53 protein-coding genes, 2 tRNA genes and 2 pseudogenes (2 of these 57 cut by a window edge) are annotated in these 55,727 nt (G+C 73.6%); 23 read left to right on the top strand and 34 right to left on the bottom strand.

Annotated elements, in window-relative coordinates; genetic code table 11:
- On the top strand, nt 1-768 hold the 3' portion of the coding sequence (locus ACPXCB_RS13905) for a hypothetical protein (RefSeq protein ID WP_425875412.1). Its footprint begins 657 nt before the window's first position; only the last 768 of its 1,425 coding nucleotides appear in the window; its start codon lies beyond the left edge, outside the window; the stop codon is at nt 766-768.
- Nucleotides 769-879: 111 nt separating this feature from the next.
- Here ACPXCB_RS13905 and ACPXCB_RS13900 read toward each other — a convergent pair whose 3' ends face one another.
- Both ACPXCB_RS13900 and ACPXCB_RS13895 read right to left on the bottom strand, forming a co-directional pair.
- Entirely contained in the window at nt 880-2,358 is a 1,479-nt protein-coding gene (locus ACPXCB_RS13900; RefSeq protein ID WP_425875410.1) for a glutamate--cysteine ligase, read from the bottom strand.
- 308 nt (nt 2,359-2,666) lie between these two features.
- Nucleotides 2,667-3,248 (bottom strand): YceI family protein, encoded by a 582-nt coding sequence (locus ACPXCB_RS13895; protein WP_425875408.1) that lies wholly within the window; start codon nt 3,246-3,248, stop codon nt 2,667-2,669.
- 103 nt (nt 3,249-3,351) lie between these two features.
- On the opposite strand from ACPXCB_RS13895, the gene ACPXCB_RS13890 reads away from it, so the two are divergent.
- Nucleotides 3,352-3,861, top strand: coding sequence for a MarR family winged helix-turn-helix transcriptional regulator (locus ACPXCB_RS13890; RefSeq protein WP_425875406.1), 510 nt, complete (start codon nt 3,352-3,354; stop codon nt 3,859-3,861).
- A gap of 189 nt (nt 3,862-4,050) precedes the next feature.
- Here the strand turns inward: ACPXCB_RS13890 and ACPXCB_RS13885 are convergent.
- From ACPXCB_RS13885 to ACPXCB_RS13870, 4 genes and pseudogenes are all read right to left on the bottom strand, one after another.
- Nucleotides 4,051-4,389, bottom strand: a pseudogene (locus ACPXCB_RS13885) (hypothetical protein); the annotation flags it as partial.
- 72 nt (nt 4,390-4,461) lie between these two features.
- Nucleotides 4,462-6,735, bottom strand: a pseudogene (locus ACPXCB_RS13880) (ATP-binding protein); the annotation flags it as partial.
- 172 nt (nt 6,736-6,907) lie between these two features.
- Entirely contained in the window at nt 6,908-8,062 is a 1,155-nt protein-coding gene (locus tag ACPXCB_RS13875) for an acyl-CoA dehydrogenase family protein (protein WP_425875404.1), read from the bottom strand.
- A 106-nt stretch (nt 8,063-8,168) separates the two neighbouring features.
- Nucleotides 8,169-9,701, bottom strand: a complete 1,533-nt coding sequence (locus tag ACPXCB_RS13870) for an acyl-CoA carboxylase subunit beta (protein WP_425875402.1) — start codon at nt 9,699-9,701, stop codon at nt 8,169-8,171.
- A 206-nt stretch (nt 9,702-9,907) separates the two neighbouring features.
- Between ACPXCB_RS13870 and ACPXCB_RS13865 the strand changes: the two genes are divergently transcribed.
- A complete protein-coding gene (locus ACPXCB_RS13865) occupies nt 9,908-10,468 on the top strand; it encodes a snapalysin family zinc-dependent metalloprotease (protein WP_425875400.1) in 561 nt (186 codons plus the stop codon).
- Nucleotides 10,469-10,521: 53 nt separating this feature from the next.
- Here ACPXCB_RS13865 and ACPXCB_RS13860 read toward each other — a convergent pair whose 3' ends face one another.
- From ACPXCB_RS13860 to ACPXCB_RS13850, 3 genes are all read right to left on the bottom strand, one after another.
- Nucleotides 10,522-11,442: a hydroxymethylglutaryl-CoA lyase gene (locus tag ACPXCB_RS13860; RefSeq protein ID WP_425875399.1), complete on the bottom strand. Its 921-nt coding sequence runs from the start codon at nt 11,440-11,442 to the stop codon at nt 10,522-10,524.
- A gap of 156 nt (nt 11,443-11,598) precedes the next feature.
- The gene (locus ACPXCB_RS13855) at nt 11,599-12,966 is read right to left on the bottom strand and encodes an acetyl-CoA carboxylase biotin carboxylase subunit (protein WP_425875397.1); all 1,368 of its coding nucleotides are present in this window, start codon (nt 12,964-12,966) and stop codon (nt 11,599-11,601) included.
- Nucleotides 12,967-13,044: 78 nt separating this feature from the next.
- Nucleotides 13,045-13,668: a TetR/AcrR family transcriptional regulator gene (locus tag ACPXCB_RS13850; protein ID WP_327030060.1), complete on the bottom strand. Its 624-nt coding sequence runs from the start codon at nt 13,666-13,668 to the stop codon at nt 13,045-13,047.
- 132 nt (nt 13,669-13,800) lie between these two features.
- Between ACPXCB_RS13850 and ACPXCB_RS13845 the strand changes: the two genes are divergently transcribed.
- A complete protein-coding gene (locus tag ACPXCB_RS13845; RefSeq protein WP_425875395.1) occupies nt 13,801-15,063 on the top strand; it encodes an MFS transporter in 1,263 nt (420 codons plus the stop codon).
- On the opposite strand, the gene ACPXCB_RS13840 is transcribed toward ACPXCB_RS13845, so the two are convergent.
- Nucleotides 14,957-15,523 carry a VanZ family protein gene (locus ACPXCB_RS13840; protein WP_425875393.1) on the bottom strand — a complete coding sequence of 189 codons (567 nt, stop codon included), beginning with the start codon at nt 15,521-15,523 and terminating at the stop codon, nt 14,957-14,959. The two genes, ACPXCB_RS13845 and ACPXCB_RS13840, sit on opposite strands and share 107 nt — an antisense overlap.
- Before the next feature lie 9 nt (nt 15,524-15,532).
- A complete protein-coding gene (locus ACPXCB_RS13835; protein ID WP_425875391.1) occupies nt 15,533-16,738 on the bottom strand; it encodes an FAD-dependent oxidoreductase in 1,206 nt (401 codons plus the stop codon).
- Between the two features lie 104 nt (nt 16,739-16,842).
- Here ACPXCB_RS13835 and ACPXCB_RS13830 point away from each other — a divergent pair, with 104 nt between their 5' ends.
- From ACPXCB_RS13830 to ACPXCB_RS13820, 3 genes are all read left to right on the top strand, one after another.
- Nucleotides 16,843-17,421, top strand: a complete 579-nt coding sequence (locus ACPXCB_RS13830; protein WP_425875389.1) for a TetR family transcriptional regulator — start codon at nt 16,843-16,845, stop codon at nt 17,419-17,421.
- A gap of 155 nt (nt 17,422-17,576) precedes the next feature.
- Nucleotides 17,577-18,122, top strand: coding sequence for a SigE family RNA polymerase sigma factor (locus ACPXCB_RS13825; RefSeq protein ID WP_425875387.1), 546 nt, complete (start codon nt 17,577-17,579; stop codon nt 18,120-18,122).
- Nucleotides 18,119-19,300, top strand: a complete 1,182-nt coding sequence (locus ACPXCB_RS13820) for a hypothetical protein (protein WP_425875385.1) — start codon at nt 18,119-18,121, stop codon at nt 19,298-19,300. The genes ACPXCB_RS13825 and ACPXCB_RS13820 overlap by 4 nt, the downstream gene beginning before the upstream one ends.
- Nucleotides 19,301-19,369: 69 nt before the next feature.
- On the opposite strand, the gene ACPXCB_RS13815 is transcribed toward ACPXCB_RS13820, so the two are convergent.
- From ACPXCB_RS13815 to ACPXCB_RS13805, 3 genes are all read right to left on the bottom strand, one after another.
- Nucleotides 19,370-20,272 (bottom strand): sulfurtransferase, encoded by a 903-nt coding sequence (locus ACPXCB_RS13815; RefSeq protein WP_425875383.1) that lies wholly within the window; start codon nt 20,270-20,272, stop codon nt 19,370-19,372.
- Nucleotides 20,273-20,336: 64 nt separating this feature from the next.
- Nucleotides 20,337-20,783 (bottom strand): imidazolonepropionase-like domain-containing protein, encoded by a 447-nt coding sequence (locus tag ACPXCB_RS13810; protein WP_425875381.1) that lies wholly within the window; start codon nt 20,781-20,783, stop codon nt 20,337-20,339.
- Between the two features lie 3 nt (nt 20,784-20,786).
- The gene (locus ACPXCB_RS13805; RefSeq protein ID WP_425875379.1) at nt 20,787-21,554 is read right to left on the bottom strand and encodes an SGNH/GDSL hydrolase family protein; all 768 of its coding nucleotides are present in this window, start codon (nt 21,552-21,554) and stop codon (nt 20,787-20,789) included.
- Nucleotides 21,555-21,978: 424 nt separating this feature from the next.
- Here ACPXCB_RS13805 and ACPXCB_RS13800 point away from each other — a divergent pair, with 424 nt between their 5' ends.
- Both ACPXCB_RS13800 and ACPXCB_RS13795 read left to right on the top strand, forming a co-directional pair.
- Nucleotides 21,979-22,350, top strand: a complete 372-nt coding sequence (locus ACPXCB_RS13800; protein WP_132235405.1) for a hypothetical protein — start codon at nt 21,979-21,981, stop codon at nt 22,348-22,350.
- Nucleotides 22,347-22,850 carry a roadblock/LC7 domain-containing protein gene (locus ACPXCB_RS13795; protein WP_425875377.1) on the top strand — a complete coding sequence of 168 codons (504 nt, stop codon included), beginning with the start codon at nt 22,347-22,349 and terminating at the stop codon, nt 22,848-22,850. Before ACPXCB_RS13800 ends, ACPXCB_RS13795 begins: the two co-directional genes overlap by 4 nt.
- 117 nt (nt 22,851-22,967) lie before the next feature.
- Here ACPXCB_RS13795 and ACPXCB_RS13790 read toward each other — a convergent pair whose 3' ends face one another.
- Together ACPXCB_RS13790 and ACPXCB_RS13785 are read right to left on the bottom strand one after the other, a co-directional pair.
- Nucleotides 22,968-24,182 carry an MFS transporter gene (locus ACPXCB_RS13790; RefSeq protein WP_425875376.1) on the bottom strand — a complete coding sequence of 405 codons (1,215 nt, stop codon included), beginning with the start codon at nt 24,180-24,182 and terminating at the stop codon, nt 22,968-22,970.
- Nucleotides 24,179-24,376 (bottom strand): hypothetical protein, encoded by a 198-nt coding sequence (locus ACPXCB_RS13785; RefSeq protein ID WP_425875374.1) that lies wholly within the window; start codon nt 24,374-24,376, stop codon nt 24,179-24,181. The genes ACPXCB_RS13790 and ACPXCB_RS13785 overlap by 4 nt, the downstream gene beginning before the upstream one ends.
- 54 nt (nt 24,377-24,430) lie before the next feature.
- Here ACPXCB_RS13785 and soxR point away from each other — a divergent pair, with 54 nt between their 5' ends.
- From soxR to ACPXCB_RS13755, 6 genes are all read left to right on the top strand, one after another.
- Complete coding sequence (gene soxR / locus ACPXCB_RS13780; RefSeq protein ID WP_421456472.1) at nt 24,431-24,919, top strand: redox-sensitive transcriptional activator SoxR; 489 nt, start codon at nt 24,431-24,433, stop codon at nt 24,917-24,919.
- 55 nt (nt 24,920-24,974) lie between these two features.
- Entirely contained in the window at nt 24,975-26,744 is a 1,770-nt protein-coding gene (locus ACPXCB_RS13775; RefSeq protein ID WP_425875372.1) for a proline--tRNA ligase, read from the top strand.
- Nucleotides 26,745-26,800: 56 nt separating this feature from the next.
- A complete protein-coding gene (locus ACPXCB_RS13770; RefSeq protein ID WP_350821904.1) occupies nt 26,801-27,226 on the top strand; it encodes a CBS domain-containing protein in 426 nt (141 codons plus the stop codon).
- Nucleotides 27,227-27,299: 73 nt separating this feature from the next.
- Nucleotides 27,300-27,728: a SufE family protein gene (locus tag ACPXCB_RS13765; protein WP_311409990.1), complete on the top strand. Its 429-nt coding sequence runs from the start codon at nt 27,300-27,302 to the stop codon at nt 27,726-27,728.
- Between the two features lie 105 nt (nt 27,729-27,833).
- Nucleotides 27,834-29,216 (top strand): RNA-guided endonuclease InsQ/TnpB family protein, encoded by a 1,383-nt coding sequence (locus ACPXCB_RS13760; protein WP_425875370.1) that lies wholly within the window; start codon nt 27,834-27,836, stop codon nt 29,214-29,216.
- Between the two features lie 35 nt (nt 29,217-29,251).
- Entirely contained in the window at nt 29,252-29,887 is a 636-nt protein-coding gene (locus ACPXCB_RS13755) for a DsbA family oxidoreductase (protein ID WP_425875368.1), read from the top strand.
- Between the two features lie 128 nt (nt 29,888-30,015).
- On the opposite strand, the gene ACPXCB_RS13750 is transcribed toward ACPXCB_RS13755, so the two are convergent.
- Entirely contained in the window at nt 30,016-30,564 is a 549-nt protein-coding gene (locus tag ACPXCB_RS13750; protein ID WP_425875497.1) for a YbaK/EbsC family protein, read from the bottom strand.
- Nucleotides 30,565-30,714: 150 nt separating this feature from the next.
- Between ACPXCB_RS13750 and ACPXCB_RS13745 the strand changes: the two genes are divergently transcribed.
- The gene (locus tag ACPXCB_RS13745) at nt 30,715-30,915 is read left to right on the top strand and encodes a hypothetical protein (RefSeq protein ID WP_358118828.1); all 201 of its coding nucleotides are present in this window, start codon (nt 30,715-30,717) and stop codon (nt 30,913-30,915) included.
- 122 nt (nt 30,916-31,037) lie between these two features.
- Here the strand turns inward: ACPXCB_RS13745 and ACPXCB_RS13740 are convergent, their stop codons facing one another.
- The 3 genes from ACPXCB_RS13740 to ACPXCB_RS13730 all read right to left on the bottom strand — a co-directional run bounded on the left by ACPXCB_RS13740 (nt 31,038) and on the right by ACPXCB_RS13730 (nt 33,651).
- The gene (locus ACPXCB_RS13740) at nt 31,038-31,232 is read right to left on the bottom strand and encodes a hypothetical protein (RefSeq protein ID WP_132235413.1); all 195 of its coding nucleotides are present in this window, start codon (nt 31,230-31,232) and stop codon (nt 31,038-31,040) included.
- 37 nt (nt 31,233-31,269) lie between these two features.
- Nucleotides 31,270-32,046 carry an SDR family oxidoreductase gene (locus ACPXCB_RS13735; RefSeq protein WP_425875366.1) on the bottom strand — a complete coding sequence of 259 codons (777 nt, stop codon included), beginning with the start codon at nt 32,044-32,046 and terminating at the stop codon, nt 31,270-31,272.
- Between the two features lie 210 nt (nt 32,047-32,256).
- On the bottom strand, nt 32,257-33,651 hold the full coding sequence (locus tag ACPXCB_RS13730) for an MFS transporter (RefSeq protein WP_425875364.1): 1,395 nt from the start codon (nt 33,649-33,651) through the stop codon (nt 32,257-32,259).
- A 310-nt stretch (nt 33,652-33,961) separates the two neighbouring features.
- On the opposite strand from ACPXCB_RS13730, the gene ACPXCB_RS13725 reads away from it, so the two are divergent.
- Entirely contained in the window at nt 33,962-38,392 is a 4,431-nt protein-coding gene (locus ACPXCB_RS13725) for an HAD-IC family P-type ATPase (protein WP_425875362.1), read from the top strand.
- Between the two features lie 91 nt (nt 38,393-38,483).
- The gene (locus tag ACPXCB_RS13720) at nt 38,484-39,287 is read left to right on the top strand and encodes an MBL fold metallo-hydrolase (protein WP_425875360.1); all 804 of its coding nucleotides are present in this window, start codon (nt 38,484-38,486) and stop codon (nt 39,285-39,287) included.
- Between the two features lie 122 nt (nt 39,288-39,409).
- Here the strand turns inward: ACPXCB_RS13720 and ACPXCB_RS13715 are convergent, their stop codons facing one another.
- Together ACPXCB_RS13715 and ACPXCB_RS13710 are read right to left on the bottom strand one after the other, a co-directional pair.
- Nucleotides 39,410-39,829 carry a CBS domain-containing protein gene (locus ACPXCB_RS13715; protein WP_425875358.1) on the bottom strand — a complete coding sequence of 140 codons (420 nt, stop codon included), beginning with the start codon at nt 39,827-39,829 and terminating at the stop codon, nt 39,410-39,412.
- A gap of 162 nt (nt 39,830-39,991) precedes the next feature.
- Entirely contained in the window at nt 39,992-41,125 is a 1,134-nt protein-coding gene (locus ACPXCB_RS13710) for an L-threonylcarbamoyladenylate synthase (RefSeq protein ID WP_425875356.1), read from the bottom strand.
- On the opposite strand from ACPXCB_RS13710, the gene ACPXCB_RS13705 reads away from it, so the two are divergent.
- The 3 genes from ACPXCB_RS13705 to ACPXCB_RS13695 are packed head-to-tail and all read left to right on the top strand — an operon-like array spanning nt 41,100 to nt 43,067.
- A complete protein-coding gene (locus ACPXCB_RS13705; RefSeq protein WP_425875354.1) occupies nt 41,100-41,642 on the top strand; it encodes a DapH/DapD/GlmU-related protein in 543 nt (180 codons plus the stop codon). The two genes, ACPXCB_RS13710 and ACPXCB_RS13705, sit on opposite strands and share 26 nt — an antisense overlap.
- A gap of 34 nt (nt 41,643-41,676) precedes the next feature.
- On the top strand, nt 41,677-42,432 hold the full coding sequence (locus tag ACPXCB_RS13700; protein WP_425875352.1) for an HAD family hydrolase: 756 nt from the start codon (nt 41,677-41,679) through the stop codon (nt 42,430-42,432).
- Nucleotides 42,429-43,067, top strand: coding sequence for an SAM-dependent methyltransferase (locus ACPXCB_RS13695; protein ID WP_425875350.1), 639 nt, complete (start codon nt 42,429-42,431; stop codon nt 43,065-43,067). The genes ACPXCB_RS13700 and ACPXCB_RS13695 overlap by 4 nt, the downstream gene beginning before the upstream one ends.
- Nucleotides 43,068-43,150: 83 nt before the next feature.
- Here ACPXCB_RS13695 and ACPXCB_RS13690 read toward each other — a convergent pair whose 3' ends face one another.
- From ACPXCB_RS13690 to gyrB, 8 genes are all read right to left on the bottom strand, one after another.
- Nucleotides 43,151-44,020, bottom strand: a complete 870-nt coding sequence (locus tag ACPXCB_RS13690) for an AraC family transcriptional regulator (RefSeq protein ID WP_425875348.1) — start codon at nt 44,018-44,020, stop codon at nt 43,151-43,153.
- Nucleotides 44,021-44,171: 151 nt separating this feature from the next.
- On the bottom strand, nt 44,172-44,666 hold the full coding sequence (locus ACPXCB_RS13685) for an NUDIX hydrolase (RefSeq protein ID WP_425875346.1): 495 nt from the start codon (nt 44,664-44,666) through the stop codon (nt 44,172-44,174).
- A gap of 241 nt (nt 44,667-44,907) precedes the next feature.
- Nucleotides 44,908-44,983: transfer RNA gene (locus tag ACPXCB_RS13680), tRNA-Ala, on the bottom strand.
- Nucleotides 44,984-45,024: 41 nt separating this feature from the next.
- Nucleotides 45,025-45,153 carry a DLW-39 family protein gene (locus tag ACPXCB_RS13675; protein ID WP_210834795.1) on the bottom strand — a complete coding sequence of 43 codons (129 nt, stop codon included), beginning with the start codon at nt 45,151-45,153 and terminating at the stop codon, nt 45,025-45,027.
- A gap of 44 nt (nt 45,154-45,197) precedes the next feature.
- Nucleotides 45,198-45,271: transfer RNA gene (locus tag ACPXCB_RS13670), tRNA-Ile, on the bottom strand.
- 221 nt (nt 45,272-45,492) lie between these two features.
- The gene (locus ACPXCB_RS13665) at nt 45,493-46,404 is read right to left on the bottom strand and encodes a DUF3566 domain-containing protein (protein ID WP_425875344.1); all 912 of its coding nucleotides are present in this window, start codon (nt 46,402-46,404) and stop codon (nt 45,493-45,495) included.
- Between the two features lie 4 nt (nt 46,405-46,408).
- The gene (gyrA, locus tag ACPXCB_RS13660) at nt 46,409-48,928 is read right to left on the bottom strand and encodes a DNA gyrase subunit A (RefSeq protein WP_425875342.1); all 2,520 of its coding nucleotides are present in this window, start codon (nt 48,926-48,928) and stop codon (nt 46,409-46,411) included.
- A gap of 130 nt (nt 48,929-49,058) precedes the next feature.
- Nucleotides 49,059-51,005, bottom strand: coding sequence for a DNA topoisomerase (ATP-hydrolyzing) subunit B (gene gyrB / locus ACPXCB_RS13655; protein ID WP_425875340.1), 1,947 nt, complete (start codon nt 51,003-51,005; stop codon nt 49,059-49,061).
- Nucleotides 51,006-51,512: 507 nt separating this feature from the next.
- Between gyrB and ACPXCB_RS13650 the strand changes: the two genes are divergently transcribed.
- Together ACPXCB_RS13650 and ACPXCB_RS13645 are read left to right on the top strand one after the other, a co-directional pair.
- Nucleotides 51,513-52,067, top strand: coding sequence for a hypothetical protein (locus ACPXCB_RS13650; protein WP_425875338.1), 555 nt, complete (start codon nt 51,513-51,515; stop codon nt 52,065-52,067).
- A 104-nt stretch (nt 52,068-52,171) separates the two neighbouring features.
- Nucleotides 52,172-52,399, top strand: a complete 228-nt coding sequence (locus ACPXCB_RS13645; protein ID WP_132235445.1) for a hypothetical protein — start codon at nt 52,172-52,174, stop codon at nt 52,397-52,399.
- Between the two features lie 3 nt (nt 52,400-52,402).
- On the opposite strand, the gene ACPXCB_RS13640 is transcribed toward ACPXCB_RS13645, so the two are convergent.
- The 4 genes in view from ACPXCB_RS13640 to dnaN are tightly spaced (at most 38 nt apart) and all read right to left on the bottom strand, a layout consistent with a single transcriptional unit that may run on beyond the window.
- A complete protein-coding gene (locus ACPXCB_RS13640) occupies nt 52,403-53,014 on the bottom strand; it encodes a DUF721 domain-containing protein (protein WP_425875336.1) in 612 nt (203 codons plus the stop codon).
- Nucleotides 53,004-54,137, bottom strand: coding sequence for a DNA replication/repair protein RecF (recF, locus tag ACPXCB_RS13635; RefSeq protein WP_425875334.1), 1,134 nt, complete (start codon nt 54,135-54,137; stop codon nt 53,004-53,006). The genes ACPXCB_RS13640 and recF overlap by 11 nt, the downstream gene beginning before the upstream one ends.
- Before the next feature lie 17 nt (nt 54,138-54,154).
- Nucleotides 54,155-55,027 carry a phosphogluconate dehydrogenase (NAD(+)-dependent, decarboxylating) gene (gene gnd, locus ACPXCB_RS13630; RefSeq protein WP_132235451.1) on the bottom strand — a complete coding sequence of 291 codons (873 nt, stop codon included), beginning with the start codon at nt 55,025-55,027 and terminating at the stop codon, nt 54,155-54,157.
- A 38-nt stretch (nt 55,028-55,065) separates the two neighbouring features.
- On the bottom strand, nt 55,066-55,727 hold the 3' portion of the coding sequence (gene dnaN, locus ACPXCB_RS13625) for a DNA polymerase III subunit beta (RefSeq protein WP_425875332.1). Its footprint extends 472 nt past the window's final position; the window shows 662 of its 1,134 coding nt (coding positions 473-1,134); its start codon lies beyond the right edge, outside the window — the gene reads right to left on this strand; the stop codon is at nt 55,066-55,068.

Genomic DNA, 55,727 nt, shown 5'->3' with positions numbered 1-55,727 from the left:
CTGTCCCTCGGCTCCGCGCTGGTGATCGGTGCCCTCGCGGCTCGCCGGGACGCCCGGGACCCCGACCACCGGGTCGGGGCGGCCGCCTCGGGTACGGCCGGGCCGCTGCTCGTCGCGACCGCGTACTTCCTGGCGGTGCCGAGGCTGACCGCGATCAGCCCGGAGCAGGTGTCGGCACACCTGATCGCGCCGTACGCGGTGATCGTCGGGGTCGGCGGCGCCGTCCTGGTCACCGTCCTCGCCCAGCGGGCCGCCCGACAGGCCGCGACCCGGGGGCCGGTGCGGGTCCCCCGCCAACGCACCGGCGAACCCGCCGACCACCCGGGCGACCCGGCCCCGGGGCGACACAACCCTCCGGTCGGCGGCACCGACGGCGACGCCCAGGCGACGCCCGACGGCAGCGACACCCGCACGACGCCGGGCGGCACCGACACCTCCACCATGCCGGGCGGCACCGACACCTTCACCGGGCCGGGCGGCAGCGCACCGGGCGGAGGGGCGTTCCCCGCCGACCGCGAACCGGCGCCGGCTGCCGCGCGGCCCGCAGCCGCGTCCGGCACGCCGGCCGGAGAACCGACCCCGTCCGGCACGCCGGCCGGGGAGGCGGCCGCGTCCGGCACGCTGGCGGGAGAACCGGCCGCTCCGGCCCCCGGGGACGGCACGCCGGCGTCGGCGACGACCGGGGAGCCGGCAGTGCCGGCCGCCGACGATCCGGCGGAACCGCAGCCCACCGGCCGCCGATCCCGCTCCGGCCGCCGCACCCGCTGACCGGCGGCCGGCCGGCGTTGGCCACTCCACCCCGGCCCACTGAAGAGCCTCACCGCCGCACTCCCACCCGGCCCACTGAGGGGCGTCACCGCCGCGGGGCGCCCGGCCGGGTCAGTCGACGGGCCAGGTGTGCACGGGCTCGTTGCTGCGTTGCAGCTCGGCGTAGCGCTGCACCATGTGGTGCAGGGCGGTGCCCCGGTCCATGCCGCGGTGCCGCTCGGCCGCCCAGACCGCCTCGGTCTGCCAGACCGCGCCGTTGCGGCCCGTACGGCAGCGCTGCTCGATGATGCCGAGCAGCCGGTCGCGTTCGGCCGGGGACACCCCGAACCGGTCGAGCCCGGTGGCCGCCTTGGGCAGCAGGACGTCCAGGACCAGCTTGGTCACCGGCACCTCGCCGAGGCGGGGCCAGTGCAGGACGGCGTCCATGCCGCGCCGGGCGGCGGCGTGGAAGTTCTCCTCGGCGGAGCTGAAGGTGAGCTGGCTCCAGATGGGCCGGTCGGACTCCGCCAGCCCGCGCGCCAGCCCGAAGTAGAAGGCGGCGTTGGCCAGCATGTCGACCACGGTCGGGCCGGCCGGCAGCACCCGGTTCTCCACCCGCAGGTGCGGGCGGCCGTTCATGATGTCGTAGACCGGCCGGTTCCACCGGTAGACGGTGCCGTTGTGCAGGCGCAGCTCGCCCAGCTCCGGTACGCCGCCGCCGTGCAGGACCTCGACCGGGTCCTCGTCCTCGCAGATCGGCAGCAGCGGCGGGAAGTAGCGGACGTTCTCCTCGAAGAGGTCGAAGATCGAGGTGATCCAGCGTTCGCCGAACCAGACGCGGGGTCGTACGCCCTGCGCCTTCAGCTCGTCCGGCCGGGTGTCGGTGGCCTGCTCGAACAGGGCGATGCGGGTCTCCGCCCAGAGCTGGCGCCCGTAGAGGAAGGGCGAGTTGGCCCCGACGGCCACCTGCACCCCGGCGATGGCCTGGGAGGCGTTCCAGTAGTCGGCGAAGCTGTCCGGGGCGACCTGGAGGTGGAACTGGAGGCTGGTGCAGGCGGCCTCGGGGGCGATCGAGTCGGTGTGGGTCTGGAGGCGTTCGACGCCTCGGATGTCGAGCTCGATGTCCTCGCCCCGGGCGCCGACGATCTGGTCGTTGAGCACCCGGTACCGCTCGTTGGTGGAGAGGTTGTCCTCGACGAGGTGACGCTCGGTGAGGGTGGGCAGGATGCCGACCAGGACGATCTTCGCGTCCGACTTGGCGGCCCGCTCGTCGGCGCGGGAGAGGCTGCCGCGCAGGTCCTGCTCGTAGTCGGCGAAGCCGTCGCCCTCGATCAGCCGGGGCGGCGCGTTCAGCTCCAGGTTGAACTGGCCCAGCTCGGTCTGGAAGAGCGGATCGGCGATGTCGGCGAGGATCTGCTCGTTGCGCATCGCCGGCTCGGCCGCCGAGTCGACCAGGTTCAGCTCGATCTCCAGCCCGGTCATCGGCCGGTCGGCGTCGAAGCCGAAGTCGTCCAGCATCAGGGCGAAGACGTCCAGGCACCGCCGGACCTTCTGCCGGTAGCGGACCCGGTCCTCTCGGGAGAAGGCGCCCTGCTCGACGTCCCTGCCCATGTTTCCTCCCGGCGCGAGGCGCAGTCGGACCGTGCCGGCCCGGTAAGCGCGTGGTGAACCCCTCCACGTTAGGAGTGTCGGCATCGCCGGGACCAGAGGAGGTCGCGGCGGTCCCACGGCCGGGACGACCGTACTCCGGTCGGCGGACGCGCTCCCGGCGGCATCTCTACCCAGCCGGCGCTGCCCCGGCACCCGATCGAACCGCGAATGAGTCGTGACAAATCGCACCCGGTCGGCGGCTGCCACCCTGCGTACACGCGTCGGGCCCGCGCCGTGACGCGGCGCGGGCCCAGAAGCGGTACGGCGGATCAGGCCTGGCGGACGGCCTCGCCCTCGATCTCGATCTTGATCTTCTTGCCAACCAGCACGCCCCCGGTCTCCAGGGCGACGTTCCAGGTCAGGCCGAAGTCCTCGCGGTCGATCTCGGTGGAGGCGGAGAAGCCGAAGATGTCCTGCCCGAACGGGCTGCGACCGACGCCCTCGAACTCGACCTCCAGGTCGACCGGGCGGGTGACGCCCTTGATGGTCAGCTCGCCGGCGAGGACGAACTCGTTGCCGTCGCGGGACTTCACGGCCGTGCTGCGGAACTCCAGGGTCGGGAAGGCCTCGGCGTCGAGGAACTCGGGGCTGCGCAGGTGCGCGTCCCGGTCGGTCTGGTTGGTGTTGATGGTGGCCGCCTGGATGGTGGCGCTGACCGAGGACTGCATCGGGTCCTCGGCGACGGTGATGGTGGCGCTGGCGTCGGCGAACTCACCGCGTACCTTGCTGACCATCATGTGCCGGGCGACGAAGCCCACGCGCTTGTGCGCGGCGTCCAGCAGGTAGGTGCCGGCGGTCGGGATCGTGAGGCCGTCCCAGTCGCGGGTAACCGGTGCGGTGCTGCTGGTCATGAAGCTGCCTTCCGTGGGGAAAGTTGTTTAGTAGCCCAACGACTGTCGTAGCAACTATAGGCACAGCAATATTCCTCGTGTCAAGTACTGCTACGATGGGCGCGTGGACCAGAACGTGTTCAACGACCCCCGGATCACCGCCGTTGGCCTGCTCGTCGAGGCGCACGCCGGGCTCTCGGCCCGGTTCGCCGCCCAGTACGAGGAGCACGGCCTCTCACCGGTCGAGTTCGAGGTGCTGACCAGACTCACCCGCTCACCCGGCAACCAGTTGCGGATGACCGACCTCGCCGCCCAGACCTCGCTCTCGACGAGCGGCGTCACCCGCGTGGTGGACCGGATGGAACGCGACGGGCTGCTCACCCGCCGCGCCTGCCCCTCCGACCGGCGCAGCTCGTTCGCCGTGGTCACCGCCACCGGCCTGCAACGCCTCGACGAGACCCTGCCCGGGCACCTACGGATCATCGAGCAGTGGTTCACCGGCCAGCTCGACCCGGCGGCCCTGGACGCCCTGCTCGACGGGCTGCGCCGGGTCCGGGACGCGGTGCACCCCGGCGCCACCGCCGGAAGCACCGGGTCCGCTGCCGACTGCGACGAGACGGGCACGTCCTCCTGACCCGTTTCCGGGACCCGCTCGACACCGGCAGAAAGAGCGGCAGAACTGCCGCGCCCACGGGACGATAGACGTTCAAACCGGACGGGACCGCGTGCGGGCGGTGGCTAGTCTTCGGGCAGTGGGGACGCACCGGGGGGTGATGGCGCGGGCGACGAGCGAGGGGTAGCAAGAGGGGCTTCGTCGCCCGCGTCACCCCCGGTCGCTCTGCGCAACGCCCTCCACGTGACGACCGACGCCGTCGCCGACGGGCCACCCGCTCCGGCCCGCCGTCCACGGGCGTAGTTGCTCCTCCTCGTGCGGCAGCAGCCGGACACCGCTCTGCCAGCAGGCCCGGTCGAGACGGTCCAGCACGCCGGGGTCGCCCGAGCTGGCGGCCAGCCCCACCAGCGCCTCCACCACGTCACGCCGGTCCTGGCCGTCGACGCCCGCTTCCGCCGCCGCGGCGAACCACTCCGCTGCCAGCTCACGGTCGCCCCGGCGCAGGGCCAGGTTCCCCTCGATCAGCGCGCAGATCCCGTCCTCCGGGCGCGCCCCGGGCGTCGGCGCACCCGGCAGGCGCCCGGACGGCCAGACCTCCTCGGGGCGGGGCACCGGGGGCGGGCGCAGCTCGGCCAGCACCTCGGCCGCCTCGGCGGACCGGCCGTCGCGGGCCAGCGCCAGTCCCACCGTGCCGAGCACCCGGCGACGGTGGCCCGGGTCGCCGAGGTCCGCCAGCGCCGCCACCACCCGCCGGCCCTGGTCGACGGCGTCGGCGTAGCGGCCCTCCAGGCGGGACACCTCGGCGAGGTTGGCCCGCGCGAGCACCCGCAGCCGCTGCTCCCCGCCCTGCGCGGCGAGCCGGTCGACCGCGGCCAGCCGGCGCCGGGCGGCCGCCAGGTCACCGACCCGGATGTCGTGCCAGGCGAGGTTGTTCTGCGCCACCGTCACGTCGCGGGCCCGCCCGTGCCGGACGGCCAGCGAGAGCACCGCCTCGGCCTGCGTACGTGCCTCGTCGTGCTCGCCGAGGGCGATCAGCAGCGCGCAGAGCACCGAGCGCGCCTCCAACTCCCCGGTGACGTCGCCCGCGTCCCGGAACGCGGCCAGCGCCCGCCGCGCGGCCGGCAGCTCCTCGGCCCCGGCGCCGTGCTCGGCGGCGAGCCGGGCCACCCCGAGGAACGCCCACGCCCGCAGCACCGGGTCGACATCGGCGGTACGCGGATCCGCCAGCAGGCGCCGGAGCCACTGCCGTCCGGGGACGTCACGCCCCCGGAACCGCCACCACCGTGACAGCGCCGCCGCCAACCGCAGCGCGGTCAAGGGGTCGTCGACGGCGGCGTGCGCCAGAGCGGAGCTGATGTCGCCGGACACCTCGTCCAGGCAGTGCACCGCCGCCGGCAGGTTGGCCCCGACCAGCTCCGGTGCGGTCCGCGCCACCAGCCGGGCGACGACCTGCGCGTGCCGGCGCCGGATCGCGGTCAGCTCGCCGGCGCCGGTCGCCTGCTCCGCGGCGAAGTCCCGTACGGCGTCGAGCAGGCGGAACCGGAACGGCCCGGCGCCCCGGACGCTCAGCAGACCGAGTTCGACGAGCCGGTCGAGCAGCGGCACCGGGTCCACGACCACCGTTCCGTCCCGGTCGGCGGGGTCGGCGAGCATCTCCTCGGCCAGCTCGACCGACCAGCGGTTGCCGAACGCGGCGAGCCGGCGCAACGCGGCCCGCTCGTCGGGGGCGAGGAGGCGGTAGCTGACGGCCACCGCGTCCCGCAGGGTCTCCGCCACCGCCGCCCGCGGGCGCTCCGGACGGCCCAACTCCGTGCTGTCCCAGCCCGGCCGCCCGGCCGCCCCCGACGACGTGGTCAGGTCGAGGACGCGGTCGCCGTACCGGTCGAGCAGCTCGTTGAGGTCGAGGATCCGGCCCCGGGCCGCCATCAGCTCGATGGCGAGCGGGAGCCCGCCCAGGCGGCGTACCAGGGCGGCGAGGGCGGGCAGCTCGGCGGGACCGGGCGGCTCCCGGCGGACCTGGGCGAGGCGGGCGGTGAAGAGAGCCACGGCGGGATAGCCGGCCAGCGCCGCCGGGCCCTCCCGCTCGCTGCCCGGCGGCGGTACGTCGAGCGGGGCGACCGGCCACACCCGCTCCCCGGGCAGGCCGACCGGGTGCCGGCCGGTGACCAGCACCCGCAGCGACGGCACCGCCCCGGCGAGCCGGTGCACCGTCTCGGCGACCGCGTCGGGGGCCCGCTCGGCCGCGTCCACGAGCAGCAGCGCCGGCCGGCCGGCGAGGCGGGCGGTCAGCTCGGGCAGCCGGGCGACGCCGAAGACGGCGACCGAGGCGGAGAGCACGTCGGCCGCGTCCGAGCCCTCGCCGATGAGCACTCCGGCCGCCCCGCCGGGATGGTCGTCGGCGACCGCGTGGACCACCGAGAGGGCCAGCGCGGTCTTGCCCACGCCGGCCAGCCCGACCAGGCTGGCCAGCCGGGGCCCGCGCCCGTCGGTGAACAACCCGACCAGCTCGGTCAGGTCACGGTCCCGGCCGACCAGCGCGACCGGGGGCGGGAGCGCGGCCGGCGTACCGGCGTGGTGGTCGAGGTCGACGCGGGCCGGCGGGGCGCCGCCGGGGGTGGCCGGCGCGGCGGCCGGGATCGGCCCCCGGGCGGCGGCCAGGAAGGTCGACCGGACGGCTCCGGCCAGCTCCAGCGCGCCGGCGAGCAGCTCGACCGTGGTGCGCTGCGGCCGGGACGAGCGGCCCCGCTCCAGGTCGCGGACGGTCCGAATGCCCACACCGGCCCGGCCCGCCAGCTCGGCCTGGGTCAGGCCGGCGGCGAGCCGGTGCCCGCGCAACAGCTCCGGCAGCCCGGTACGACCGTCCGGATGCGGCGAACGATCATGAACCGGCGTCATGGGCAGGAAGGGTACGGAGGGGGTACGACCGACGGCAGCCGAGCGTCGCCCTGCCGATGCCCCGGTGCGGATATCCGACAGCGGAACGGACCGACGGCGACGCGGGCCGGTCACGCCGGGCGGGCCCGGTGGCGCGGAGGCGGCTGCCTCGACGCCACCGGACCCGTCGCCGTCACATGCCCAGATCGCGGGCGATGATCATGCGCTGCACCTCGGAGGTGCCCTCGCCGATCTCCAGGATCTTGGAGTCGCGCCAGAACCGGGCCACCGGGTACTCGTTCATGAAGCCGTAGCCACCGTGGATCTGGGTGGCCTCGCGGGCGTTGTCCACCGCGATGGTGCTGGCGTGCAGCTTGGCGATGGCGGCCTGCCGCTTGAACGGCTCGCCGGCGAGCATCCGCGCGGCGGCGTCGTAGTAGGCCAGCCGGGCGGTGTGCGCCTTCATCTCCATGTCGGCGATCTTGAACTGGATCGCCTGGTAGTTGCCGATCGGCTGGCCGAACGCCTGGCGTTCCTTCGCGTACCTGATGGACTCGTCGACGCAGCCCTGGGCGAGGCCGACGGCCAGGGCGGCGATGGCGATCCGCCCCTCGTCGAGGATGCGCAGGAACTGGGCGAAGCCCCGGCCGCGCTCGCCGAGCAGGTTCGCCGCCGGCACCCGGCAGTCGTCGAAGGTCAGCTCGTGCGTGTCCGAGGCGTTCCAGCCGACCTTCGAGTAGCCCGGCGCGACGGTGAAGCCCGGCGTACCCGAGGGGACGATGATGGTGGACAGCTCCTTGGCGCCGTCCGGGCGGGTGCCGGTGACCGCGGTGACGGTGACCAGCGCCGTGATGTCGGTGCCCGAGTTGGTGATGAACGCCTTGGAGCCGTTGATCACCCACTCGTCCGTGGACTCGTCGAGCACCGCGCGGGTCTGGGTGCCGCCGGCGTCCGAGCCGGTGCCCGGCTCGGTCAGCCCGAAGCCGGCCAGCGCCTCGCCGCTGAGCAGCTTCGGCAGCCACGTCGCCTTCTGCTCGTCGGTGCCGAAGCGGTAGATCGGCATCGCGCCCAGCGAGACCGCCGCTTCCAGGGTGATGGCGACGCTCGAGTCGACCCGGGCCAGCTCCTCCAGCACGAGGCAGAGCGCGAAGTAGTCGCCGCCCATGCCGCCGTGTTCCTCGGCGAAGGGCAGGCCGAACAGGCCCATCTTGCCCATCTGCCGGATCACCTCGTACGGGAAGGTGTGCTTCTCGTAGTGCTCCGCGATGACCGGGGCGACCACCTCGCGCGCGAATTCCCGCACGCTCTCCCGCAGCGCCTCTTGCTCCTCGGTGAGCCGGAAGTCCATGGAATCCTCCTGTGTGGATGGGCCGCCGGGCGCTCGTGACGCCGGAAACGGACGGGTCGCTGGTGCGGTGCGGGCCCGCGCCGGCCGGGTGGGGCCGGCGGCGGGATCAGACCGGGGTGACGCCGTGCCGGCGCCGGGAGAAGTGCCGCTCCTTCGTGCGGGCGGCGGCGAACCGGCGGACCAGCTCGGCGCGCAGCTCGTGCGGCTCGACGATCGCGTCGATGACCAGCTCGCTGGCGAGCCGGACCACGTCGATGTCGCGCTCGTACTCCTCGCGCTTCGCGGCGACGAACGCGGCCCGCTCGGTCTCGTCCTCGATCGCGGCGATCTTGTTCGCGTAGACCGCGTTGACGGCCGCCTCCGCGCCCATCACGGCGATCTTGGCGGTGGGCAGCGCGATCGTGGCGTCCGGCTCGAAGCCGGGACCGGCCATCGCGTAGAGGCCGGCGCCGTACGCCTTGCGGACCACCACGCAGATCTTGGGTACGGTCGCCTCCGAGATCGCGGTGATCATCTTGGCGCCGTGCCGGATGATGCCCTGCTTCTCCACCGCGCTGCCGACCATGAACCCGGGCACGTCGGAGAGGAAGAGCAGCGGCACGTTGAACGCGTCGCAGAGCTGCACGAAGCGGGTCGCCTTGTCGGCCGAGTCGACGAAGAGCACGCCGCCCTTGAACATCGAGTTGTTGCCGACCACGCCGACGACCTCGCCGTTGAGCCGGCCGAAGCCGATGGTCAGCTCCTTGGCCCAGAGCGCCTGGATCTCGAAGAAGGAGCCGTCGTCGAGCAGGCCCTTCACGTACCGCCGCATGTCGAACGCCTGCCGCTCGCTCGCCGGCACCAGCGCGGCCAGGTCGGCCTTCTCCGGCGCCTCGACGGCGGGCGCGGCCGGCGGCTGCTGCGTCCAGTTCGCCGGCAGGTACGACAGGTAGCGCCGCACCACGTCGAGGGCGTCGGCCTCGGTCTTGCAGAGGAAGTGCCCGACGCCCGACTCGGCGCAGTGCACCTTGGCGCCGCCCATGGCCTCCAGCGTGGTCTTCTCGCCGGTGACCATCTCGACCATCCGGTCGGAACCGAGGTACATGCTGGCGTTGCCGTCGACCATGGCGACCACGTCGCAGAACGCCGGGATGTACGCCCCGCCGGCGGCGCTCGGCCCGAACAGCGCGCAGACCTGCGGGATGGCGCCGGAGGCGCGGACCTGGTTCCAGAAGATCTTGCCGGCGCCGCGGCGGCCGGGGAAGAGGTCGACCTGGTCGGTGATCCGGGCGCCGGCCGAGTCGACCAGGTAGACCATCGGCACGCTGGTCGAGTAGGCCCGCTCGATGATCCGGATGATCTTCTCGACGGTGCGGGCGCCCCAGCTGCCGGCCTTCACCGTGGAGTCGTTCGCCATCAGGCAGACCGGGCGGCCGTCGATGGTGGCGGTGCCGGTCACCACGCCGTCGGCCGGGAGGCCCTCGGCCATCGCGTTGGCGTAGAGGCCGTCCTCGACGAAGGAGCCCTCGTCCACCAGGAGCGCGACCCGCTCCCGGGCGAAGAGCTTGCCCTTGGCGGCGTTCGCCGCGTGGTACTTGTCCGCACCGCCGGCCCGGGCCCGCTTGCGCAGCTGCTCCAGTGCCTCACCGTCGAGCGTCACGCCGACTCCCTCGCCACCTGAGCCGGCCACCTCGCGGGCGGACCGACTGACCTGAACGATCGTTAGGCTAGCGCATCCCCCCACCCCCCGGCGACCCACGGCCGACGGAGGAGACGCCACCGGCCGCGCCCGGTCGATAGGCATTGAAAATCATGAATTTATAGGGCTACGCTCCTGACACCCCTCCACCCGGATTGGAGTCAACGATGACCTCACGGCTCAACCGGCTCGCGGTCGCGTTCGTCGCGACGGCACTGGCCACCCTCGGCGTCACGGTCGCCAACCCGTCACCCGCCTCCGCCGCCATGACCATCTGCTACAACACCAGCCAGGCGGGGAGCTTCGCCGGCACCGCCAACCAGGCCGCCTCGATCTGGAACAACGCCACGTCGAACCTGACGCTCACGGCGAACTGCGGCTCCAACCTGCGGATCTACCAGATCACCGGCGGCGGCTCGTACGCCGTCCGGACCAGCCTCGGCAACGGGCGGGTCTACATCGACACCCAGCAGGCCCAGCAGTACAGCCCGCTGCGGATCATGACCCACGAGATCGGGCACATCCTCGGCCTGCCCGACAACTACAACGGCAACTGCGCGCTGCTGATGTCCGGCGGCAGCGCCGGCACCAGCTGCACCAACCCGTACCCGAGCACCACCGAGGCGAACCGGGTCACCAACCTCTTCGCCGGCACCCGCAGCACGGACCGCGCCGGGTCCGAGATCTTCCGCGACAGCTGGCCGAGCATGCTCACCACGGTGGGCTGACCGACCGGGCATGACGGAGGGGCCGGCGTCGTGCCGGCCCCTCCCGCGTGTGGTCAGCCCGGCAGCGGCGTCAGCCGGGTACGCGGGCCCGCGCGGAGCACCCCCGACGGGAGCCGCTTGCCGACCAGTTCCTCGGCCAGCTCGGCCACCTCGACCAGGGCGTCCAGGTCGATGCCGGTGTCGACGCCCATGTCGTGCAGCATGTGCACCGCCTCCTCGGTGGCCAGGTTGCCGCTGGCCCCCGGCGCGTACGGGCAGCCGCCGAGGCCGCCGACGCTGGCGTCGAACTCGGTCACGCCCAGCTCCAGCGCGGTGAGCATGTTGGCCAGCGCGGTGCCCCGGGTGTTGTGGAAGTGCAGCAGCACGGGGACGTGCGCGTTGCGGTCGCGTACCGCCGTCAGCAGTTCGCGGACCCGTCGGGGCGTACCCATGCCGGTGGTGTCGCCGAAGGCCACCCGGTCGGCGCCGTCGCGGACCACCCGGTCCACGATGGCGGCCACCCGGGCCGGGTCGGTGTCCCCCTCGTACGGGCAGCCGAAGCTGGTCGCCACGATCACCTCGGCCCGCGCGCCAGCGCCGTGCAGCAGGTCGATCAGCTCGGCGATGTCGTCCAGCGACTCGTCGGTGGAGCGGTTGACGTTGCGCCGGTTGTGCGTGTCGCTGGCCGAGACCACCACCTCGATCTCGGTGAAGCCGGCGGCCAGGGCCCGCTGCGCGCCCCGGGTGTTCGGCACCAGCGCCGAGTAGCGCACGCCGTCGGCCTTCGCGGCCCGCTGCCACACCTCGTCGGCGTCGGCCATCTGCGGGATCGCCTTCGGGTGCACGAACGAGACGGCCTCGATCCGTTGCACGCCGGTGCCGGAGAGGGCGTCGAGCAGCCGCACCTTGGCCTCGGTCGGGATCGGGTCCTCGTTCTGGAGCCCGTCGCGCGGCCCGACCTCCCGGATCGACACGGAGTTCGGCATTTCCGCCATAAGGGGTCACCTCACTGTGACGCAGAGCTGTTCTGTCCCCTCCAGCCTCCCACCCCCTCCACCGCCCCATCCCGGTTGATCATGAAGTTATCGCCACGACACGCCGCAACCGAGGGCAACAACTTCATGATCAACGGGGCGGGAGACCAGCGAGGGTTAGCGCATTCGGGTGACTATGGCCGTGTCGTAGTCGCCGGAGAGGAATTCCTCGTTCTCCAGGAGTTCAGCGAAGAAGGGGAGGTTGTTCTTCGGGCCGGCCAGCTCGAAGGCGGCCACCGCCGTCTTCGCGCGCTCGATCGCCTCGGCGCGGGTGGCGCCGTTGACGATGAGCTTGGCCATCAGGCTGTCGTAGAACGGGGTGACGGTGTTGCCCTCGACGTAGCCCGAGTCCACCCGGACGCCCTCGCCGGTCGGCTCCACCCAGGTCCTGATCACGCCGGGGCCGGGCAGGAAGCGCTTCGGGTCCTCGGCGTTGATCCGCAGCTCGATGGCGTGCCCGCGCGGGGCGAGCGCGTCCGGGTCGAAGGTGGGCGCCAGGCCGGCGGCCACCCGCAACTGCTCCTCGACCAGGTCGACGCCATAGACCAGTTCGGTGACCGGGTGCTCGACCTGGAGCCGCGTGTTCATCTCCAGGAAGAAGAATTCTTCGGAGGCGGAGCCCGCACCCTTGGCGTCCCGCTGACGCGGGACCAGCAGGCACTCCACGGTGCCCGCGTTGCGGTAGCCCACCGCCTCGCCAGCGCGCACGGCGGCGGCCAGGATGCGCTCGCGCAGCTCCGGGGAGACCGCCGGCGACGGCGACTCCTCGACCAGCTTCTGGTTGCGCCGCTGCACCGAGCACTCCCGCTCGCCGAGGGCGACCACCCGGCCGTCGGCCAGGCCGAGGATCTGCACCTCGACGTGGCGCACCCGGGGGAAGTACCGCTCGATCAGCACCGAGCCGTCGCCGAACATCCGCTCGGCGAAGGAGCGCACCTTGTCGTACTCGGTGCGCAGCGCGGCCTCGTCGGTCGCCACGCCCATGCCCATGCCGCCGCCACCGGCCGCGGCCTTGACCATCACCGGGTAGCCGATCTCCGCCGCCGCGACGACCGCCGCGTCGAGGTCGGCCGCCGGGTCGGTGGTGCCGGGCGCGACCGGCACCCCGGCCGCCGCCATCAGGTTCCGGGCGTTGATCTTGTCGCCCATCGCGGTGATCGCGTCCGCGCCGGGCCCGACCCAGATCAGCCCGCTCGCCTCGACGGTACGGGCGAAGTCGGCGTTCTCCGACAGGAAGCCGTAGCCGGGGTGGATGGCCTGCGCGCCGGTCGACTTGGCGGCGGCGAGGATGGCCTCGACGTTGCGGTAGCTCTGGGCCGGGTTGGCCGGGCCCACGCACACCGCCTCGTCGGCCTCCGTCACGAACGGCAGGCCGGCGTCGGCCTCCGAGTGCACCGCGATCGCGCGGATGCCGAGCCGCCTGGCGGTCCGGATGATCCGGCGGGCGATCTCGCCCCGGTTGGCGACCAGCAGCGACTCGATCATGTTTCCCTCCAGCGTCCGGGGGTGGGGACGGGTGCTAGGGAACCACGGCCGGAAGGTTACTGACGAGTTGCCCCCGGTTCAGGAACCGGGGTGGGCCAGGAGGGCGGCCAGGGTGGCGGCGCGGAGCAGCTCGGCCCGGCGGCGCCGGTCCACCTCGCCGCCCAGGAACGGCGTCGAGTTCATCAGGCCGAACGCGGCGTGGGCCAGCACCCGCGCCTCGCCGTCGGGCATGCCCGGGTGCAGCGTGGTCAGCACCGTCACCCACTGTTCGACGTAGAGCCGCTGGAGCCGGCGGATCCGGCGGCGCGGCTCGTCGGGGAGGCGGTCCAGCTCGTGCAGGTGCAGGGCGATCACCGCCGGGTTGGCCAGCGCGAAGTCGACGTGGAAGTCGATCAGCGACTCCAGCGCGCCGCGCGGGTCGTCGGGGTGGCCGGCGGACCGCTGCTGGCCGCCGGCCAGCAGTTCCTCGCTGACCGGGATCAGCGCGGCGACCAGCATGGCCTCCTTGCCCGCGAAGTGGTGGTAGAGCGCCGGGCCGGTGACCCCGGCGGCCGCGCCGATGTCGTCCATCGAGACGCCGTGGTAGCCCCGGGACGCGAAGAGGCCGACCGCGATCTCCAGGATCTCGTCCTTGCGGGACCGGCGCCGGGCCGACCCCGCGGCACCGTTCGCCCTGCCCCGTGCCTGCTGCTCGACCGTCACCGGGCAAGCGTAGACCTCGACCGGCCCGGCGTGGAGCCTCCGCTACCCGTCGGTTGGCTCACGTCCGCGCCGGTGACCGGCGCGTCAGGGCCCCTTGACCCTCGACCCGGTCGAGCCCGGAGGGTCGCCGGCATGACCGCACCCCCGCTCGGCCGCGACTATCGGCTACTCTGGTCCGCCGCCGTGTCCTCGCGTCTCGGCGACGCCCTGCGTACGCCGGCACTGGCGCTGCTGGCCGCGACGCTGACCCGCGATCCCCGGGTGATCGCGGCGGTGACCGTGGCCGGGCAGCTCCCGCCGCTGCTGTTCGGCCTGCTCGGCGGCGTGTACGCGGACCGCTGGGACCGCCGCCGGACGATGGCGGTGGTGGACGGCCTGCGGGCCGCCGTGATCGGCGCCCTCGCCCTCGCGGTCGCCCTCGACCGGGCCGGCGTCGCCGCGCTGGTGACCGTGGCCTTCCTGCTCGCCGCGCTCGGCACCCTCTTCGACGCCGCCTCGTTCGCGATGCTCCCGTCCGTGGTGCCGCCGGCCGCGCTGCCCCGGGCCAACGGCCGCCTCCAGGCCGGCTCGGCGGTGGCGGGCGGCTTCCTCGGTGCCCCGGCCGCCGGCGTGCTCTTCGCCCTGGCCGCCCCGCTGCCGTTCGCCGTGGACGCCCTCACCTTCCTCTGCGCCGCCCTGCTGACCCTCGCCCTCCGTCCCGTCCCATCCCGCCCCGGCGCGAGCCCCGGGCGGCGGTCGGTGTGGCGGGAGGGCATCGAGGGGGTGCGGTGGGTGCGCGGGGACGCGATGTTGTGGCGGCTGACCGTGGCGACCGCCGGGAGCAACCTGGCGATCAGCGGGCTGATGGCGGTGCTGGTGCTCTACGCGCTCGACGTGCTGCGGGTGCCGCCGGCCGGGTACGGGCTGTTCGCCGCGGGGGCGGTCCTCGGCGGGCTCGTCGGCGGGCTCGGGGCCGGCCGGTTGGCCGCCCGGCTCGGCACGGTGCCCGCGCTGCGCCTCGTGCTCGCCGGTCAGGCCGTCGCGCTGACCGGGCTCGCGCTGGCCCGGCACCCGGTGCCCGGCGGGCTGGCGCTGGCCGTGTTCGCGGCCGGCACCACGGTGTGGAACGGCCTGTGGGCGTCGTACGGGCAGCGCCACGTGCCGCCCGCCCTGCTCGGCCGGGTGGGCGCCGCCCAACGGATGGTCGGCCTGCTCACCGCGCCGGTCGGGGCGGCCCTCGCGGGCGTGGCCGGCGCGGCGTACGGGGTGGGACCGGTGGCGGCGGCGGTGGCCGGGGTCTTCGTGCTGGTCACCCTCGCGGCGTGGCGGACGCTGCGACCGGCCGCGCCGGCACCGGCCGCCGGGCCCACCAACGCCGCGACAGCAGCCCGGCCAGGGCGGCGCCCGTCGCGTTGAGCAGCACGTCGTCGGCCGAGGAGACCCGGCCGAGGTCGAGCGCGTACTGGAGGGACTCGACCAGCACGGAACCGGCCGCCCCGAGCAGGAACAGCCGGCCGACGCCGGCCAGTGCGGCCAGGCGTACCGGGGCGAAGAAGCCCAGCGCGGCGAAGACCAGCAGGTTGCCGACGACCTGGACCACGGCGGTCGCCGGCGGCCCGGTCAGCAGGTCGGCCAGGTCGCGCAGCGGCACCAGGTCGACCTGCCGGGGCGCGGGCCGGGGAGTGAGGATCATCCACACCCACGGCAGGGTGCCGACCACCGCGCCCACCTCGGCGACGCTGCGCCGCCACGACTCCCCGACCGTCGCGGCGTCGCGGCGGTGGCGCGCCAGCACGGCGGTGAGGAGGGCCAGCAGGGGCAGCCCGGCGGCCACGGCGAGCAGCACGCCACCCCAGTCACGCCAGACCTGACCCACCGGGGCAGCCTAGCCGCGCGCCCCGTCGCGCCTGATCCACCGGGCGGCCTGGCCGCGCGTCCCGTCGCGGTGGTGCAGGCCGGAGAGGCGCATCGCGATCCGGTGCCGGGCCGGCGGCACGGCGCCGAGCAGGCGGAACAGCAGGTTCCGGGCCGGCCGGGCGGCCGGCGGCAGGGTGGCGAGCCGGGTCAGCCGGGCGGCGAGGGCCACCACCTCCCCGGCCATCGGGCGGCGCCGGGCCGCGTACGCGTCGAGCAGCGTGTCGGGCGCGCCGGCCAGCACGTCGGCGAGCGTGTCACCGAGGTCGACCGCGTCCACGATGCCGAGGTTCATCCCCTGCCCGCCGGCGGGGCTGTGCACGTGCCCGGCGTCGCCGGCGAGCAGCACCGGCCCGCTGCGGAAGGTGTCGGCGATCCGGTGGTGGATCCGGAACCGGGAGCCCCAGAGCACCTCCGTCACCCGGTCGGGGCGGCGGGCCGGGCCGCGCTCGTCAAGCAGCGCCTGGAGGTAGGCGCGGTCGGGGGTGGCGGGTGCCTCGCCCACCGAGGCGACCAGCCGGACCACCCCGTCGGGCAGCGGCGCCCAGACCAGCGGGCCGGTGCGGGCCAGGAAGAGGGACACCCGGTCGCGGGGCAGCGCGCTCTCCAGCCGGACGTCGGCGAGGACGAACGACTCCTCGCCGCCGGCCGGGCCGGAAAAGCCGATCCCGGCCCGCTCCCGCACCGTGCTGTGCATCCCGTCGGCGCCGACCAGGTAGTGGGCTCGGACCGTCGCGCCGCCCGCGAAGGTGACGACCACGCCGGCCGCGTCGGGGGCCAGCCCGGTCATCGCGTACGGGCGCAGCACCGGGACGCCGAGCGCGGCGAGTTGCCCGGCGAGCACCTCCTCCGTGACCGACTGGGACACCATCAGCGCGTAGGCGTGCCGGGAGGGCAGCGTGTCGAACGGCACGGTGAGCAGCGCCCGGTCGCGGTCGCGGACGGTGAAGCCCGGCGACCGCAGCCCGCGCGCCACCAGCGGGGCGCCGGCGCCGATCCGGTCCAGCGTCTCCAGGGTGTACGCGTGCACCACCGCCGCCCGGGAGGTCCGCGGCGGCCGGTCCAGCCGGTCGACCACGGTCACGCCGACCCCGCGCCTGGCGAGCGTCAGCGCGGCGGTCAGCCCGGTCGGGCCGGCGCCCACCACCAGGACGTCCGTGCTCGTGGGCAGCATCATCGACCTCCGTCCTTTCTTGCCAACAGCTGTTGGCAAACGCTTGTTGGCAACGTTAGGGCGGCCGACGGTGGAGTGTCAACAGGCGTTGGCATACGGTCGTGGGCATGACCGACGCCGCGCCGACCCGTACCCGCCGCTCCGACGCCACCCGGGCGGCGATCCTCCGCGCCGCCCGCGAACGCTTCGCCGCCGACGGCTACGACCGGGCGACCATCCGGGCCATCGCGGCGGACGCGCGGATCGACCCGTCGATGGTGATGCGCTACTACGGCAGCAAGGAGGGGCTCTTCGCGGCGGCGGCCGAGTTCGACCTGCGGCTGCCCGAGCTGGCCGACGCGCCACCCGAACGGCTCGGCGAGCTGCTGGTCCGGCACTTCGTCGACCGGTGGGAGACCGACGGGACGATGGCCGCGCTGCTGCGTACGGCCGCCACCAACCCGACGGCGGCCGAGCGGATGCGGGGCATCTTCGCCGACCAGCTCACCACGGCGGTGGCCCGGGTCGTGCCGGAACCGGCGCAGGCCCCCCGGCGGGCGGGGCTGGTCGCCAGCCAGATGCTCGGCCTGGCGCTGACCCGGTACGTGCTCCGGCTGCCCCCGGTGGTCGACGCCGACCCGGCCGAGCTGGTCGCCTGGGTCGCGCCGACCGTCCAGCGCTACCTGCGCGGCGCGCCCGACGCCTGACCGGGCACCGCCCATCCGGGGCGTGACCGCCGGTACCGCGTCGGTCGCGCCGACGCCGTCCGGCACTCCCGAGAATTGCCGCCCAACCTTTCCGGGCCCCGGTGCGTCTGTCTTGTGACGCGCGACGCGCGACGGCCGGCCGGAGGGGAGGGCGGATGGAACCGCCGACGACCGACGACGGGCGGGACGGCTACGTCACCTTCGTCGAGTGCCACCAGCACCGGCTGCTGCGCGCGGCCTACCTGGTCTGCGGCAACCGGCACCAGGCCGAGGACCTGCTCCAGGACGCCCTGCTCAAGCTCGCCCTGCGCTGGCCCTCGGTGCGGCACGGCGACCCGGCCGCGTACGTGCGGACCATCCTCTACCGCGACGCCGTCTCCTGGTGGCGGCGGCGCCGCCGGGAGTGGCTGAGCGAGTACCCGCCGGAGCGGGCCACGACCGAGGGCGACGGGGCGCTGCGGCTCGCGCTGCGCGACGCGCTCGGCCACCTGCCGCCCCGGCAGCGGGCCGTACTGGTGCTGCGCTACTTCGAGGATCTCACCGAGGCCGCCACCGCCGAGGCGCTCGGCGTCACCGTCGGCACCGTCAAGAGCCAGTGCCACATGGCGCTGCGCCGGCTCCGGGAGATCGCGCCGGAGCTGGGACGCGACGAGGGACGGCCCGGCGGCGGCCTGGTCACCGGAATGGAGGTGAACCCGTGAGGGAAGACGAACTGCACCGGCTGCTCACCGTCGCCGCCGAGGACGTTCGGCCGGCGCACCCCGCCGCGACCGGCTGGGAACGGGCCCGCCGGGTGCGTCGCGCCCGCCGCGCCGCCGGCGCCACGATGCTCGCGGTCGCCCTGCTCACCGGCGGTACGGCACTGGCCCTGCGCCCCGCCGCGCCGCCACCATCGGCCACCACCGCGACACCGGACCGGAGCCCGACCCCGCACCCCGTACCCGTGCAGACGCCCCCGGCCGACCTGGCCTATCCGGGGCACCCGCTGGGCCGCCTCGGCGACCCGGTCGGCGCGACGCTCTCCGACCGGCCCGTACGCCGGGCACTGGCGTTGCACCAGCCGGTCGACCCCGAGACCGGCGTCGCCGGCCGGATCCGGGTCCTCGGCGACGACGGCGTCGTACGCGACCTCGACGTGGTCACCCCCGCCCCGACCCGCGACGCCGGGGGCAACGAGGCGGTGCCACTGAAGAGCGGAAGCCTCTCCCCGGACGGGCGGACGGCCGCCTTCGCCCAGACCGACGAGGTGATCGTGGTCGACCTGACCACCGCCGCCGTACGCCGCCACCCACTCAAGGGCTATCTGGAGCAGGTTCTCTGGTCCGGCGACCGGCTGCTCGTCGGCGACGACGACACCGCGTACGAGCTGGACCCGCACACCGGCGCGGCCCGGAAGATCCCGGTGTCGCCCTGGAACGTGGCAGTGCCCGATCCGACCGGTCAGCCGGATCTCCTGCTGGAGTTGGGCGGCACACCACCGAACCTGACGGAGGTCCGCTGGGGCGACGGCGGGACGCACCGGAGCATCCGCCGGGTCGACTTCCGCGCGCTACCACCCGGTCACCGGGTCGACGAGTTCTACGGGCGGGGCTGGCAGCGCGGAAACCGGGTGGCTCGCGCCGGCTGGATCACCACGGACACGATGGGTGGGCTGGAGGGCGTCGCGCTGCTGAACGCCGACACCGGCATCGTGACCCACCTGCTCGACCTGGGCCGGGACCGCTGGAAGGGCTGCTGCGAGGTGCTCGGCTGGGACTCCGACGGCGCGGTGCTGCTGCGCCACAACCCGGGCGGGCTGCTGCGCTGGCGGCCGGAGACCCGCGAGATCACGGGCGTGACCCGGAACCTGTTCGGGGCGGTGTCGCTCTCCGCCGGCTGACCTGTCCCGTACCACGGCAGGGCCGATCCCCGTGCGACCGTGGCGGGCGCGCGGGGACCGGCCGGCGCGTCAGCTGGCCAGGCCGCCGGGCTGGTCGCCCTTCACGACGGGGGCCCGGACCAGGTTGCCCCACTCGGTCCACGAGCCGTCGTAGTTGCGCACCTGCGGGTAGCCCAGCAGGTGCCGCAGCACGAACCAGGTGTGGCTCGACCGCTCGCCGATGCGGCAGTACGCCACGATGTCGTCGTCCGGGCTAAGCCCAAGCTGGTCGGCGTAGATCGCGCGCAGCTCGTCGGCCGACCTGAACGTGCCGTCGTCGTTGGCGGCGGACTTCCACGGCTTGCTGACCGCGCCCGGAATGTGCCCGCCGCGCAGCGCGCCCTCCTGCGGATAGTCCGGCATGTGCAGCATCTCGCCGGTGTACTCGCCCGGCGACCGGACGTCGACCAGCGGACGGCCCGCCGCCACGTGCGCCATCACCTGCTCGCGGTACGCCCGCACCGGCGCGTCGTTGCGCTGCGGCACCGGATAGTCGGCGCGGGGCCGGGCTGGCTTGTCCCGGGTCGTCTCGCGGCCCTCGGCGACCCACTTCTGCCGGCCGCCGTCGAGCAGCCGTACGTCCGGGTGACCGAAGAGCGTGAACACCCAGAGGGCGTACGCGGCCCACCAGTTGAAGTTGTCGCCGTAGAAGACGACCGTGTCGCCCCGGCCGATGCCCTTGGCGGCGCACAGCTCGGCGAAGCTCTCGGCGTCCAGGTAGTCCCGGGTCACCTGGTCGTTCAGCTCGGTGTGCCAGTCCACCTTCACGGCGCCCGGGATGTGGCCGGTGTCGTAGAGCAGCACGTCCTCGTCGCACTCGACGACGACGAGGCCCTCGTCGCCCAGGTGCTCGGCCAACCATTCGGTGGTGACCAACCGCTGCGGGTCCGCGTACGACTGGAGTCGGGGATCGGGATCGCTCGGCACAGACATGATCCCCAAGGTACGCCGCATCCCGGGCCGGCGGCCGGCCATCGGAAATGGCGCCGCCGGACGGTCAGGCGCGGCGGTGGGCGATCCGGCCGGCGACCACGGTCACCAGACAGGCGCCGTCGGCGGCGAGGACCGCCAGGTCCGCGCGCCCGCCGGGAGCCAGCGTCGGCGGTGCGGCGGCGGGCAGCACCAGCAGGTCGCCGCGCTCCACGGCGGCCCGCAGCGCCGGATCGGTCAGGTGGCCGGCCAGCACGGCGGTCACCCCGAGGCGCAGCAGCGCGTGCACCCGCTCGCGGGGAGTGTCGGCGGCCGGCAGCGTCCCGTCGTGCACCAGTCCTGGCCCGAGCGTGCCGGGCCAGCGGCGGATCCGGGCTCCCGCGTACGACTCGGTCAGCTCGGCCAGCGGTCCGACCGCGACGATCCGGTCGGCCCGGACCGCGACGGCGGCCCCAGCGACGGGCGGGGCGTCGGGCGCGGTCCGCAGCAGCGGCGCGGTGTGCAGGGTGAGCACGACTCAGTCGACGATCGGGCCGAGCGACGGGCGCTTGGCGGTGACCGTGTCGCCGGAGGAGCGGCCAGTGAGCCGGCGCTTGATCCACGGCGCCAGGTGCCGCCCGGCCCAGCGCAGGTCGGCGGCGCGGGCGGCCAGCCAGGGGGTCGGCGCCGGGTGCGGCGGCACCATCAGCCACTCCTCGTCGCAGCCGACGCCCAGCGCGTTGAGCACCTGCGCGGCGACCCGCCGGTGCCCGGCCTCCGACAGGTGCAGCCGGTCGGTGCTCCAGAGCATCGGGTTGAGGTACGCGTCGTCGGCGTACAGGTCGACCAGGATGGCGCCGTGCCGCTCGGCGGTCTCGCCGACGGCCCGGTTGAGCAGTTGCACCCGGGGCGCGACGAGGCGCTGGCCGGGTAGCCGGGCCATCACGTCGGCGAACCGGAACAGGACCACGTCGGCGCCGCCGGAGCGCAGCCTGCGCACCACGTCGTCGAAGCGGGTGACCAGGGCGTCCGGGTCGAAGGTGCGGCGGAGCACGTCGTTGCCGCCGGCCGCGAAGCTGATCAGGTCGGGCCTCATGGCGAGCGCGGCGGGCACCTGCTCGGCCACCACGCCCGGGAAGAGCCGGCCCCGGATGGCCAGGTTCGCGTACCGGAAGTCGGGGCCGGCCCCGGCGGCCAGCCGGGTGGCCACCAGGTCCGCCCAGCCCCGGTAGCTGCCGTCCGGGTACGCGTCGTCCATGCCCTCGGTGAAGCTGTCCCCGACCGCCACGTAACTGCGCCAGCGCACCTGATCATCCCTCCGACGTGCGGCAGGGAAGGGCGCCTCGTCATCGCTTCCGGTGGGGCAAGGGTCCCTTCCCGACGCGGGACAGTCTTCACCAGGAGGGCCGGCGGCGGGGGAGCCGAGGAACAAACGTGGCGGAGGTCATCGTGGAGGGCGGAATCGTGGCAGGATGCGCCGGCCGTGCCCCGCCCGAGCTGAACACTTCGATGGCGCTGTCGGCCATCCGTCGGAGCGTCCTATTTGCGGGGACTGCCGGGCGACCGGCACGGTCCGGTCAGGTGGATGGCGGCGCCAGCAGGTGCGCTGTGGCCTCCGGTGTGCGAGCCTCGTCCAAGCCTTTTTTAACAAGGTCGTAACACTTGTCACCGCCGGGTCACCCTCTGCACCGCAGACGGCGACGCCGCCCGTACGTCCTGGGAGAAACACCGTGCCGAACCTCGACCTGGCACTGAAGACCGCGATGAGCATCGACGGCGCGATCGGCGCCGCACTCGTCGACTACAACAGTGGAATGACCCTCGGCGTGGCGGGCGGAACCGGGGAGATCGACCTGACCGTCGCCGCCGCCGGCAACACCGATGTCGTCCGCGCCAAGCTGCGCACCATCGAGATGCTCAACCTGAACGACGAGATCGAGGACATCCTCATCACGCTCGGCACCCAGTACCACCTGATCCGCCCGGTGACCAGCCGCACCGGCAAGGGGCTCTTCCTCTATCTGATGGTGAGCAAGAGCCGCGCCAACCTGGCGATGGCGCGTCACCAGCTCCGCAGCATCGAGGAGAGCCTGGAGCTGTGAGCGGGATCGACGACACCGAGACCCCACTTCCCCGCCGCACCGCGCGCACGGGCACCCTTCCCCCACCCCGGTCGTTGCCTCCGTCGCTGGCCGGGAACACGTCGCTGCCGTACCCGGCGATCGGGCACGAGCTCTCGGAGCTGCGCCTCCAGATCCCCGGGGTGCACGGCTGCGTCCTCGGCGGCGTGGACGGCCTGCTCATCACCCACAACCTGCAGACCGACGTCGACCCGAACGACCTGGCGGCGCTCGCCGCCACCACGTACGGGCTGGGCCGGCAGGTCGGGCTGCGGCTGGGGCAGGGCGACTTCCAGCAGTCCACCGTCCGCAACGCCAGCGGCTACCTGAGCGTCTACGCGGTCAGCTCGCAGGCGCTGCTCGCGGTGGTCGGCGAGGACAGCATCAACGTGGCCCGGCTGCACCTGCACGCCCCGCCGGTGGCCGAACGGCTCGCCGGCCTGCTGGATCAGGTCACGCCCGCCGGTCACGGCGCCCGCTGAGCCGGCTGGGCGGAACGCGGCGTTCCGCCCAGCCGCCGGGTCCCCGTGTCCGTCCCGCTGGAACAGTGTCCGTCCCGCTGAAACAGGCCGACGGGGGCGCGGGCCGCGTCGACCGGGTCAGGTCGCCGACGACCGCTGACCGCCGCGCAGGCGGACGGCGAGCAGCGCCAGGGTGACACCGGCCAGCGCCGCCCCGGCCAGGAACGTGCCGCGCGTCGAGGTGGCCGCCTGGACCGACCCGAGCAGCAGCGGCGAGACGAACAGGCCGGCGAAGGTGGCGCTGGCCAGCATCGCGGTGGCCTGGCCGCGCCGGGCGGGCGGGGAGTGCTCGGCCACCAGGACGGTCAGCGCCGGCACGACCAGCCCCATGCCGATCCCGAACACGGCCGGCGCGACCAGCATGAGCGCCGGCGAACCGGTCAGCCCGAGGGTGACCAGCGCGACCGTGAAGACGGCGAGGGTGATCGCGAGCAGCCGCACCTGGCCCAGGCGGGCCCGGGCCCGGGCGTAGCCCAGGCCGACGACGCTCATGGCCAGCGACGGGGCGCCCGTGAACAGGGCCACGACAGCCGTCTCGGTGATGCCGACCTCGGCCAGCCGCAGCGGCAGGAACACCAGCACCCCGTACAGCAGCAGGCTGGTCACCACCTGGAGGCCGTAGATCCCGACGAGCGCGGGATGCCCACGGAGCAGGTTCCACAGCGAGCCCAGCCGGCCCGGTGGCGCGCCGGCGTCGACGGCGACGCGACGCCGCGGGAGCACCCGGAGCGTGACCAGGCCGAGCGGCACCCCGACCAGGTAGACGCCGAAGGGGGCGTGCCAGGAGAGCCCGCCCAGCACTCCGCCCAGCAGTGGGAACAGCACCCCGCCGAGGCTGATCGCGGTGGACCGCCAGCCCATCGCCCGGTCGCGGGCCGCCCCCTCGTACAGGTCGAGCAGCCCGAGCGTGGTCCCCGCGAAGACCAGCGCTGCGCCGACGCCGAAGAGCAGGCGGGTGGCGATCAGCAGGGGGTAGCTGTCGGTGACCAGACCCGCGCCGCCGGCGAGGCCGTACAGGATCAGCCCGAGGGCCAGGGGCGTGCGCACCCCCCACCGGTCGATGGCGCGGCCGACCAGCGGGCCGGCGAGGGCGAGGGAGAGTCCGTGCGCCGTGAGGACGAGCCCGGCGGCGGTGCCGGTGAGCCGCAGTTCACCGCGGATCAGCTCGACCACCGGGGTCAGCACCGCGCCCGCGAGCACGGTCAGCAGGGAGCCGGCGAGCAGGACGGCCGTCGCCGCCCGGCGACCGGCGACGGGGGCGGTGGCGGCGGGAGCCGCGGCGATGCCGGTCACGGGCGGGCCGCCCGGTCCGCCCCTCGCCGGCCGGGGTCGGCGGCCGGCGGCGGGGTCGGGTTCGCCGCCACCGGCCGGGCCGGGGCCTCCGCCGCCGGGCGGCGGGCGACGTGGTGCACCCACTCGGCCACCGCCCTGCCCCGTCGTCCGGGACGCGTCGACCCGACGACGATTCCGATCCGTATCGGCTCCATGACGCGAGTCTTCAACCTCGACCATGGTCGAGGTCAAGCCGCTAGCATGCCGGCATGGCGAGCCTCCCGCCCCAACACACCGAACTGACCGTCGGCCAGGTCGCGGCCCGCACCGGCGTCGCCGTCACGGCCCTGCACTTCTACGAGGCCAAGGGGCTGATCCACAGTCGACGCACCAGTGGCGGACAGCGCCGCTACCCCCGCGACGTGATCCGGCGGGTGTCCTTCATCCGGGTCGCCCAACGGGTCGGCATCCCGCTCCGGCTCGTCGCCGAGGCGCTGGCCGGCCTGCCGGACGGGCGTACCCCGACCCGGGAGGACTGGGCCGCGCTCTCCACCACCTGGCAGGCCGAACTCGACCAGCGCATCGCCCAGCTCCAGCACCTGCGCGACGACCTGACCGACTGCATCGGTTGCGGCTGCCTCTCCATCGACCGCTGCCTCCTGCGCAACACCGACGACCACCTCGGCGAGACCGGTCAGGGCCCGCGTCGCCTGCTCGGCCCCGTCCCGGCGACGCCACCCGCCCCGGAACCCGGCTGACCGCCGTACCCAAAATGGATCGTCGTCCCGCCGCCGGCCCCCGTACGCTGCGCCAATGCTGCTACGCATGTCGACCCTGCTGCTCCGGACCCTGCGCGAGGACCCGGCGGACGCGGAGGTGCCGAGCCACCGGCTCCTGCTGCGCGCCGGCTACATCCGTCGCGCCGCACCGGGCGGCTACACCTGGCTGCCGCTGGGCAAGCTGGTGCTGGACCGGGTCACCGAGGTGGTCCGGCAGGAGATGACGGCGATCGGCGACCAGGAGGTGCACTTCCCGGCACTGCTGCCGGCCGAGCCGTACCGGACCAGCGGCCGGTGGACGGAGTACGGCGACGACATCTTCACCCTCGCCGACCGGCGCGGCGCGGAGCACCTGCTGGCGCCCACCCACGAGGAACTGGCCGCGCTGCTGGTCAAGGACCTGTTCAGCTCGTACCGGGACTTTCCGGTGACGCTCTTTCAGATCCAGACGAAGTTCCGGGACGAGGCCCGGCCGCGCGCCGGAGTGCTGCGCGGGCGCGAGTTCCTGATGAAGGACGCCTACTCGTTCGACCTCGACGAGGCGGGCCTCGCGGCGGCGTACGAGCGGCACCGCGGCGCGTACCGGCGGATCTTCGACCGGCTCGGGCTGGAACACACGATCGTGCGCGCCACCTCCGGGGCGATGGGCGGTTCGGCGTCGGAGGAGTTCCTGGCGGCCACGCCCGTCGGCGAGGACACCTTCGTCGGCTGCACCGCCTGCGACTACGCGGCCAACACCGAGGCGGTGACCACGCCCGCCCCGGCGGCCGGCGACCCGGACGCCCAGCCGCCGGCCGAGGTGCACGACACCCCCGAGACCCCGACCATCGCCAGCCTGGTCGAGCTCGCCAACGCCCGACGCCTGGGCGGCCGGAACGACTGGACCGCCGCCGACACCCTGAAGAACGTGGTGCTCGCCCTACGCCGTCCCGGCGTGCAGGAGGCCGAGCTGCTGGTGGTCGGGCTGCCCGGCGACCGCGAGGTCGACCTGAAGCGACTCGGCGCGGCGGTCGCCCCGGCCACGGTGGACGTCTTCGACGGCTGGGACGCCCACCCCGAGCTGGTCCGTGGCTACCTCGGCCCGCAGGTCCTGGCGAAGCTGGGCATCCGCTACCTGGCCGATCCCCGGGTCGTGCCGGGCAGCGCGTGGCTGACCGGCGCGAACGAGCCGGGCCGGCACGCGACGGGGGTGGTCTGCGGCCGGGACTTCATGCCGGACGGCACGGTCGAGGCCGCCGAGGTGCGCCCCGGCGACCCGTGCCCGGCCTGCGGCACCGGCGAGCTGACCATGCGGCGCGGCATCGAGATCGGGCACATCTTCCAGCTCGGGCGCCGCTACACCGACGCCTTCGCCGTCGACGTGCTCGGTCCCGCCGGCAAGCCCGTCCGGCCGACCATGGGCTGCTACGGGATCGGGGTGTCCCGTGCGGTCGCGGCGATCGCCGAACAGCACCACGACGAGCGGGGACTGGTCTGGCCGGCGGCGGTCGCGCCGTGCGACGTACACCTGGTGGCTGCCGGGAAGGGGCCGCAGCTCGACGCGGCGCTGGAGCTCGGTGGGCGGCTCGCCGCCGCCGGCCTGCGGGTGCTCGTCGACGACCGGACGCACGTCTCCGCCGGGGTGAAGTTCACCGACGCCGAGCTGATCGGCATCCCGCGCGCCGTCGTGGTCGGCCGGCGTCTCGCCGAGGGGTACGTGGAACTGCGCGACCGGGCGTCCGGCGAGCGCGTCGAACTACCGGTGGACGGGGTGGCGGACCGGCTCGTCGACCAGGTACACCGGGAGCGCGGGGCCTTGGTGTAGCGAACGTGTCACGGGGTACCGCAGTCTGATCGACTGAATGCGTTCTGGAGGCTCTCATGACCGGTTACCGGGTCAGCGACGTGATGACGAAGCAGGTCATCTACCTGCCCGCCGAGACCAACCTGGACGAGGCGGCCAGGGTGATGAAGGAGGCGGACATCGGCGACGTGGTGGTCACCGACGGCGCCACCCTCGCCGGCATGCTCACCGACCGCGACATCGTCGTCCGGGCGGTGGCCGAGCGCAGCGACCCGGCCACCACCACGATCGGCTCCATCATCACCCGCGAGGTGGTGATGATCGAGCAGCACTCGACCGCGGCGGAGGCGGCCGCCCTGATGCGGGAGCGGGGCATCCGGCGGGTGCTGGTCTGCGACAGCGAGCGCAAGCTGGTCGGCATCGTCTCCCTCGGTGACCTCGCGATGCAGCTCGATCCCCACTCGGCGCTGAGCGACATCAGCGAGCAGGCACCGACCGTCTGAGGTGCGAGGAAGGGCCCCTACCACCGCCCGCGGGGTAGGAAGGGTCCCTTCCTTCGGCGGTAGCCTCGGGGGCATGTCATCCATGCCGGCCAGGCTTTCCGAGATCGTCGACGAGTTCGCCGCCGCGCCCCGCGACGTGGTGCTGGAGATGCTGCTGGAGTACGCCGACGTCATCCCGCCGCTGCCCGCCGGCGCCGCCGACCGGGAGGGCATGGAGCAGGTGCCGGAGTGCCAGACGGCGTTCTTCCTGCGCGCCCGGGTGACCCCGGAGAAGACGGTGGAGACGCTGTTCGACTGCCCGCCGGAGGCGCCCACCACGCGCGCGTTCGCCGGCATCCTCGCCGAGGGGCTGGCCGGGGCGAGCGCGGACGAGGTGCTCGCCGTGCCCGACGACCTCTACCAGCGGATGGGACTGGCCCAGGCGATCAGCCCGCTGCGGGTGCGCGGCGGCACCGCCATCCTGGCCCGGCTCAAGCGGCAGGTCCGGGAACAGACCAGCTAGTGCGGTGTCCACGAACCTTTGCCGGGTTCGGCGGTGGTGAAATTGTCGTACCGGTGGTGTTGGCTTCGGTTTGTGCCTCGTCGTCGGGATCCTGCTGCGCCTGCGGTGGTGTATCGCACCGCTCGTGTCGCGCTGCGGGTAACGCCCGCGCAGCGGCGGCGGTGTTTCGGGCTGCTGCGTTCGGCCGGTGATGTGTGGGCGTGCGTGCTGGAGGTCAACGCGTGGCGCCGCCGCCAGGACGCGCCGCTGACGGGCTACCAGGAGTTGTGTCGCGAGTTGGCGTCTTCCGGGTCGGGCACCTTCGCCGAGCTGGACTCGACCGGCGCGCGGTCGGTGTTGCGGCGGTTTTCCGATGCGTGGTTTGCGGCGGCGAAACGCCGCAAGGCCGGTGACCTGTCAGCGCGTTCTCCCAGGCGCAGGCGGGGATTGGTGCCGGTGCGCTGGTATCACGGCACGTTTACCCTCGACGGCCACCGCGTGCGTATCCCGACGGCGAGGGGCACCCCGGCGTTGTGGGTGCGCCTGGCCCGTCAGGTGCCGTATCCGGTCGAGCAGGTCCGCTCGATCACGCTGCTGTGCGAGGGCGGCCGTCTGTTCCTCGACGTCACCGCCGAGGTTACGATCGCGGTGTACCCGTCGGGTGAGGGTCCGGATCCCGGCCGGGTGGCGGGCGTGGACGTGGGGATCATCCACCCGTACGCCGTCGCCGGCTGTGGCGGGGAGGCGTTGTTGGTGTCGGGGCGGGCGATCCGCGCCGAGCACCGCATGCACCTGGCCGACACCAAAGCCCGCCATCGTGCCGTGGCCCGCCGGGCACCGAAGCCGGGTCAGCGGGGGTCGCGGCGGTGGCGCCAGTATCGTGCCCGGGCCCGCAGGGTAGAGGGTCGGCATCGGCGGCGGGTTCGGCAGGCCCAACACGAGGCCGCCCGCACTGTCGTCGGCTGGGCCGTAGATCAGCGGGTCGGGGTGTTGCACGTCGGCGACCCCCGCGGCGTCCTCAACCTGCCGGCTGGCCAGCAGCACAACCTGCGGCTACGACAGTGGCAGATCGGCCGACTCCTGCAGATCCTCACCGACAAGGCTGCCCTCGCCGGCATCACCGTTCATCTCGTCGACGAACGCGGCACGTCGTCGACCTGCCCCAGTTGCCGCAAACGCGTACCGAAGCCACGCGGGCGGACCCTGACCTGCCCGCACTGCCAGTTTTCAGGCCACCGCGATGTCGTCGCGGCGGCCAGCATCGCCACCCGCACCCCGGGCGGCGGACCCACCACCCCCACAGCGGTCACGCTGCCCGGGGTGGTCACGCACCGTCGAGCCGGCCGGCACCTCCCCGGAGCCGCCCAGTCCCGGCGTGACCCCCGCCGCCCACCCGGCGGCGCGGAGGTCAAGATGGCCCGCGGTGGCCCGCCCCACCACCCGGTGGGGAGTCGCTCGCCCGCACGGCGAGGATCCACAACAGTCCACCGAAAACCCGGTGAACGTTAGTGGACACCGCACTAGACGGAGGGTTGTCACCCGACATGGAGATCGAGATCTACGCCGACGTCGTGTGCCCGTGGTGCTACATCGGCAAACGTCGGCTGGAGCAGGCCCTGGAGGCGTACGACGGCGAGGTGACCGTCCGCTACCGGCCGTTCCAGCTCGACCCGTCGCCGGTGCCGGAGCCGCGTCCGCTGGTCGACGCGATGGCCGCGAAGTTCGGCGGGCCGGACCGCGTCCGGCAGATGTTCGGTCAGGTGACGGAGGTGGCGGCCCAGGTCGGCCTGAAGCTCGACTTCGACCGCGCGGTCGCGGCCAACACCTTCGACGCGCACCGCCTGGTCGCCTGGGCCACCGACCGGGGACGCGCCGCCGAGACGGTCGACGCGCTCTACCGCGCCCACTTCACCGACGGCGTCGACGTCGGCTCCCGTGACGCGCTCGCCGCGCTCGCCGCCGAGGTGGGCCTGGACGGGGCCGAGGCGCGCCGCTTCCTCGACTCCGGTGAGCGGGTGGCGGAACTCTCCGACGAGCTGGCCACCGCCCGGCAGATCGGGGTGACCAGCGTGCCCACCTTCGTGCTGGCCGGCAGGTACGCGGTCACCGGCGCCCAGGAGCCGGAGACGCTGCTCGCCGCCCTGGCCGAGGTGGACCGCCGCGAGGCCGAAGCCGACTGAGCCGTCCATGGCGACGGCGTGGGGCCGGAGCCGACTGAGCCGCCCACGGCGACAGTGGGGCCGAAGCCGGTGAGGGACATCGACGCCTGCGATGTTTCACGTGCAACGATATCGACGTCCGTCACCGGTCACGCCGGCCTGGCCAGCCCCTCCACCACGCGCGCGCCGGGCAGCGCGCCGAGCGCCGGCCCGGGCAGCGCGATCTTGCTGTGCCGTACGCCCGACCCGATGATCACGTGCGGGGCGGCGATCACCCGCGCGTCGACCAGGATCGGCCACTGCTCCGGCAGGCCGATCGGGGTGATGCCGCCGTACTCCATGCCGGTCAGCTCCACCGCCTCGGCCATCGGCGCGAAACTCGCCTTCCGCACGTCGAGCGCGCGGCGGGCCACCCCGTTGACGTCGACGCGGGTGGTGGCGAGCACGATGCAGGCCGCGTAGCGCACGACCCCCTCGCGCTTGCCGGCCACCACCACGCAGTTGGCCGACTCGTCCAGCCCCACCTCGTACGCGGCACAGAAGGCGGCGGTGTCGGCCAGCTCGGCGTCGATCGGCGCCACCAGTACGTCGTCGACGTCCACCGGCGCCTCGGCGGGCCACTGCCCGACGGCGGCGGCGACCGGCGGAGCGAGCAGGTCGAGCCGGCTGCGGGCGGGTTCGGTCTTCAGCGTCCCCATCACGCCTGCGATCCTCGCACCTGCCCGGGCCCGGCGTCCCACCACACCACCAGCGAGCGGAACCGTCGCCGGCAGGGGTCACCCCTATCGATCCGGAGACGGGTCCCGACGGCGTGTGGGAGCGGGTGATGCCGGGTACCGGCGATCGGCATGAGTGAACTTCCGCTGCACATCCTGACCGACGCAGGCTTCACCACCGACGAGGCGAACTCCATCGTCGACCACCTCCTCAAGGGTGTCGACACCCACGACGGGAGAGGCGAGACCGACCGGATCGACGTCGAGGCGCTCCCGGAGGAGAAGAAGGCGGCCGTCGACAAGTTCAACCTGGCCGTGGCCGCCGATTTCTAGTCACCCGGAGCACCGGCCCCGTCCCGGACCGCCGGGACGGGGCGGCCGGGACGGGAAGACCGGGCCCGCCCAGCACGGAAGACCCGGGCCGGCCGGCTGGGACGTCCCCGGGACGGGGCCGGTCAGTTGCCGGTGAGGAAGCCGTTCTCGCGGAGCAGCGCGCGGTCCCGGACGGATGCCAGTTCCTCCGCCCGCTCGGCCTGGACCCGGCGCACCTCCATCTCCTCCAGGGCGTGGCGGATGGCGAGCCGGATCACGCCGTAGAGGAAGACGAAACCGGCGACGTACAGGATGACGGTGGCGACCATGGCGAACATGGCGTCACGGTAGGCCGGACGTGAACGCGCAGGCCGTTCATCTTGCGCCCGTTCCCCCGTACGTGTCGGCGAGGTGGTCGGCCCAGGTCCGGACGCCCTTCGGGGTCGCCTCGGTGACCAGGCCGCCCGAGCGCAGGGCGCGGCCGATCCCACCGGGTATCCGGACCGGGAGCAGCGGGCGGCGGGACCGCCGGGCGGCCGTCCACGCGCGGGCCGCGTCGTCGAAGCGGAGCACCTCCGGGCCGCCGTACTCCTCGATGCCGTGCAGCGGGCCGGCGGTGAGCCGCCGGACGAGGCGGTCCGCGACCTCGCCGGGATCCACCGGCTGGGCGAGTACGGCCGGGTCGCCGATCACCGGACCGAGGCGGCTCGCCCCGCGCAGCATCCCGTCGAGGAACTCCGGGAACTGGGTCGCCCGCAGCACCGTCCACGGCACCGCGCCGGCCGCCACTACCTGCTCGGCGGCGAGCTTGTGCCGGTAGTAGGGAATCGGCACCCGGTCCACCCCGACGATCGAGACGTAGACCAGGTGCCGTACGCCCGACTGCCCGGCGGCGACGACCAGTCGGCGGGTGCCGAGCACGTCGACCCGGTGGGTCTGCCGCCCCCGGTTCGGTGCCGAGGCCAGGTGCAGTACGGCGTCCACGCCGGCCACCGCCTCGACCACCCCCTCCCCGGTGGCCAGGTCGGCGACCACCCACGAGCCGGTACGCGCCCGCCGGCTCGTCGCCCGCACGTCCCACCCCTCGGCGCGCAGCCGGGGCAGCACCACCCGCCCGAGCCGACCGCCCGCCCCGGTGACCAGCACCCGCATGGTTCCCTCCCTCTCCGGCCGTCGCGCGTCCGCCGCCCGACAGTGGTGGTGACGGCGCCGGGCCCCCGCGTGTGACCGGCTGTTCAAGGCTCACCGCACCAGCCTGGCTCACGCGAGCAGCTCGACTCACCGCAGCAGCTCGGCCGCCGTCAGGACCACGAAGAACCCGATCGCCGCCGCCCGTGCCGGAGTCGGGCACCCGGCGGGCGGTCAGCCGGCGCGGATCCCGGACGCGCCGGGCACCACCCGGCCGGCTAGCACGACACCCAGCAGGGCCAGCCCGGAGGCCACCGCGAGCGTGCCGGCGTAGCTGGCCGGTCCCGGGGCCGCACCGGCCGCGAGCACCGCGCCGGTGAGCGCCAGCACGGTCGCCGCGAAGAGCGAGTCGCCCAGTTGCAGCGAGGAGCTGTTGCGGCCCTGCTCGCCGGGGGCGGACAGCTCCAGCGTGAGCACCGACAACGAGGGATAGAGCAGCCCCATGCCGAGACCCGCGCCGGCCCAGCCCAGCACGCCGACCCAGACCGGCACCGCCGGCGCGACGGCGAGCGTGACCACGGCCGTACCGGCGGCGATGCAGGTCAGCCCCGCCCTCGGCAGGGTGGCCCGAGAGCGCGGCGGCGGCATCCGCCCCTGCAACCAGGAACCCGCCGACCAGGCGAGCGCGCCCGTGGTCAGGACCAGGCCGGCGGCGGTCGGCGACAGCCCGCGCTCCCGCGAAAGCATAAGCGGGATCACCACCTCCGCGCCCACGAACGCGGCCGAGGCGAGACCGCGCAGCCCGATCACCGTGGGCAGGCCCCGGCCGGCGCGCAGGAACCCGGCCGGCAGCAGCCGGGGCGCGCAGACCAGCAGCCCCATCAGCGCCAGGGCCACCAGCGCGACGGCGGCAGCGCCGCGCTGCTGCCCCCCGATGTGCAACAGTGCGGCGCTCACCCCCGCCCCGCAGGCCCAGCCGATCCGGGCCGCCGCGCCGGACGGCAACCCGGTCACCGGGGGCGCGCCGATCGCCCGCAGGCCGGGGTGGATCAGCAGCACCGCCGGCACCGCCACCACCGGCACCGCCAGGAAGACCCAGCGCCACCCGAGGTGTTCCACGATCAGGCCGGCCAGCGCCGGCCCGACCAGCGACGGTACGACCCACGCGGCGGCGAACGCCGCGAAGATCCGCCGGTGCAGCGCCTCCGGGTACGCCTGCCCGACGATCACGTAGAGCGCCACCGAGAGCAGGCCGGAGCCGAGGCCCTGCACGATCCGGCCGGCGACCAGGACGCCCATGGTGGTGGCGCCACCGGCGAGCACCAGTCCCAGCACGAACCAGCCGAGCCCGTGCCACATCGGCGCCCGGGGGCCCCGCGAGTCGCACCAGATGCCGGAGGCGACCATGGCGAGCACGCCGGCGGCGAACGGACCTCCGAAGGCGATCCCGTAGAGGGCCAGCCCGTCGAGGCTGCGGGCGACGGTCGGCATGGCGGTGCCCACCGCCAGCGCCTCGAAGGCGAGCAGCGAGATCAGCGCGACGCTGCCCACCGTCATCGCGCGCAGCCGGGGCGCGAAGAGCCCGGCCTCGTCGGCGACCGGGGCGGCGTGCGTCGCCGTTCCGGTCACCTCCGGCCCGCCGCGCCCGGCAGCCACAGCGGTCGGTGGCCGAGGCGGGCCCGTGGGTCCGACGGACCCGTCTCGCGGCGGAACAGTGCGATCAGCATGCGACCAGCCTCGGACCTCAACCCGGCTTGAGGTCAAGGGTGACCCCACTCTTTCCGGCCCATCCGGGGAACTTCCGCTGCTCCGAGCGCATAACGGACGATCAGCCGGGAAGCCAGGCCGCCGGAGCTTCGGGCGTGGGAGGCGAGATGGCGTACGGCGGGAGCAGCGGCAGCGAGGGGCCTGACCGGCGCCTGTCCGGTCGTACGCCTCGATGATCTCACTGGTCCGCACCGCCGGCCGGCTCCTTCCGCCGGTGACGGTGCCGCCGGTCGTCGGCGAGGCGTCCCGGAACGTCGGTGCCGTCGCGGCCCGGCTGGTGCGGGCGGCCGGGCTGGGCCGGCGTCGGGTCTGGTCCCGCCCCGGGCGGCACCACATCGAGGTGCTCGGGGTCTGTCAGGACGGCGGCGACGTCCTCGCGCGTCAGGTCGAGGCGGCGCTGGAGCGAATGCCCGGCGTGGAGTGGGCGCGGGTCAACGCCCCGTCCGGCCGGGTGGTCGTCGCCGTCGGTACGCCGGAGCCCGCCCTGCGGGACCTCATCGCGACCGTCGCCCGCACCGAACACACCTGTCCGCACGAGCCGGACCCGGAGATCCCACCGCCGCACCCGCCCGAGGAGGGGCCGCGCACGCCGCGCACCCTCGGCGCGCTGGCCTCCGACGCCCTGGGCCTGACCCTCTCCGCCGCCACCCGGATCCTGCCGTTCACGCCGGTGCCCGGGGAGGTCGCCGGGCTGCTCGGCGCGATCGACCTGCACCCGAGGCTGCACGCGCTGGCGGACCGGGGGCTGCGCGCCGACCCCCGGGCCGAACTGCTGTTCCCGCTCGCCGAGGCGGTGGTGCAGGGCCTCACGGGTAGCTGGACCGGGCTCGTTCTCGACGGCGCGCACCGGGTCGTGCAGTGGGGCGAGGCCCGCGCCCAGCTCCGCGCGTGGGCACAGGCCGAGCCTCGGCTGACCGGGCATCCGGAGCGGGCCGCCGCCTCCGTGCCGAAGAGCGAGCGCCCCCGGCCGAAGCCGGACGGCCCCGTCGAGAGGTACGTGTCCCGGACGCTCGACGCGGGCGCCGTGGCGGCTGCCGCCGCGATTCCGGTCGTGGGTCCGAAGCGGGCCGCCGCGCTGGGCCTCTCCACGCTGCCCAAGGCTCCTGGCAGTGGACGCGAGGGTTATGCCGCGCAGCTCGGCCTGATCCTCGCCCGGCGCGGGGTGATCGCGATGGACCGCAGCGTGCTGCGCGAACTCGACCGGATCGACACCCTGGTGCTGGACGCCGCCGTGCTCGGCTCCGACCGGGGCGTGCTGGCGGACCTGGCGCCACTGGCCGGTGCGGACACCGGACGGGTGGCGGCGCGCGCGTTCGCCCTCTTCGATCCCGCCGCGCCCCGGGAGCTGCGGCACGCCGACGGCTGGCGGCTCGGGCCGCTGGACGCGCTGGACGTCGAGGACCCGGGCGACACCGCGGACAGCCGGCGGCTGCGCGACGCGGGCGTCCCCATGCTCGGCCTGGCCGACGGCGACACCCTCGTCGCCGTACTGCGGGTCGAGCCGGAGCCGGCGCCGGGCGTCGAGGCCCTGCCGGTCGCCGCCCGCCGGGCCGGCCTGCGGCTGGTCGTGGCCGGCGACGACGAGCGGCGGTACGACTTCGCCGACGCCCACCTGCCCGGCCGAGACCGGCTGGCCGAGTCCGTACGGGAGCTGCAACGCGACGGGGCCGTGGTGATGGTGATCTCCGGCGACCGGGCCGCGCTCGGCGCCGCCGACTGCGGGCTGGGGATCTCCGCCCCCGAGGACCTGCCGCCCTGGGGCGCGCACCTGCTGGTCGGCGCCGACCTGCGGGTGGCGGCGCTGGTGGTCGAGGCGGCCGGGGTGGCCCACCGGATGACCCGGCAGAACATCGGCCTGGCCATGGCCGGCACCGGCCTCGGCGCGCTGGCGGCGCTCACCGCCTCGCGCGCACACCTGCCCGGCCGCGCCGTCGCCGCCGTGAACGGGGCGGCGGCGCTGGCCTTCGCCCACGGCGTCCTGCGGGCGCACCGGCTGCCCGGCCCGGCGGACTCCCCGGCGCCGGCCATCACCGCGTGGCACCTGATGCCGTCCTCCACCGTGCTCGACCAGCTCGACACCGGCCCGGACGGGCTCGCCACCGACGAGGCCGAGCGCCGCCGGGGCGACCGGGACGCCCGGCCCTCGGGGCCGACGGGGCTGCTGCGCGCCTTCGTCGACGAGCTGGCCAACCCGCTCACCCCGGTGCTGGCCGCCGGGGCGGTGCTCTCGGCCACCTTCGGCTCGCCCGTCGACGCCGCCCTGGTCGGCGGCGTGGTCGGCGGGTCGGCGCTGCTCGGGGCGGTGCACCAGCACAACACCGAGCGGTCGCTGGCCGAACTGCTGTCCCGCTCGGCGGTGACCGCCCGGGTACGCCGCGACGGCGCGGAGCGGATCCTGCCGGCCGAGGACCTGGTGCCGGGGGACGTCGTCCTCCTCGAATCGGGGGACGCCGTCCCGGCCGACTGCCGGATGCTGGAGTCGGCCGGGCTGGAGATGGACGAGTCCTCGCTCACCGGCGAGTCGCTGCCGGTCGGCAAGACCGACCAGCCGGTGGTCGCCGCCGCCGTCGCCGACCGGCGATCGATGCTCTACGAGGGCACCAGCGTCGCCGCCGGCCACGGGACGGCGGTGGTGGTCGCGACGGGCGCGGGCACCGAGGCGGGGCGGAGCCTGGCGATGGCCCGGCAGGCCCCGCCCTCGAGCGGCGTGGAGGCACGGCTGGGCCGGCTGACCCGGGCGGCGATCCCGCTGGCCGCCGGCTCGGCGGTGGCGGTGGCCGGCGCGGGCCTGCTGCGGGGCGTACCCCTGGCCCAGACCGCCGCGACCGCCGCGAACCTGGCCGTCGCGTCCGTGCCGGAGGGGCTGCCTTTCCTGGTCAGCGCCGCACAGCTCGCCGCCGCACGGCGGCTGGCGGAGCACGGCGCGCTGGTCCGCAACCCGCGCACCATCGAGACGCTCGGGCGGGTCGACGTGCTCTGCTTCGACAAGACCGGCACCCTCACGGAGGGGCAGCTGATGCTCGCCGGGGTCGGCGACGACGGCCGGTACGCACCGGTCGACCGCCTCGACGACGGCCTGCGGCGCACCCTCTCGGCCGCGCTGCGCGCCACCCCGGGCGCCGACGACCCCCACGACCTGGCCCAGCAGACCGACCGGGCGGTCCGGTCCGGCGCGCAGGCCGCCGGGGTGAGCGAGCAGACCGGCGCCCAGGGATGGGAGGCGGTGGGCGGGCTGCCGTTCGAGCCGTCCCGTGGCTACCACGCCACCGTCGGCCGGGCCGGCGACCGGCTGCTGCTCAGCGTGAAGGGGGCGCCGGAGTCGGTGCTGCCCCGGTGCTCGAGCTGGCGTACGCCGGGGGGCCGCGACGAGCCCCTCGACGACGAGGGTCGCGGCGGGCTGCACGGCATCCTCGCCGACCGGGCGGGGGCGGGACACCGCATCCTCGCCGTGGCCGAGTGCCGGGTCTCCTCGCCCGGAGTCACCGACGAGCAGGTGCGCGACCTGACCTTCGTCGGCTTCCTGGCCCTCGCCGACGGGGTACGCGAGAGCGCCGCCCCCGCCGTACGCCGGATCCGCCAGGCCGGCGTGCACACCATCATGATCACCGGTGACCATCCGGCGACCGCCGAGGCGATCGCGGCCACCATCAGCGACCACGAGGACCAGCGGGTGGTCACCGCGACGGAACTCGACCAGCTCGACGACGAGGCCCTCGCCGCGCGGCTCGCCGCCACGGACGTGGTGGCCCGGTGCACCCCGGCGCACAAGGTCCGGATCATCCAGGCGTTGCAGAGGTGCGGACGTACGGTGGCGATGACCGGCGACGGCGCCAACGACGCCGCGGCGATCCGGCTGGCCGACGTGGGCATCGCCCTCGGTCAGCGGGGCACCCCGGCGGCCCGGGCGGCGGCCGACCTGGTGGTCACCGACGACCGGCTGGAGACCATCATCGCCACCCTGGTCGAGGGCCGGGCAATGTGGTCCTCGGTACGCCACGCGCTCAGCATCCTGGTCGGCGGGAACCTCGGCGAGATCGCGTTCAGCGTGCTGACCGCCGCCGCGACCGGCCGCTCGGCGCTCACCGGCCGGCAACTGCTCCTGGTCAACCTGCTCACCGACCTGGCACCGGCGTTGGCGATCGCGATCCGGCCACCCGACGCGGACCACGCCGACGGCCTGCTCCGGGAGGGCCCGGACACCTCGCTGGGCGAGACGATGACCCGGGAGATCGGGCTGCGCGCCGCCGCCACCACGCTGGGCGCCACCGCCGGCTGGACGTTGGCCCGCTACACCGGGCGACGCAGGCGGGCGGGCACCGTCGCGCTGGTCTCGCTGGTCGGCACCCAGCTCGGACAGACGGTGCTGGCCGGCGGCACCAGCCCGGCCGTACTGGCCTCCACCGCCGCGTCGCTCGGGGCGCTGGTGGTGGTCGTCCAGACGCCGGGGGTCAGCCACTTCTTCGGCTGCACACCGCTCGGCCCGGTCGGCTGGACCATCGCGACGGGCTCCGCGCTCGGCGCCACCTTCGCGAACGGCGCGCTCACCCGCCTCGTGGAGCGCCTGCCCGGCTCCGGGTCCGGCGCGGACGACGAACGGGCGTGACCGGGCCCGGCGTCCGCAGTCGACCAGCACGCCGTGACGCCGGCCGGAATGGGCCCGCCGATCACGGGTAGGGCTACCGGTGGAGGTGCACATGTCGACGACGCAGCCCGAGGTCACGTTCATCGGCACCGCCACCACGGTGCTGCGGATCGGCGGGTTCACTTTGCTCACCGACCCGAACTTCCTGCACCGGGGCCAACGCGCGTACCTGGGCAAGGGGCTCTGGTCGCGGCGGCGCACCGACCCCGCGCTACGGATCGCCCAACTGCCGTCGCTGGACGCGGTCGTCCTCTCCCACCTGCACGGCGACCACTTCGACCGCGTGGCCCGCCGGGAACTCGACCGGGAGTTGCCCATCGTCACCACTCCCGCCGCCGAGCGGAAGCTGTGCCGCTGGGGCTTCCGGGCCGCCGAGGGGCTGCCCACCTGGAGCTCCCGGGAGCTGCGCCGCGACGGCGAGACGCTGCGGCTGACCTCGATGCCGGGAAGGCACGGGCCGGGCGCGCTGGACCTGCTGATGCCCGACGTGATGGGCACGATGATCGACCTGGAACGCGACGGCAGCCGCCGGTTCCGCCTCTACGTCACCGGCGACACGCTCAACCGGCCGATGCTGGCCGAGATCCCCGAGCGGTACCCGGACATCGACGCCATGCTGATCCACCTCGGCGGCACCCGGGTCGCCGGCATCCTGCTCACCATGGACGCGCGGCAGGGCGCCGACCTGGTCGAGCTGGTGCGGCCGAAGCTCACCGTGCCGATCCACTACGACGACTATCCGGTGTTCCGTTCACCGCTGGGCCACTTCGTGGCGGAGGCCCGGCGGCGCGGCCTCGCCGGAACCGTCCGCACCATCGCCCGCGGCGAGACCGTCCCGCTGACCCCGCCGGACTGAGCCGCCGGCCCACCCGATTCCGCCGGGGCTGCCTCCCGCGCAGCCGGCCGCCGGTGCCCCGCGTACGCCGATCGCCGCCTCCCGGCCGGGGCCGGAGGGCGGCGGTCGGTCGTGACGTGCGGTCAGGCGCGCTCGGAGATGGCCTCGATGAGGTCGCCCACCGGGCGCTCGGGCAGGGAGCGGGCCACGTCGGCGACGGCCACGATGCCGACGAGCTCGTGCCCGTCGATCACCGGTAGCCGGCGTACCTTGTGCTGGCTCATGGTCCGCAGGATCTCCGCCGCGTCGTCGTCGGCGCCGATCGTCACCGCCTCGCCCTGGGCGAGTTCACCGGCGGTGACGCTGCCCGGGTCGCGGCCCTCGGCGAGGACCTTCACCACGATGTCGCGGTCGGTCAGCATTCCCTTGAGCCGGTTGTCGTCCCCGCAGATCGGCAGCGAGCCGACGCCCAGCTGGGCCATCTGCTTGGCGGCCGTCTTGAGGTCGTCCTGCTCACGGATGCAGGTCACGTCGTTCGTCATGATCTCGCGTGCGGTCGGCATTGGCTGACACCTCACTTCCAGGGGGGTAGTTGCTGTTTCTCCTACCCCAGTCCTCCCGGCCCATGCACCCGGAAGGAACCGCCGGCACCGACAGTTGACGTTGGACGGCGTCCTGCGCCCGCCGGGAGGCGGCGCCGCCCGACCCGGTTGCCCGCGCCCGCGTCAGGCCGTCGGGTGCCAGGTGGCGGCGGCGCGGCGCAGCCGGTCGTTGATCGCCCGGCCGACGCCCACCTCGGGGACCGGCTCGACCAGGATCTCGCCGACCCCGGCGGCGTCCAACTCGTGCAGCGCGTCGAACAGCCGCGCGGCGGCCTCCGTCAGGTCACCGGCGGCGGAGAGCACCTCCACGGCACCCCCGGCCCCCGCCGCCGGGCCCGGCCCGGCCCGTCCGCCGCGCCGCCCCCGGTGGGCCGCGGGGGGCCCGCCGCGGGCGCCCAACCGCAGCGGCGTACGCGGGGCGTAGTGCGCCGCCAGCGTGCCGGGCGCGACGGGCTGCCCGGAGCTGCCCGGGCGTACGGTCACCGGGCCGGCCGCCTCCTCCAGCGCCTCGACGGGCAGCGCGCCGAGACGCAGCACGACCGGCCGCCCGCCCCGGGCGTCCACGATGGTCGACTCGATGCCGCACCGCGCCGGCCCACCGTCCAGCACCACGTCCACGGCGGCGCCCAGCCCCCGCACCACGTGCTCGGCCCGCGTCGGGCTGAGCTGGCCGAACCGGTTCGCGCTCGGCGCCGCCACCGGCACCCCGGCCTCGGCGATGAGCGCCCGCGCGTACGCGTTGTCCGGCACGCGGACCGCCATCGTCGCCAGCCCGGAGGTGACGATCGGCGGAATCGCCGCCGGCCGGTCCACGATCAGCGTGAGCGGTCCGGGCCAGAAGCGCTCGGCCAACGCCGTCACCGCCGCCGGCACCGGCCCGACCAGCTTCTCCAGCTCGGCCGCGTCCGCCAGGTGCGTGATCAGCGGGTCGAAGCTGGGTCGCGCCTTCGCCTCGAAGATCCGGGCCGCCGCCCGGGCGTCCAGCGCGTTCGCGCCGAGCCCGTAGACGGTCTCGGTGGGAAAGGCCACCAGCCCGCCGGTACGCAGGACGGAGGCCGCCTCGGCGATGCCGCTGTCGGCCGGGAGCACGCGTGGGGATCCGGTGGTCACGCCTCCGACGCTAACCTGCCGGGGCGGGCGGCTCGTGGGCGGCCGTGCGGAACCGTCGGGCGGTGCCCCATGCCCCACGCCGGTCGTGCCCGGTCGTGGCCGGACCAGGAAGGATCGTGGCGTGTCCAGCGACCATCTGATGCGCATCCACAGCCCCGAGTTCCAGGCCATGGCCGAGCGGGTCCTGCGGGTCACCGAGCTCACCTCCCGCCTGAACGTCCTGCCCTTCGAGGACGAGGCGGGCAAGGCGAAGCTGTTCGAACAGATCCTCGGCAGGCCGCTGCCGAAGAGGGTCACGATCTATCCACCCTTCTACACCGACCACGGCCTCCGCCTGGACCTCGCGGAGCGCGTGTTCATCAACCAGAACTGCACGTTCCTGGACTACGCGGGCATCCGGCTCGGTGCGGGAGTGATGGTCGGACCGAAGGCCACCTTCATCACCGTCGGCCACCCGGTCGATCCGGAGGAGCGACGGGGCTGGCTCAGCGGAGGACCCATCGACGTGGCGGAGAACGTGTGGATCGGCGCCGGTGCCACGATCCTCCCCGGCGTCAGCATCGGCCGTGACGCCGTCGTCGCCGCCGGCGCGGTCGTGGCCGAGGACGTTCCGCCGGCCAGCCTGGTGACGGGCGGCAAGGCGACGGTGTGTCGACAGTGGTGACGCGTTCCCGTCCTGGTGCGCGAGGATGACGGGCATGCTTCGTACCCCTCGGGCTCTCCTGCTGGACTTCGGCGGCGTCCTGGCCGACGCGCCTCCCCAACCGCCGGCCCCGCCGGGTCTGGTGCGGCGCCTCGCCGAACTCGTCGACGGCGCGGTGCCGGACGAGCAGATCGCCCGTGACCTGGGGGAGGGCGCGCGGGCCTACGCCCTGTGGCGCGACGACGTGGGCAGGACGGACCACCCGGTCGAGCTGCCGCACGCCCAGGTGTGGGCCGACTTCGTAACCCGGTCCTGGCCGCGGGAGGCCCGCGCCGCCGTCGAGCGGGAGGCGACCCCGCTGGCGTACGCCTGGACCTGGCGCCGGGAGTGGGCGGTGCGTCCCGGCATCGGCGAGGCCCTGCGGCACGCCGCCGACGCCGGCCTGCCGATGGCGGTCGTCAGCAACACGCTCTGCGGCGCCGCCCACCGGGACTTCCTGGCCGCCGCGGGGCTCTCCGGGCTGTTCGGGGCCGAGTTCTACAGCGACGAGGCCGGGCCCCGGAAGCCGAACCCGGAACTGGCGCTGCTGGCGGCACGCGCCGTCGCGGTGCCGATCGGCGACTGCTGGTTCGTCGGCGACACCGTGCACCGCGACGTCGTGTGCGCCCGTCGCGCCGGCACAGGCGCCGCGATCCTCATGCGCTCGCCCCGCACCGACCGGGAACCGGCGCTCCCGGGAGTCGAACCGGACGCGCGGATCGAGGACGGCCACGGGCTCCTCGCGCTGCTGCGTGAGCACGCCCGCCCGTGACCGGCGGTACCGACTGGCAGGCGTGGCACCAGCCGTACGCCGACGCGGACTCCCCACTGTCACGTCGGCTGCGGCTGGTGCAGCGGCACATCGCCTCGTGGCTCGACGAGCGCTCCGAGGAACGGCTGACGGTGGTCAGCGCCTGTGCGGGGCAGGGCCACGACCTCATCGGCGTCCTCGCCGCACGGCCCGACTCCCCGCGCGTGCACGTGAGCCTGCTCGAGTACGACGCCGGCAACGTGGCCGCCGCGCGGACCGCCGCCGACCGCGCCGGACTCTCCCACCTCGTGATCAGGCAGGCGGACGCGGGCCAGCTCTCCTCCTACGCCGGGACGGTTCCGGCCGACCTGGTGCTCATGGTCGGAGTCTTCGGCAACATCCCGGACGCCGACGTGCAGCGGACGGTCGCCGCCCTGCCCCAGCTCTGCGCGGCGGGTGCCACCGTGATCTGGACCCGGGCGCGGCGGGCACCGGATTTCACGCCGGCCGTACGGGGGTGGTTTCGCGACGCCGGCTTCGTGGAGGAGGCGTTCCACGCTCCGGCCGACGTGCGGTTCTCCGTCGGAGTCCACCGGTTCCAGGGCACACCGCGACCTCTGGACGCCACAGGAACGCTCTTCACCTTCCTGCACTGACCGCTGAAGCTGCCGCGAGCATCAGGTGGTGCTGCGGGGCCCGGAAGACTCGACCCGACCGTGCCCCGCAGCCCACAAGTCCGTCACGTCGGCTCGACGGGTAGCCACAGCTCGCAGGTCGCGGTGCTGAAGTCGTCCGCACGCTCCAGGATCGCCACCATCGAGGGACCCGGCCGCAGACGCCACGGGTTGGAGGGGAACCACTCGGTCGCGGTCGCGGCCCAGGTGTCCTGCAGTGCCTGCGGATGGGGCCCGGCGGTACGGAAGACCGCCCACCTGCCGGCCGGCACCTCGATGGCGTCGAGGTCCTCGGCGACCGGCGTGTCCCGGGACACAGCGACCCCGTGCAGGTAGGTCAGCTCGCTGCCCTCGGTGCCGTCGGGATCGAGGTCGTCGCAGACCTGTAGCAGCCCTCCCGGGTCGGTGTCGCTGAGGGCCTTCAGCCGGAGATGCTCCTGCGGCGGGAGCGCGGTGATGTGCTGCTGGATGTGCGGGTTGACGCCCTGGTGGATGAGTGGGACCCGGGCTGCGTGTCCGACGAGCCGGAACGCGGGGCGCTCCACGATGCGGGTGTCCATGGGGATGCTCCCTTCGACGGTCAGGCGGAACCTGACCTGTGGTTGTGTGCGAAGAGGACCTCCGTCGCGGCGAACGTCACCGGGGTTGGCGCCGTGGACCGCCCGGAACGCACGTCCGAACGCCTCTGTCGAGCCGTATCCGTGCCGGACGGCGATGCTCAGCAGATCGTCCTCACCCCGCACGACGTCGGCGGCGGCGACGGTCATGCGGCGCCGGCGCACGTACTCCGACAACGGCATGCCAGCCAGCGACGAGAACATCCGGCGCAGGTGGTACTCGGTCGTGCCCAGCGCCCTGGCCAGTCCGCTGACGTCGAACTCTTCGGTGAGGTGCTCCTCGACCAGGTCGACGAGCCGGTTGAGTGCCGCGATCACGAGGCCTCCCTTCGACGTCGATCCTGGTCGAAGGATCCCGGTCGCGCCCGACCGTAGAGGCCCGATCCGATCAGGTGCCCGGAACGTCGCGGTGCCGACGGGTACCGCACTTCGACGGCATAGGTCTACGGCCGGGTTGCCCGAAGCGGCTTCACAGACCGATCTGCACCGGCTTGGGCGGGACGCCGCCGACGACCAATGCCGTCAGCAGTTCGGCGAGGTCGCGGGGCCCGAACAGGTCGGGTCCCGGGTAGGCGATGATGTCGGGCAGGCGCCACCATCGAAGTTCGCTGATATTTTCGGCGGCTAGTTGCTCGTCGGACATGGTGCCTCGCGGATCGAAGGCGGCGGTGCGGACGAGAAAGTAGTCGTTGATCACGCCGTCGTAGCCCGGCAGGTGTCCGGGTACGACAAACTCCTGGTGCCACACGTGTGGTGGTTCGGCATCTACGGCCAGCCCGACTTCCTCTTGCAGCTCGCGACGAAGGGCTACAAGCGCTGTCTCGCCGCTCTCGATGCCTCCGCCGGGCGTTGCCCAGACGATTCGTCCAGGTGGATCGGGAATGACGTGTCGACAGAGCAGGATGCGGTGGTCTTCCGTGAGGATGATCGCCCGGACAGAATGGCGCAGCTTCGGTGATGGCACGTCGGCATCCTCGGTGATACGTCCACAGAAGGCACGTGACTTTGTTCCGATCGAGCGCCATGCCGTGCGCGCCGGGACGTGACCGGCCGCCAGGCCGCACGCGCGCCCCGGCGCTGGCACGGCGGCGCGCCGAAGGCCCGCCCTTGCCCCATTCGTAGGTCAAGTGCTGGCCGATCAGATCCCTGTGCCGGCTTGTGCCCGTGGATCTTGCGAAGAGGAATCGCCTACTCAGAGGCGATGTTGGTGGAGCCCAGGGGACTCGAACCCCTAACCCCTGCCTTGCAAAGGCAGTGCTCTGCCAGTTGAGCTAGGGCCCCCGGGGCGGACGACGCCGCCGGTGCCGGCAGTGCCAGCGAGATCAGCGCAGGTCGGGCGCGGTGGTCGCCTCGTGCCACAGGGCGCGCTCGTCGTTGGAAGCCTTGACCTTCCTGGCCACCACGGCTGCCACACCAACGACGCCGGCCAGGATCAGAAGCTTCTTGAACATGGGGCCTACCCCTCGCGCTCGACTGCCGTCGGACGAATGTGCGGTGGGGCTAGCTGGAATCGAACCAGCGACCTCAGAGTTATCAGCTCTGCGCTCTAACCGACTGAGCTATAGCCCCGCGTGGCGACGAGCAAGGTTAACCCATCCGTCCGTCCGGCCCCAAATCGGGGGCCGCCGCGACGTCCGGGCGTTGCCGTCGCTTCTGAACCTACCGGAGGCTTCCCGCCCGGCCCAGCCGATTACGTCGCCCGCACGCCCCGCCCGGACGCCCGGTGGCGGGCTCCGGACGCACGAAAGCCGGGGCTCCGCGCTCGGCGGTGCCCCGGCTTCCGAGGTGGTTCAGTCGCGCTCGGCGAGGGTCAGCTCGATGCCGCCGACCAGGTCCGCGCAGACGTTGTAGACGAACGCCCCGAGCGTGGCGAGCGCCGTGAACAGCACCACGTTGACCAGGCCGATCAGCGCCGAGCTGAGGATCACGCCCTTGGCGGTGATCTGGAAGCCGCTGGTGCTCTGGCCGCCGCCCGCGCTGACCAGGTCGGTCAGGCTGTCGTTGACGCTGGTGAACACGCCCATCGCGTCGAGGGCCAGGTAGAGCACCGAGGTGGCCACCACCACGACGATGAAGAGCACCACCGAGACCGCGAACGCGAACTTCATGACGGACCAGGGGTCGATCCGCTTGAGGTTCAGCCGGGCCCGGCGCGGCCCGCGCGACGCGGCCGAGCTGACCGACGTACGCGCGGCGCGTACCGCGTCACCCACACGGGCCGCCCCGACGGCGGCGGCGCCGCTGATTCCCGGCGGCAGGCCGCCCCCGTTGGCGGGGCGGCCGGCGCCGGTCGGGCGGCCGCCGTCCGGCTGCGGCTTCGCGGTCCCCGTGACGCGGGGCTGCGTGCCGGTGGTGCCGGTGATCCGCGGCTGTGTCCCGGTGGTGCCGGTCGACTGGGCGGCACCGACCTTCAGCGGCTGCGTCGTCGTCGGTGTGGCGGGGGCCGGCTTGGCGGCGGGGGCCGGCTTGTCGGTCCCCACCGCCTCGGTCCGGTCCGCCGCGTCCCCGTCCTCGGAGGGCTTGTCCGGAGGCGGTGTCATCCCGGGCGCCCGGGTGAATTTCGGGGCAGGCGCGTCGGCGGGGACGGTCGCCCGACCCACGGCCGCGCGGCCGGTCGCTGGTGTGCCGCTCTTCGCGGCCTCCTCGTCGACCGGGGTGGCCGAGGTCCCCGTGTTCCCCGACTTCGCCTGTGTCTCCGTCATTCAACTAGTCCTGTTCGTCAGGCTCGTCGGCATTGCGAGCAATCGCCACGATAGTCACGCCATCCGGAAGGTCCATCAGCTTGACACCCATTGTGTTCCGGTCACGCGTACGGCGTACAGGCTTCACCGGAGTCCGGATGACACCACCGTTGCTGGTGATCGCGAACAGCTCGTCGTCCGGGTCGATCACCACCGCGCCGACCAGACCACCGCGCCGCTCGGTGATCTTCGCAGTCAGCACGCCCTTACCTCCCCGGCCCTGCACGGGGTATTCCTCGATCGGGGTGCGTTTCGCGTATCCCCCGTTCGTGGCCACCAGGACGTCCAGCCCCTCGCGGACCACCTCCATGGCCAGCAGGACGTCCTCCTCGCTGAAGCGCATGCCGATCACGCCCGAGGTGGCCCGCCCCATCGGGCGCAACGCCTCGTCGCTCGCGTTGAACCGGATCGCCTGCGCGTTCTTCGAGACCAGCAGCAGATCCTCCTCCGGCGCGACGAGCGCCGCCCCGACCAGCTCGTCCTCGTCGCGCAGGTTGATCGCGATGATGCCGCCGGACCGGGGGGAGTCGAACTCCTCGAGCCGAGTCTTCTTCACCAGGCCGTTCTTCGTGGCAAGTACCAGGTAGGGAGCCACCTGGTAGTTCGGAATCTCGATGATCTGCGCGATCTGCTCGTCGGGCTGGAACGCGAGCAGGTTGGCCACGTGCTGGCCCTTGGCCACCCTACTGGCCTCCGGCAGCTCGTACGCCTTCGCCCGATAGACGCGCCCCTTGTTGGTGAAGAAGAGCATCCAGTCGTGTGTCGAGCATACGAAGAAGTGACTGACGATGTCGTCCTGTCGGAGCGTCGCCCCGCTGACACCCTTGCCGCCGCGCCGCTGTGACCTGTAGAGGTCGACCTTGGTCCGCTTCGCGTAACCCGTACGGGTGATCGTGACCACCACGTCCTCGCGGGCGATGAGGTCCTCCATGGAGACCTCGCCCTCGAACGGCACGATCTTGGTGCGCCGCTCGTCGCCCCACTTGGCGACGATCTCGCCCAGCTCCTCCGAGACGATCCTGCGCTGCCGCTCGGGCTTGGCGAGGATGTCCTTGAGGTCGGCGATCTCCACCTCCAGCTTTGCCAGGTCGTCCAGGATCCGCTGCCGCTCCAGCGCGGCGAGCCGGCGCAACTGCATGTCGAGGATCGCGGTCGCCTGGATCTCGTCGATCTCCAGCAGCCGGATCAGGCCCTGCCGGGCGTCCTCGACCGTGGGCGAGCGCCGGATCAGGGCGATCACCTCGTCGAGGGCGTCCAACGCCTTGGAGAGGCCGCGCAGGATGTGCGCCCGCTCCTCCGCCTTGCGCAGCCGGAACGCCGTCCGCCGGCGGATCACGTCGATCTGGTGCTCGACGTAGTAGCGGATGAACTGGGCCAGGTTGAGCGTGCGCGGCACCCCGTCGACCAGCGCCAGCATGTTGGCGCCGAAGGTCTCCTGGAGCTGGGTGTGCTTGTAGAGGTTGTTCAGCACCACCTTGGCGACCGCGTCGCGCTTGAGCACGAGCACGATCCGCATGCCGGTACGCCCGGAGGACTCGTCGCGGATGTCGGCGATGCCGGCGAGCTTGCCCTCCTTGATCAGCTCGGCGATCCGCTCGGCCAGGTTGTCCGGGTTCACCTGGTAGGGCAGTTCGCTGACGACCAGGCAGGGGCGGCCCCGCTTGTCCTCCTCGACCTCCACCACGGCCCGCATCCGGATCGACCCGCGCCCGGTGCGGTACGCGTCCTGGATCGCCTGCGTGCCCACGATCAGGCCGTGGGTGGGGAAGTCCGGCCCCTTGACGATCTCCAGCAGCGCGCCGAGCGTGGTGGCCTCGTCCTCCTCCGGGTTCTCCAGGCACCACTGCACCGCCGCGCCGATCTCGCGCAGGTTGTGCGGCGGGATCTTGGTGGCCATGCCGACCGCGATGCCCTCGGAGCCGTTGACGAGCAGGTTCGGGATCCGCGACGGCAGGATGGTGGGCTCCTTGGCCCGGCCGTCGTAGTTGTCCTGAAGGTCGACGGTGTCCTCGTCGATGTCCCGCAGCATCTCCATGGCCAGCGGGTCGAGCTTGCATTCGGTATATCTCATGGCCGCAGCAGGATCGTTGCCCGGCGAGCCGAAGTTGCCGTTGCCGTCGACCAGTGGGTAGCGCAGCGACCAGGGCTGCGCCATCCGGACCAGCGCGTCGTAAATCGCCGAGTCGCCGTGCGGGTGGAACTGGCCCATCACGTCGCCGACCACGCGGGAGCACTTCACGTAGCCCCGGTCCGGCCGGTAGCCGGAGTCGAACATGGCGTAGAGGATCTTGCGGTGGACCGGCTTGAGCCCGTCCCGGACGTCCGGCAGCGCCCGCCCGACGATGACGCTCATCGCGTAGTCGAGGTAGGAGCGCTGCATCTCCACCTCGAGCCCGACCGGTTCGATGCGGTCGTGCGCAACGACGGCGGCGACGGTCTCCGGGAGCTCGGGCTCGTTGGGTGTGGACTCGGGGATATCGGTCACTGTTAACCCTTATCAGACTCAGAGTCGTTTTCGTGCTGTGGATAACGGCTGTGGATACCGGCCGCGCTGTGGATAACTCTGTGGACAGGCGGGTCGACCGGTGGATGACCGGCCGGCCCGCCGGGACCCGTCAGATGTCCAGGAACCGGACGTCCTTGGCGTTGCGCTGGATGAACGAGCGGCGCGCCTCCACGTCCTCACCCATCAGCACGCTGAACAACTCGTCGGCGGTGGCCGCGTCGTCGAGCGTGACCTGACGCAGCGTACGCGTTGCCGGGTTCATCGTGGTCTCCCACAGTTCGGGGTAGTTCATCTCGCCGAGGCCCTTGAACCGCTGGATGTCGTCCGGCTTGGCGTTCGGCTTCTTCTGCTGGCGCAGCGCGATCAGGCCGTCCCGCTCGCGGTCCGAGTACGCGTACTGCGCGTCGTCGCCGCGCTTGTTCCACTTGATCTTGTAGAGCGGCGGGGCGGCCAGGTAGACGTGCCCCATCTCGACCAGCGGGCGCATGAAGCGGAAGAGCAGCGTGAGCAGCAGCGTCTGGATGTGCTGGCCGTCGACGTCGGCGTCGGCCATCAGCACCACCTTGTGGTAGCGCAGCTTCTCCATGTCGAAGTCGTCGTGGATGCCGGTGCCCAGCGCGGTGATCAGCGCCTGGACCTCGTTGTTCTTCAGCACCCGGTCGATCCGGGCCTTCTCCACGTTGAGGATCTTGCCGCGGATCGGCAGGATCGCCTGGGTCCGCGGGTCGCGGCCCTGCTTGGCCGAGCCGCCGGCCGAGTCGCCCTCGACGATGAAGACCTCGGACTCGCGCGGGTCGGTGGACTGGCAGTCGGCCAGCTTGCCCGGCATCGAGCCGGACTCGAGCAGGGACTTGCGCCGGGCCAGCTTGCGCGCCTGCTGCGCGGCGATCCGGGCCCGCGCCGCCTGGGACGCCTTGGTGATGATCATCTTGGCCTCGGCCGGGTTGCGGTCGAACCAGTCGACCAGCCGGTCGTTGCAGACGCGCTGCACGAAGCTCTTCACCGGGGTGTTGCCGAGCTTGGTCTTGGTCTGACCCTCGAACTGCGGGTTGGCCAGCTTGACCGAGATGATCGCCGCGAGCCCTTCGCGGATGTCCTCGCCGGAGAGCTTCTCGTCACCCTTGAGCAGCTTCTTGTCGGTGCCGTACCGGTTGACCACGCTCGTCAACGCGGACCGGAAGCCCTCCTCGTGGGTGCCGCCCTCGTGCGTGTTGATCGTGTTGGCGAAGGTGTAGACCGACTCGCCGTACGACTCGTTCCACTGCATGGCGATCTCGAGCGACATGCCCTCCTCCTCGGCGCCGAACTCGACCACCGTCTTGTGGATCGGGTTCTTCGAGGCGTTGAGGTGCCGGACGAAGTCGGCGATACCGCCCTTGTAGCAGAAGGTGACCTCGCGCTGCCGGCCGTCCTCCTCCTCCGGGACCCGCTCGTCGAGCAGGTGGATGGTGAGGCCCCGGTTGAGGAAGGCCATCTCCTGGATCCGCCGGTAGATCGTCTGGAAGTCGAAGTCGACCGTCTCGAACACGTCCGGGTCGGGCCAGAAGGCGACCGCGGACCCGGTGCGGTCGGTCGACTCGCCCTTCTCCAGCGGGGTCGGCTTGGAGTTGTGGTACTGCTGCCGCCAGACGGAGCCGGACTTGTGGATCTCCACCGCCATCTTGGTGGAGAGGGCGTTCACCACGGAGACGCCGACGCCGTGCAGACCGCCGGAGACCGCGTACGCCTTGCCGTCGAACTTGCCGCCCGCGTGCAGCACGGTCAGCGCCACCTCGACACCCGGCTTCTTCAGCTTCGGGTGCAGGTCGACCGGGAAACCCCGGCCGTTGTCGGTGACCCGGACCCCGCCGTCGGCGAGCAGCACCACGTCGATGGTGTCGCAGTGGCCGGCCAGCGCCTCGTCCACCGCGTTGTCGACGACCTCCCACACCAGGTGGTGCAGACCGCGCTCACCGGTCGACCCGATGTACATACCGGGGCGCTTCCGGACCGCCTCCAGCCCCTCGAGAACGGTGATCGACCCGGCGCCGTACTCCTGCTTGTCCTGCGCTGCCACCTTCGGCCACTTTCTCGCGCCGTCCGCACCTGGTGGCGCGTCGGGCGCGGGTTCGGCGGACAGGACGCGACGTCGACGCGCAGACCGGCACCGGGGACAATTCCGGGGTACGGGCCGAACGCGCCGGTCGCCGCGGTTGCCCGCGGATCGCGATCGGCTAGACCCGACGTGGACAATGATCGCGGGCCCCGCTCCGGGCCCGTGTCTCGTCGCTCCGCACCGGGTCTTCGTCTCAGGGTCAATCTTACTGTGCGCGGACGACAGAACCACCACTCGGCACCCCTGCGAGGCGGCTGAGACCGACGTAGCCGGCCGAACCGCGCCGCCCGCGACTCCCCCTACACGCCAGGGGGCGATCGAGGGCGGCGCCGCCTGACGATCGGTGCCGGTCGGACCGGCGGGAACGCCACCGCCGCCACGCCGTCGGCCCGGCCTTGATCTTTTCGGGCCGGAACCGGACGATCGAGCCGATACGAACTATCCGTGCTCTCGAAGAGGTGACGCCAGATGGGGCTGGACAACATCGCGGTGCAGTGGCCGCGGACCGGCCGCTTCTACGATCCGGTCGCGCCGGCCGAGTTCGTCGACTTCGGCGACATCGTCGACATGCCCCGCATCTCCGCGCCCACCGCGGCGCTCGCCGAGTTGATCGCCAAGACCGGCATCGTGCGGGCGACCGCGTACACCGAACTGGTCGACCTCCTGCTCGGCCTGGAGGGTGTGCTCTACGCCACGGACGCGGCGGCCGAGGACGAGGATCCGGTGATCGATCCCGACGGCTGCGCCTGGATCGCCGGCGGCATCGAGCGGTTCGTGACGGGCCACCGCCCGCACGGCGAGGCCGTCACCTTCGACTCGGTGAGCCAGGTGCTGCGGTCGCTGCTCGCCGACGGGCGGTTGGCCGAGCAGCAGCTGCGCTGGCTCGACAGCCGCCTGGACGCGCTACGCGACGAGAGCGGCGAGCCGCCGCAGTGGAACTTCACCTGCGCCGAGCTGGCCGTGCTGGCGGCCTTCTACCGGCGCTGTGCCGACCGCGGCTTCGCCGTCTACGCCGACGCCTGACCCCTCTCGGCGGCGGACCCGCGGTTGGCGGCGTCGATTACCCGGGTCAACACGTGTACCAATGGTCTGTACACCAATCGTTCCCGTGCACCGGAGGCCAGGCGATGACCGAGGAGAAGCCCACCCCGAAGGCCCCAGGCGAGGGCGGCCGCCTGATGGCCTGGGCGTTCCGGCGCCTCGCCGGCCCGCCGGAGGTCCAGGGCGCGGTGCAGGGCGGCTCGAACCACGCCCGGGAGGCCTGGAAGCGGGACCTGGAGCGGCGCAAGCAGTGGAGCCGCGAGCAGCGCGAGCGCAAGCGCGCCGAGCGGGAGGCCCGGCGCGAGGGTCGCTGACCGTCAGCCGTAGGTGTCCCGCGGGCCGCGGCCACGGACCCGGCGCGGGCCCTTCGACCAGGAGGGCGCTGCCGGGCCGTGGATGTGCAGCTTGCGCACCACGTTGTGGCCGACCTCGCTGGCGATCTGCTTGAGCAGCGAGCCGGCCAGCAGCCGCAGCTGGGTGGCCCACGCGGTCGAGCGTGCCTCCACGGTCAGCTCGCCGTCCTCCAGCTTCACCGGCCGGCTGTGCTGGGCCACCTCCGGGCCCACCACCCGCTCCCAGGCGCCGAACACCGTCGCCTCGGCCGCCGGCTGCTGCCAGCCACGCGCCTTGACGAGCCGGTTGAGCACCGCGCCGAGCAGCTGCGGATCGCGCGGGTCCGGCCCGGGGCCGGAGTATCCGCGCAGCCGCCGCTGGCCGCCCTCGCCGTCGCCCCCGCCGGGGGTGCGCCGACGTGTGCGGGCCGCCGACTCCCGGCGGGCGCGCGCCGCGTCCAGCACGGCCCGCGCCAGCTCCGGGCCGCTCGCCCCGGCCGCCGCGTCGCCGGCCGCCGCGCTGCCGGAGTCGCCGCCGGTCGTTCCGCCGCCACGGCCCGGGCCGAGCCGGGCCGGCGGAAGCTGCTCATCCGGCACGTCGCACCGTCCCCTCGCCCACGGCGTACCGGGCGCCGCGCAGGGACACCGGCACGTCCTCGTCGACCGCGCAGGTCACCAGCAGCTGACTCGCCCCGCCGACCAGCTCCGCCAGCCGCTCCCGCCGCCCGGCGTCCAGCTCGGCGAAGACGTCGTCGAGCACCAGCACCGGCTCGATGCCGTCGGAGCGGAGCAGGTCGTAGGCGGCGAGCCGCAGCGCCAGGGCGTACGACCAGGACTCGCCGTGGCTCGCGTACCCCTTGGCGGGCAGCGGGCCCAGCGTCAGCGCCAGCTCGTCGCGGTGCGGGCCGACCAGGGTGGTGCCCCGCTCCACCTCGGCGGAGCGGGACTCGACGAGCGCGGCGGTCAGCGCCGCCGCCAGGCCCTCCCGGTCGGTGGTGGGCTCCGCCAGTTCCACCGACGGCCGGTACGCGATCCCGGCGGCCCCCCGTCCCGCCGCGACAGCGTCGTACGCCTTCGTCACGTGCGGGCCCAGCGCGGCGACCAGCTCCAGCCGGCCGGCGAGCAGCTCGGCGCCGTGTCGGGCCAGGTGGGTGTCCCAGACCGCGAGGGTCGACAGGTCCCCGCCCCGCGACCCACCCGTCTTGCGGGCCAGGTACGCGGTGCGCAGCAACGCGTTGCGCTGCTTGACCACCCGCTCGTAGTCGGCCCGCACCCCGGCGTACCGGGGCTGACGGCTGACCAGCAGGTCGTCGAGGTAGCGGCGGCGCTCGGCCGGGTCGCCCCGGACGAGTTCCAGGTCCTCCGGGGCGAACAGCACGAGCCGGAGCGCGCCGAGGACGTCCCGCGCCCGGCGGGCCGGCGACCGCCCGAGCCGGGCCCGGTTGGCCTTGCCCGGAACGATCTCCAGCTCGACCAGCAGCTCGCGCCCCTCGTGCACGACCGCGCAGCGGATCACCGCCGAGGAGGCGCCCATCCGGACAAGGGGGGCGTCCGTGGCGACCCGGTGCGAATCCAGGGTCGCCACGTAGCCCAGCGCCTCGACCAGGTTCGTCTTGCCGACGCCGTTGGCGCCGATCAGGACGTTCGCCCCCGGCTCCAGGTCCACGCCGACCCGCTCGTACGAGCGGAAGTCGACCAGTTCGAGCCGGCGAACGTACACAGGCGCGGGAATTCCGGTCAGCGCTTGCGGACGGCGTGCCCGCCGAACTGCTGGCGCAGCGCGGCGACGGCCTTCATGGCAGGCGAGTCGTCCTGGCGGGAGGCGAAGCGGGCGAAGAGCGAGGCGGTGATCACGTTCAGCGGCACGGCCAGCCGGACCGCCTCGTCGACCGTCCAGCGGCCCTCGCCCGTGTCCTCCGTGTAGCCGCTCAGCTCGGCCAGCTCCGGGTCCTCGTCGAGGGCCCGGTCCAGCAGGTCGAGCAGCCACGAGCGGACCACGGTGCCCTCGCGCCAGGACTTGAACACCCCCGGCACGTTGGTGACCAGCTCGGACTTGGCCAGCAGCTCGTAGCCCTCGGCGTAGGCGTGCATCAGGCCGTACTCGATGCCGTTGTGCACCATCTTGGCGTAGTGCCCGGCGCCGACCGGCCCGGCGTGCACGAAGCCGAACTCGCCCTCCGGCTTCAGCGACTCGAAGATCGGCATGAGCCGGTCGACGTGCTCCTGGGCGCCGCCGACCATCAGCGCGTAGCCGTTCTGCCGGCCCCAGACGCCGCCGGAGACGCCGGCGTCGAGGTAGCCGATGCCGCGCTCGTTCAGCCGCTCGGCGCGGGGCGCGTCGTCGCTGAAGCGGGAGTTGCCACCGTCGATGATGATGTCGCCCTCGCCGAGGACGTCGGCGAGTTCGTCGATGGTCGCGTCGGTGACGCCGGCGGGGACCATGACCCAGATCGCGCGGGGCGACTCCAGCTTCTCCGCCAGCTCCGCCAGGGTCGCGACATCGCTCAGCTCCGCGTTGTGGTCGAAGCCGACCACCTCGTGCCCGGCGGCGCGCAACCGCTCGCGCATGTTGCCGCCCATCCGGCCGAGCCCTACCAGGCCGAGCTGCATGTGTTCCTACCTCCGTGCGTCGGGGTCTTCGGGTGCGATCAGCGGGAAACGCGAATCGGCATGATGAGGTACCGGTACCCGGGGATGACCTCGCCATCCTCGCCGGCGGGCGAAATCACCGCGGGCTTGAAGGCGTCGACGAACGAGAGCACGGCGAACTGGGCCCCCAGGTTGGTCAGGCCGTCGATCAGGTACTGGGGGTTGAAGCCGATGGTCAGCGGGTCGCCGGTGAAGGTGGCCTCCATGGCCTCGCTGGCCCGCGCCTCCTCGGTGCCGCCGGCCTCGACCACCAGGCCGTCGGTGCTGAAGCTGAGCAGCACGGGGGTGGTCCGCTCGGCCACCAGGGCGACGCGCTTGACGACCTCGATCAGGGTGCTGACGGGCACCCGCGCCTCGGCGTTGTGGCTGGCCGGGAAGAGCGAGCGCACCGGCGGGTAGTTCGCGCCGTCGAGCAGCCGGCTGGTGGTGCGCCGGGTGCCGCCGGCGAAACCGATCATTCCCTCGCCGGCCGCGCCCTGGGAGAGCGCCATGACGACCTGGCCGCCGATCGGGCCGAGGGCCTTGGCGGTGTCGTGCAGGGTCCGGGCCGGCACGAGGGCGTTGACGCTCACCTCGGGGTCGTCCGGGTTCCACTGCATTTCGCGCAGGGCCAGCCGGTAGCGGTCGGTGGCGAGCATGGCCAGCGTGCCGCCGGAGAGCT

Source organism: Micromonospora sp. DT62, from assembly GCF_049847285.1.
Lineage (GTDB): Bacteria > Actinomycetota > Actinomycetes > Mycobacteriales > Micromonosporaceae > Micromonospora > Micromonospora reichwaldensis.
This window is presented reverse-complemented; position numbering and strand designations above follow the sequence as displayed.

Bases quoted from the DNA above. Each gene is read 5' to 3' on its own strand.
- ACPXCB_RS13845 (WP_425875395.1), top strand. From the start codon at position 13,801: ATGACCGCACCCCCGCTCGGCCGCGACTATCGGCTACTCTGGTCCGCC.
- ACPXCB_RS13860 (WP_425875399.1), bottom strand. From the start codon at position 11,442: ATGGCGGAAATGCCGAACTCCGTGTCGATCCGGGAGGTCGGGCCGCGC.
- ACPXCB_RS13750 (WP_425875497.1), bottom strand. From the start codon at position 30,564: ATGGGGACGCTGAAGACCGAACCCGCCCGCAGCCGGCTCGACCTGCTC.
- ACPXCB_RS13745 (WP_358118828.1), top strand. From the start codon at position 30,715: ATGAGTGAACTTCCGCTGCACATCCTGACCGACGCAGGCTTCACCACC.
- ACPXCB_RS13815 (WP_425875383.1), bottom strand. From the start codon at position 20,272: ATGTCTGTGCCGAGCGATCCCGATCCCCGACTCCAGTCGTACGCGGAC.
- ACPXCB_RS13895 (WP_425875408.1), bottom strand. From the start codon at position 3,248: ATGACCAGCAGCACCGCACCGGTTACCCGCGACTGGGACGGCCTCACG.
- ACPXCB_RS13735 (WP_425875366.1), bottom strand. From the start codon at position 32,046: ATGCGGGTGCTGGTCACCGGGGCGGGCGGTCGGCTCGGGCGGGTGGTG.
- ACPXCB_RS13770 (WP_350821904.1), top strand. From the start codon at position 26,801: ATGACCGGTTACCGGGTCAGCGACGTGATGACGAAGCAGGTCATCTAC.
- soxR (WP_421456472.1), top strand. From the start codon at position 24,431: ATGGCGAGCCTCCCGCCCCAACACACCGAACTGACCGTCGGCCAGGTC.
- ACPXCB_RS13830 (WP_425875389.1), top strand. From the start codon at position 16,843: ATGACCGACGCCGCGCCGACCCGTACCCGCCGCTCCGACGCCACCCGG.
- ACPXCB_RS13785 (WP_425875374.1), bottom strand. From the start codon at position 24,376: ATGGAGCCGATACGGATCGGAATCGTCGTCGGGTCGACGCGTCCCGGA.
- ACPXCB_RS13755 (WP_425875368.1), top strand. From the start codon at position 29,252: ATGGAGATCGAGATCTACGCCGACGTCGTGTGCCCGTGGTGCTACATC.
- ACPXCB_RS13700 (WP_425875352.1), top strand. From the start codon at position 41,677: ATGCTTCGTACCCCTCGGGCTCTCCTGCTGGACTTCGGCGGCGTCCTG.
- ACPXCB_RS13740 (WP_132235413.1), bottom strand. From the start codon at position 31,232: ATGTTCGCCATGGTCGCCACCGTCATCCTGTACGTCGCCGGTTTCGTC.
- ACPXCB_RS13715 (WP_425875358.1), bottom strand. From the start codon at position 39,829: ATGCCGACCGCACGCGAGATCATGACGAACGACGTGACCTGCATCCGT.
- ACPXCB_RS13900 (WP_425875410.1), bottom strand. From the start codon at position 2,358: ATGGGCAGGGACGTCGAGCAGGGCGCCTTCTCCCGAGAGGACCGGGTC.
- ACPXCB_RS13675 (WP_210834795.1), bottom strand. From the start codon at position 45,153: ATGTTCAAGAAGCTTCTGATCCTGGCCGGCGTCGTTGGTGTGGCAGCC.
- ACPXCB_RS13720 (WP_425875360.1), top strand. From the start codon at position 38,484: ATGTCGACGACGCAGCCCGAGGTCACGTTCATCGGCACCGCCACCACG.
- ACPXCB_RS13835 (WP_425875391.1), bottom strand. From the start codon at position 16,738: ATGATGCTGCCCACGAGCACGGACGTCCTGGTGGTGGGCGCCGGCCCG.
- ACPXCB_RS13855 (WP_425875397.1), bottom strand. From the start codon at position 12,966: ATGATCGAGTCGCTGCTGGTCGCCAACCGGGGCGAGATCGCCCGCCGG.
- ACPXCB_RS13865 (WP_425875400.1), top strand. From the start codon at position 9,908: ATGACCTCACGGCTCAACCGGCTCGCGGTCGCGTTCGTCGCGACGGCA.
- gnd (WP_132235451.1), bottom strand. From the start codon at position 55,027: ATGCAGCTCGGCCTGGTAGGGCTCGGCCGGATGGGCGGCAACATGCGC.
- ACPXCB_RS13825 (WP_425875387.1), top strand. From the start codon at position 17,577: ATGGAACCGCCGACGACCGACGACGGGCGGGACGGCTACGTCACCTTC.
- ACPXCB_RS13665 (WP_425875344.1), bottom strand. From the start codon at position 46,404: ATGACGGAGACACAGGCGAAGTCGGGGAACACGGGGACCTCGGCCACC.
- ACPXCB_RS13710 (WP_425875356.1), bottom strand. From the start codon at position 41,125: ATGCGCATCAGATGGTCGCTGGACACGCCACGATCCTTCCTGGTCCGG.
- ACPXCB_RS13875 (WP_425875404.1), bottom strand. From the start codon at position 8,062: ATGGACTTCCGGCTCACCGAGGAGCAAGAGGCGCTGCGGGAGAGCGTG.
- ACPXCB_RS13765 (WP_311409990.1), top strand. From the start codon at position 27,300: ATGTCATCCATGCCGGCCAGGCTTTCCGAGATCGTCGACGAGTTCGCC.
- ACPXCB_RS13775 (WP_425875372.1), top strand. From the start codon at position 24,975: ATGCTGCTACGCATGTCGACCCTGCTGCTCCGGACCCTGCGCGAGGAC.
- ACPXCB_RS13650 (WP_425875338.1), top strand. From the start codon at position 51,513: ATGGGGCTGGACAACATCGCGGTGCAGTGGCCGCGGACCGGCCGCTTC.
- ACPXCB_RS13725 (WP_425875362.1), top strand. From the start codon at position 33,962: ATGATCTCACTGGTCCGCACCGCCGGCCGGCTCCTTCCGCCGGTGACG.
- ACPXCB_RS13645 (WP_132235445.1), top strand. From the start codon at position 52,172: ATGACCGAGGAGAAGCCCACCCCGAAGGCCCCAGGCGAGGGCGGCCGC.